This window comes from Rhizobium sp. WSM1274 (assembly GCF_025200775.1).
GTDB lineage: Bacteria > Pseudomonadota > Alphaproteobacteria > Rhizobiales > Rhizobiaceae > Rhizobium > Rhizobium leguminosarum_I.
The window spans coordinates 3,868,550-3,924,333 of sequence record NZ_CP104138.1 but is presented as its reverse complement, the minus strand read 5'-3'; the positions used below and the strand labels follow the sequence as shown (position 1 = coordinate 3,924,333).

The following is a 55,784-nucleotide window of genomic DNA, read 5'->3' as shown; positions in this document are numbered from 1 at the left end:
GTCCTGCAAAAGCACAGTCTGCGACGGCGCGTTGACAAATAGGATGGTGCCTGCCGCCAGGACCGCGAGCGAAGGCACGAAGCTCCATTTCCGAATGAAATCCAAGACGCGGTGCCAGACAGGCGCCTGGCGCGGCGGGGGCAGGCTGGACGCCGCCGCTGCCTGTTCGAATGACAGCATCGACAGGACCTGCGATCGCAGTGCCTCCGGCGGACGCCACTTGACGCCATCCTGATCGATGATCTCTCTCACGGCACGGACCCTTTCCATCTCCGCCCTGCAATGCGCGCAGCTGGCAAGATGATCCTCGAACTGCGCTGCATGGGCGGAATCCAGTTCGCCATCGACAAAGCCGTGCAGCATGACGCGCCATTCCGGGCAGCCTTTCCGTTGGGCTTCACTCATCCTGCGGTCTCGCTCTTGTTGCATGCATCCCAGGCTTCGCCAAAGTCACGCCGCGCCCTGGCAAGCCGCGACATGACAGTGCCAATCGGCGCATCGATGATCTCGGCGATCTGCCGGTAGGAGAGATCCTCAAGCTCGCGCAAGACAAGAATTTCCCGCATCGCCTCCGGCAGCCGGCTGATAACGGCGCGCACGCGCTGCTGCTCGCTTCGCCGGATCGTTTCTGTCTCCGGCGAATCCTCCTCCGAGGCGATCTGATACTCACCACCTTCATCAGGGTCAGCGTAACCGTCATTGCCCATAGGCTGCTCGAACCGCGCTTTGCGGCGATCCTGCTTGCGCCAGACGTGGCAGCAGTTCCTCACAATGGCAAAGAGCCAGGCGCGCGGATCGCCGCCACGATAGGTTTCGAAATTGCGGTAGGCGCGCAGGAACGCTTCCTGAACAATATCCTGTGCGGCATCTGCGTCGCGGCTGAGGAAGCGGGCAAAATTATAGGCCGCGTCAAGATGCGGAACGATCATGTCCTGAAAGCGCTGCATGAACTCGCGCTGCATGGTCGCATCCGCCGTCGAAGCGATCGGATCGCTGCTCGATTTTTCCGAGACCATGAGGTGCAATAGTCGGCCCACGCCGCCGAGAAACACCGCTAGCGGTGATGGCCGAATGCGGGTCCCTGACGCGTGCCGGGCCAACAGCAGCATCCAATCGGTCGAACCGACGGGATAGGTGATCTGAGCGTTTGTCATCATCCTCCCTGCCTCAACAGCAGCAGAATCTAGGCGTGAGACCGGCAGGCATGCAATGCGGTCCTTGCCGTCTAGACCGATCGGCACGCGGTTTTATTCCACGTCGGCGCCGATTTTTCTGCATGCAGCGGGATGCTGGTCGCACGCGATAGAAATCACGCTTGTTTTTCAATCGCTTGAAGAAATAACACCCAAGATCGGGAATAAGCGTGCCCCGCCGGCGATCTAGTTTGTCAGCGAGGACATCTGAGCAATAGCCGTCTTCGCCACCAGAAATGCCATCAACAAGAGGAGACATATCATGTTTACCATGTCACGTCGCGCCGTCCTGGGGTCGGCTGCTGCGGCGGCAGCATTCGGGCTGTCGTCGAAGCTTGAATTCGTCATGCCGGCATTTGCTGCAACACCACTGGAGCCGGCGGTCGGCTTCTATAAATACAAGGTCGGCGATATCGAGGCTACGGCAATCTACGACGGCATCTGGAGAAAGCCGCATGACCCGGCCTTCATCAAGAATGCCTCGATCGAGGATACCAAGGAGGCGCTATCGAAGGCCGGGCTTACCACCGAGTTCATGCCGATCCCGCTGACCGTCGTGGTCCTGAAGCTCGGTAACCGCCTGATCATGATGGATGCCGGCTCGGGCGTCGGCCAGTGGCAGGAAAATGCCACCCATCTGCCAGCGAACATGGCCGCGGCGGGGATCGACTACAAGAAGATCGATACGATCATGATCTCGCATTTCCATCCCGACCATGTCTGGGGACTGATGGAAAAGGGCACCAACAATCCCATCTTCCCGAATGCCGAGCTCATCGTCAATGCCGACGAATACAATTGGTGGACCGCGCCCGGCCGCGTCGAAAAGCTCGCCGAAGGCCGCAAACCGGCAGGCAAGCGTATCGCTGAGGTCTTTCCGAAATGGAAGAACTGGAAGCTCGTCGCCGATGGTGCCGAAGTCGCACCCGGCGTGCAGCTTGTCGCCGCGCCCGGCCACACGCCCGGCCATTCGACCTATCTTGTCGCCTCCGGCAGCAAGCAACTGCTCGTCTCGGCCGATATCATGTATGTGCCGGCGCTGCTCGCACCCCATCCTGAGTGGCAAGGCAGCTACGACCAGGATGGGCCGACGGCCATCGACACTCGCCGCCGTCTTATCGACCGCATCATTGCCGACAATATCGCGATTTGCGGCTCACATTTTCCATTCCCTGGCTCCGGCACCTTTGTCAAGGACGGAAGCGCCTATGGCTTCACGCCGACAATCCAGGCCTGAAAGGCCGAAAGGAGATCACCATGACGAAATATGCAATTCTCGGATACATCTGGCTTTGCGCTATATCCGCAGGCTTCTCCGCGGTGACGGCGCTTCCCGCCTTTGCCGTCGACAACATGCAATCGACAGACGCTCCCGACCTGACCTCGGCGCGCGCCAAGATCGATGCCAAGGACTATGCTGGTGCGTTGGCAGAGCTTCGCGGTCTTGCCGAAGACAACCAGCAGGCGGATGTCTATAATCTGATGGGATATACGCTGCGCAAGACCGGCGACTACAGAACGTCGCTGACCTACTACACCAAGGCGCTAGAGCTGCAGCCCGATCACAGGGCAGCGCGTGAATATCTCGGCGAACTCTATGTCGAGACGGGCGATATGGCGAAGGCGGAGGAGCAGGTGTCATCGCTGAAGCAACTTTGTCCGAGCGGCTGCGAGGAACTCGAAGATCTGCAAAAGGTCATCGCGGCCAAGGACGGCAATTGACGAGCATATGAACGCGAGAGCAGGCGGGAGAGCCGCCTGCTCTTCTAACTGGAGGGTATGATGGAAAGCGCCTCAAGCCGGCCCGGACTGGCCGATCTCATTCTTTTCCACGGCAGGCTCTTGCTGTCGCTGATCTTCCTGCACGAAGGTTGGTCACTCGCGGCAGATATCACGGCGACCATCGACATTTTCGCGAAACTGGGGCTATCGGCGCCGGTCGCGCTTGCCACCATTGCCCTTCAGATCGGCGCCGGCCTTTCCGTTGCGACAGGCTTCCTCAGCCGGCTTGGCGCACTGGCGCTGGCGCTCTTCTGCCTGGCGACCGCCTTGCTCTTTCACACGAACTTTGCGAGCCAGAACGAGCTGCTGCATTTCGAGAAAGACTTGGCGATTGCCGGCGGCATGTTCGTCCTGGCGGCTTCGGGTGCGGGAGCCATATCGATCGACAGGCTGCTGAGAAAGCGGGCCGGGATGCATCCCTGGCTGAGGGCGGCGTTGTCGTGAATATGCGCCGAAGTCAGCATACCTTGGCAAGAGAACGAATGACGATGGCACGTGGAATATGCGGCGGGATCAAAAGGGCCGCCGCCCGTTACCGAAGGGCCGAGTAGAGGGGCGAGAAGCCGCGCCGCCCCTCCATCTCAATCTCTCCTCCGAATCGTGTGTCGGAACGAGCCTCAGGCGCGTCGTGATCTTTCCGATTCCCTTTGATTTCCACATGTCGTGCTTGCAAAGCCGCCGCACACTTTTTGCGCGACATGCCTCAGGCTGCGCTGAGCCGTCCGTCCGCTTACAGAACCGCCTGGCCGGCCATCAGTGCAAGGACGAGGAAGATCAGGAAGATCACCAGCGCGATGCCGAAGAGAACGCGGGCTATCGTCGCGGTGGCGGCGGAGACGCCGGAGAAACCGAAGAAGCCGGCGATGATCGAAATCACGAAAAATATCAGAGCCCATTTCAACATGACGTCATCCTTTGCGGTTGCCTGGGAAAGACGCAGCAACCGGCAAATTGTTCCAGTTCATTTGAAATGGGCTGGCGTTCTCCCTGGGTAAATGAGGCTCTTTTCAAAGCCTATACGATCTGTTTCAAGAGATTGTCGATTTGCCCATCGATGAAAGCTCCGCCATCATGCCAGCTTTTCTGGACCAACATACAATCTCCGCTTATTTCGAAGTCGTCGTGATCAATCTCCTCCTGTCGGGAGACAATGTCATCGTCATCGGCATGGCCGCTGCCGGCCTCGTCAGCGAGCTGCGCGGCAAGGCGATCGCCGTCGGCATTGCAGCGGCGGCCGTTATCCGCATCATCTTCGCCGTTATCGCTGCCAGGCTTCTTGTCATCACCGGCATCACGCTTGCCGGCGGCCTGATGCTGCTGTGGATCTGCTGGACGATGGGCTGCGAGCTGCTCTCGGCGGAAGCGGAGGAAGCTCATGCCGGCGATGCGGTCTCCCATATCAAGCCGAAGCTCTTCCGGCAGGCGATCGGCCAGATCATCTTCGCCGACGTCTCGATGTCGCTGGACAATGTGCTCGCCGTTGCCGGTGCTGCGAAAGAGAACACAAACGCGTTAATCTTCGGCCTCCTCCTTTCGGTGCTGCTGATGGGCGTCGCGTCGAATTTCGTCGCCAAGCTGCTCAACCGCTTCAGGTGGATCGGCTGGATCGGCCTTGCGATCATCGTCTATGTCGCGTTCGACATGGTCTGGAGCGGCGGCGAACAATTGCTGGCGCTTTACGGCCACACGGCTTGAGATATTCCGCGGCGGATGTCGCGTCGAGCAGTCGTTCGGCCGGAGGCGCGCTTCATATCCATGGGATATCTTTCGCCGTCAGCCGTGATTGATCATCACGTGGCGCACCGCCGTGTAATCTTCCAGCGCGTAGACCGACATATCTTTGCCGTAGCCCGACTGTTTGAGGCCGCCATGCGGCATCTCGTTGACCAGCATGAAATGCGTGTTGATCCAGGTGCAGCCATATTGCAGGCGGGCGGCGGTCTTCATGCCGCGACCGATATCCTTGGTCCAGACGGAGGAGGCCAGGCCGTAGTCGCTGTCGTTTGCCCAGGCAACGGCGTCGTCGGCATCGGAGAAGCGGGTGACCGAGACGACCGGGCCGAAGACCTCGCGGCGGACGATCTCGTCGTCCTGCGTGGCGCCTGCGATGACCGTCGGGGTGAAGAAGAAGCCCTTGTCGCCGGAAATCTTGCCACCGGCGGTGATTTCCATGTGCTTGTGCTCGGAAGCGCGGGCGACGAAGCTTTCGACGCGGTCGCGCTGGCGCTTGGAGATCAGTGGGCCGATCTCGTTTTCGGTATCATCGGCCTGGTTGAAGCGGATGCTCGAGACGGCGGAGGAGAGGTCGGCGACAAAATTGTCGTAGACCTTGGCATCGGCATAGATGCGGCAGGCGGCCGTGCAGTCCTGGCCGGCATTGTAATAGCCGAAGGTGCGGATGCCTGCGACGACGGCATCGATATCGGCATCGTCGAAGATGATGACCGGGGCCTTGCCGCCGAGTTCCAGATGCGTGCGCTTGACCGTCTTGGCAGCAGCCTGCAGCACCTTCTTGCCGGTGGCGACATCGCCGGTGATCGAGACCATGCCGATCTTGGCGTGATTGATCAGCGCATTGCCGACACTTTCGCCGCGGCCGAGAATGACGTTGACGACGCCCTCGGGAAGGATTTCGGAGAGTAGCTTGGCCATCTTCAGCGCCGTCAACGGCGTCTGCTCCGAGGGTTTGAAGACGACGGTGTTGCCGCCGGCGATCGCTGGCGCCAGCTTCCAGGCCATCATCATCAGCGGATAGTTCCACGGCGCGATCGAGCCGACGATGCCGATTGGATCGCGACGGATCATCGAGGTGTGGCCGGGCAGGTATTCGCCGGCCGCCGGTGCGTGCAGGTTGCGCACGGCGCCTGCAAAAAAGCGATAACAATCGACGATCGCCGGGATTTCGTCGTTCAACACCGCATTGATCGGCTTTCCGCAGTTCAGCGCTTCCAGCGTGGCGAAGCCGACGGCATCCTTTTCGATTGCATCGGCGATCTTCAGCAGGTAGCCGGAGCGCTCACCGGGCGTTGTCTGCGACCAGCTCTTGAAGGCCTTTTCGGCGGCATCGACGGCAGCGTCGACCTGGGAAAGCGACGCTTCGGCAAGGTCCAACACCGTTTCGCCCGTCTTTGGGTTCAGGACGTGCTCTTCCGTTTCCGTGCCTTTTTCAAAGCGGGAACCGATCAACATTTGGATATCCATGATGTTCTCCCTGTTATTTGCCGCCGCCGGCGATCTGGTCGCCGTCGCGGGTGAGGTAATAGGCTGCCAGGATCGGCAGGAAGGTAACCAGCACAACGACCATGGCGACCACGTTGGTGACCGGGCGCTGGCGCGGGCGGATGAGCTCTTCGAGCATCCAGATCGGCAAGGTCGATTGCTGGCCGCCGGTGAAGGTGGTGACGATGACCTCGTCGAAGGACAGCGCGAAGGCGAGCATGCCGCCGGCAAGAAGTGCGGTGCCGATATTCGGCAGGATGATATGGCGGAAGGTCTGAAAGCCGTCGGCGCCGAGATCCATCGAGGCCTCGATCAGCGAGCCTGAGGTGCGGCGGAAGCGGGCGACCGCATTGTTGTAGACGACCACGACGCAGAAGGTGGCGTGACCGAGTACGATGGTCCAGACCGAAAACGGAATATCGAACAGGCTGAAGGCGGAACGCAGCGCAATGCCGGTGATGATGCCGGGAAGGGCGATCGGCAGGATGACGAGCAGTGAGATCGCCTCGCGGCCGAAGAATTTCGTCTGGCTGACGGCTGCCGCAGAGAGCGTGCCGAGCACCAGCGCGATCGCCGTGGCGATGACGGCGACCTGCACGGAAAGCCCAAGCGCCGACCAGACATCAGACCGGTTCCAGGCAACCGCGAACCATTGCAGCGTCAGGCCAGGCGGCGGCCACTGATAGCTCTTCTCCTCCGTCGTGAAGGCGTAGACGAAGATCAAGAGGATCGGCAGGTGCAGGAAGAGCAGCCCGCCGGCGGCTGCGATCTTCAGGGGAAGCGGCGATGTCTTGAGGTCAGAGCGCATCGAAGGCCCCCTGTTTCTTGGCGAGCCAGAGATAGAGCGCCATGATGACGATCGGCACGACGGAGAAGGCGGCCGCCAGGGGCACGTTGCCGGCCGTTCCCTGCTGGGTATAGACCGCCTGGCCGATGAAGAGCCTGGACGAGCCGATGATCTGCGGGATGATATAATCGCCCAATGTCAGCGAGAAGGTGAAGATCGAGCCGGCGACGATGCCGGGCAATGCCAGCGGCAGCAGCACGGTGCGGAAGGTTTGGCGCGGCGTGGCGCCGAGATCGGACGAGGCCTCGATCAGGTTGCCGGGCACACGCTCGAGGGCTGCCTGTGTCGGCAGGATCATATAAGGCAGCCAGATATAGACGAAGACGATGAAGGTGCCGAGGTAGCTCACCGAAAGCGAATTGCCGCCGATAACAGGCAGGTTCAGGATGCCGTCCAGCAGCCAAGAGAGATGCACCTTCTCGAAGATCCAGGTGAGTATGCCTTCCTTGGCGAGGATGAGCTTCCAGGCGTAGATCTTGACGAGATAGCTCGACCAGAGCGGCAGCATGATGCCGAGATAGAAAAGCGCCTTCCATTTGCCTTGCGCATAACGAGCTGTGTAGTAGGCGATCGGGAAAGCGATCAAGGCGGAAGCGATGGTCACCAGCGCTGCCATGACGAAAGTGCGGATGATGATGTCGAAATTCGTCGGGTTTAGAAGCTGCGCATAGGTCGAAAGGGTGAATTCGTAATTCACCAGGCCTGAGAAATCGTCGATCGAAAAGAAACTCTGCAGAAGCAGGGCGAGCAGCGAACCGATATAGATGATGGCGAGCCAAAGCAGCGGCGGCGTCAGCATCAGGAAGAGCAGCAGTTTCGGGTGCCGCCAGAAGACATCGGACAGCCGGCCGAAGAGGCCGCCGCGCCCCGGAAGAATCGATGTCGCCTCATTGGAGGTGATGAAGATCGCCGTCATGCCGCGTCATCCATGTAGTGGATATCGCCGGGCTGCCAGGCAAGGCGTATGCCGGCGCCGACGACAGGCACATCTGCGCCCGCCGGCAGCATCACATGCAGCCGCGCCCCCCGGAGGCCAACGGTGAGGCGCGTGGCTGCGCCGAGGAAGCTCGCATTGTCGACCTGCGCCTCGACGCCGTCGCCTGCCAGCCGGATTGCTTCGGGACGAAGGCTTGCCCAGCGTCTTTCGCCGCCGAACGAGGCCATCAGATCAGGCGCGATGACATTCGACGAGCCGACGAAATCGGCGACGAAGCGGTTCTTCGGGCGGCGGTAGATATCCTGCGGCGTGCCCTCCTGCACGATGTTGCCATCGTTGAAGACGGCGACGCGGTCGGCCATGGACAGGGCCTCGCCCTGATCGTGAGTGACAAAGATGAAGGTGATGCCGAGCGCGCGCTGGAGGCTCTTCAACTCCTCCTGCATCTGTTCGCGCAGTTTCAAGTCCAGGGCGCCGAGCGGCTCGTCGAGCAGCAGCACCTTCGGCTTGTTGACGAGCGCGCGGGCCAGGGCCACGCGCTGGCGCTGGCCACCGGACAGCTGGCCGGGGCGGCGGGCGCCGTAACCCGGCAGCTTGACGAGCTCGAGGGCGTCGCCTGCTGCCTTCATCCGCTCCGCCTTGCCGATGCCCTTGACCATCAGCCCGTAGGCGACATTGTCGAGGATGTTCAGATGCGGGAAGAGCGCGTAGTCCTGGAATACAGTGTTGACGTTGCGGCGATAGGGCGGGACGCCCTCGGCCGTCTCGCCGAAGATCTGGATATGGCCCGATGTCGGCTGTTCGAAGCCGGCTATCAATCGCAGGCACGTCGTCTTGCCCGAGCCGGAGGGGCCAAGCATCGCGAAGAACTCGCCCGGCGCGATCTCGAGATCGACGCCGTCGACGGCGCGAACCTGACCGAAATGGCGCGATACCTGCTGGAAACGAACGGCTGACGTCATTGGGGGCTCCGGCTTCTTTGCTTTTAGAGAGGCTGCGGTCTTGGTTCATATGACCCCGCCCCAAACCCCTCCCCACGAGGGGAAGGGGCTTAATCTGCCGTACCCCTTTCGCAAATACCTTGGTGTTTCGGCAGGAATTCGGCGGTGCCACTCGGAGCCCCTCCCGCTTGTGGGGAGGGGTTGGGAAGGGGTCTCACGCTACAACGGTCATCTCGGTGAGGACGTAAATTACCGCCCGCCGATCACGCCGATATAATCCGACACCCAACGATGGTACGGCACGCATTCGCTCTGGGTGGCGCATTTGGCGACCGGGGTCTTCCAGAACTTGATCTTGTCGAAGTGATCGAAGCCGTTGGTGGCGCAGCCGGCATCGCCCATCAGTTCGTTGCCCTTGCAGGCGGCGGGAACGGAGGGAACGGCGCCGAACCAGGCGGCGGCGTCGCCCTGGACCTTGGCCTTCAGCGAATGTTCCATCCACATATAGGCGCAGTTCGGATGCTCGCTGTCGGCGTGCAGCATGGTGGTATCGGCCCAGCCGGTCACGCCTTCATCCGGGAAGGTGGAGGCGATCTTCTGCTTGTCGGCCTGCAGCAGGTTCACCTGGAAGGGCCAGGAGCCGGAAGCGACGACGCCTTCGTTCTTGAAATCGTCGATCTGGATCATCGCGTCGTGCCAGTAGCGCGAGACGAGCTTGCGCTGCCCGCGCAAGAGGTCGAGGGCGGCCTTGTACTGGTCCTCGTTCAGCTCATAGGGGTCCTTGATGCCGAGATCCGGCTTATGGGCCATCAGATACATCGCGGCGTCGGCGATGTAGATCGCACCGTCATAGGCCTGGACGCGGCCCTTATTCGACTTGCCGTCGGGCAGCGTCTGCTCTTCGAAGACGACATTCCAGCTCGTCGGCGCCTTGTCCTTGAAGGCGTCGGTATTGTACATCAGCACGTTCGGCCCCCAGAGATAGGGCACGCCGTAATGCACGCCGCCGACCGTGTACCACGGGCCGTTCTGCAGGCGCTCGTCGACGGTCTTGAAGCTCGGGATCAGATCGGTGTTGATCGGCTGGACACGTTTGCCGGCGATGAGGCGGAGCGAGGCGTCGCCCGATGCGGTGACGAGATCGAAGCCACCCTCGTTCATCAGCGATACCATTTCATCGGAGGTGGCGGCGGTCTTGACGGAGACCTTGCAGCCGGTCTCCTTTTCGAAATCGGTGACCCAGTCGTAATTCTTATCGGTTTCGCCGCGCTCGATATAGCCGGCCCAGGCCACGATGCTGACCGCACCTTCGCCCTTGCCGAGTGCCTTGAGCGGTTCTGCGGCGATCACCTGCGTGGCGAAACTCAAGCAGGCGATGGCTGCCGTGCAGGATTTCAAGAGATTCGTCATCATCCGTCTCCCGGTTTGGTGCCACTTCTGTGGCGCTTTGTTCCCGCTTGAAAAGGTGACGTGAAAAGTTCGCTTTCGCAAATTCATTTATCAGAAAGGCGATATCGGAAATTCCGATATCAGCGGACGCGGCCAGAGCGCATGCTTTCGGCGATGCCGACAAAATCGCGTGCTGCCTGCGGCAGGCTGGAACCCTTGCGCCAGACCATGCCGACCTGAACGACCGGCAGCGAGCCCGAGACATCGCGGCTTTCGATGCGGTCGCCTTCCAGCGACCATGGTCGGTAAACGAGATCGGGAAGCAGGGCTACGCCGGCGCCTGTCGCAACCAGGCTTCGCACCGCTTCCACCGAGCGGGTGCGGAAGGCGACATGCGGGCGGGCGCCGAGGGCTGAGAGCAGCTTGCCGGTGTTCTCCTCGATTTCGTCGACCGTCAGCATGATCAGCGGTTCGCGGGCGATATCGGCGACCGAGATGATGTCGGCCGACACCAGTGGGTGGCCCATCGGCAGCCATAGTCGATAGGGCGAGGTCTCGAGGATTTCCGCCTGCAGCGCCATGCGGTCGCGCAGGTTTGATATCACCATGACGGCGACATCCAATTCGCCGCCGACCAGCAGATGTTCGAGATAACCGCCATTGTCCTCGATGGCGCTGACCTCGATGCCCGGGCAGGCGCGGCGGTATCGCGCCAGCAGGTCGGAGAGCACGTAGCCGGCGACAAGCGAGGTAACGCCGATGTTCAGCGTGCCGGAAAGAGCGCTTTGCTGGCCGGAAAAGCTGGTCCGAGCATCGGAGACAGAGGCCAGGATCTTCGTCGCGTGACGCAGGAATTGGTGGCCGTTATGGGTGATCGTCAGGCCGCGCGGATGGCGCTCGAAGAGCTCGACGCCGAGGTCGGTTTCGAGCTCCTTCAGTGCTTCCGTCACCGAGGATTGCGAGATCGAAAGATTCTGCGCGGCTCGCGTCACCGAACCCTGTTCGGCGACGGCGACGAAATATTGAACCTGGCGAAGCGTGAAGGCCATGGGCGTTTAGAGCATGGCGGAACAGGCCGTGGCAAGCGGCCGGAAAAAGCGGACCTTTTTTGGTGTTTTCCCAAAATGGGTCAGGCTTCGCATGCCCACTTAAACTTTCGGAAACGTCATTTCCTTAGCGTTCTTAGCACTTGTCCTGCGTTGGAGTTTCAGATGGCGGAGCAGTTGGCGTGAAGGCCTTACTGCGCATCTTCCGGCCTTCCCGGAAATTGGCAATCATCATCGGTGGAGTCGCTCTTCTCATGGGCGTGTCCGGCGGTGCGGCGGTCTATGTCGGCAAGGACAGGCTGATCGGTGCAGCTGGTGGTAGCTACGGGCTCGAATGCAGCGACGTCAACCTGGTGACGATCCGGAAGCAGGACCACGTCTGGGTACGCAAATACATCAAGACCGAACCGACCGATGGGATGACCCGCGTCAAGACCGCGCTTCGGGTCGCCCAAGCCGTTTATGCCGCGCAGAAGCCGGATCTGGTCCAGGTGGTGGTGCTCGACGACAACGGCCCGACGTTGCGTGCCGACATTCGCGGCCGCGCGATCGGCGCCGATGTCGTCTATATCCCGCATCCCGACAAGACCGTTCCCGGCCTCGACGACAAGTCCTATACAGCGCGCTACTATGACGGCAAGGCCAGCGAAAACGGACTGTTCTTTGGCGAGCGGATAGAGATGCCGTTTGACGAGATCGCCATGATCAGCGCCGCTTTCAAGGATCCTGAGGATTGCGTCGACCCGGTCGCGGTTGCTTCCACAAAGGGTGAGGGCAAGGCAGCCGGCGGGCACGGCGTAGCGCCCAAGGATGCAGCCACTCCAGCAAAAGCCGCTGCCGAAGAGGCGCCGCCAGCCAAGAGCGGGCACTAGACCCAAAAAGCATCAGGCGGCAGGCCTGATATTTTCTCTTATCAGCGAGGCGTCGCGCGCCGGCGGCTGGCCAAAGAAGCGTGCATATTCCCTGGTGAATTGGGAAGCGCTTTCGTAGCCCACGGAATAGGCGACGGAGGATGCATTTCCGGATTGGGAAATCAGAAGCTGGCGGGCCTGCAACAGGCGGATGCGCTTTTGGAACTGGATCGGGCTCATCGCCGTCACAGCTTTGAAATGGCGATGAAAGGCCGAGACGCTCATGGCGGTGAGGCGGCGAGTTTTTCGACCTCGACCGCTTCCGAATAGTGTTCGCGAACCCAGCGGATGGCGAGCCGTATCCGCGACAGGGCGCTATCAGGTGCTGCGATATCGCGCAGCATCCAGCCCTGCGGTCCCTGCAGCACGCGATAGAGGATTTCGCGTTCGTAGGCCGGGGCAAGGGCAGGGACATCCTGTGGGCGCTCCATGAGCTGCAGCATCCTCAGCCAGGCACCCAGAAGTTCCGCCGTCATGCGACAGACGGAATAGCCGCCGGTTTGTCCCTCCTGATAGGATTGCGGCGGAAGATCCAGAAGAAGCGCTGCGACCCTTGCCGGATCGAGCGATAGGCTGACGCCGATATAGGGCCGGTCGGGACCTGCCTGTTGCACCATGCCCGTCGCCGGCACATCGATCGATATCACGAAGTAGCTCGCTGGATCGTAATAATAGTCCTGCCCGGCGATCGTCAGCGTCTTGCTGCCATCAAGGATCAGGTTGACCATCGGCTCATAAACGGCGCCGAGCTTGTGTTCGGGGATCTCCCCCTTGACCATCAGGATGCCGGGGATGCCGGTTTCCGTCGGGCGGTTTTCAGCATGGGCCGTCAGGCGGCGCATCTCTTCGAGCATCGTTTGCATGGCGAAATCCTGGACCAGCAAATGGTGGGACGCAAGGCAAAAGCAGGAATAGGCAAGAACGAGGCAGTTTCCGGCGGAGTGCAGGCCGGCTGTTTCCCATAGCTTCCGGCCATCGAAGCAAAAGGAGACAGAGATGAAAATCGCAATCATTACCGGCGGCAGCCGTGGCATTGGTCAATCGGCAGCGCAGGAATGCGCAAGGCGCGGCATGGGTGTCATCCTCACCTACAACAGCCACAAGCCAGGTGCGGATGACGTCATCGCCGAGATCAAGACAGAAGGTAGTCAAGCCGTTGCGCTTGCCCTCGATGTCGGTGATGCCGACAGCTTTCCGGCCTTCGTGACGGAGGTGAAACGGCTGCTTTCCACTTATTGGGGCCGGAATACGTTTGACTGCCTCGTCAACAATGCCGGTTTCGGCATGTTCAATCTCATGGAGACGGTGACGACAGGCCACTTCGACGCTCTGATGAATGTCCACCTGAAAGGGCCGTTCTTCCTGACGCAGGCCTTGCTGCCGCTGATGGTCGACGGCGGCGTGATCCTCAATGTAACGAGCGCTTCGGTTCGCGTCGCAACAGCTGGTGTCGCGCCCTATGCAGCCCTCAAGTCCGGACTTGAAACGTTGACCCGCTATCAGGCGAAGGAGTTCGGCAATCGCAGGATCCGCGCCAATGCTATCTCGCCCGGTCCCATCCGCACCAATCTTGCCGACGCTGCGCTGGACAAGAACCCGGAGTTCGCCGCGTTGCTTGCCTCACAGACGGCTCTCGGCCGTATCGGCGAAGCCGAGGATGTCGGCCGCGTCATCGCCATGCTCGCGTCCGACGACAGTGCATGGATCAATGCGCAGACAATCGAAGTCGCCGGCGGCTACATGATCTAAGTGTGACGACGAACGCGGTCATTCACAAGCCAACGAAATAAGGTCACTCCGTCATCGACCAATCCACTGTGTCTTCGTCCGTCGGCTGAGTTTTCGCTAGAGCACTTCCGTTTTTCTTCGAATCACGGAAGTGCTCTATCTCTTTGTGTTCACGCAATTCCGGACGCAAGACCGCTGCGCACTTTTGCTGAAATTGCTCTAGCCTGCCTAAAACAAAACGGAGCGTCCTTTCGGGCGCTCCGTTTTTTCAGTTAAAAAATGTGGTTCTCAGTCGGCTTTGTTGCGGCGGGCCGGGAAGAGAATGACGTCGCGGATAGACGGCGCATTGGTCAGAAGCATGATGAGACGGTCGACGCCAATGCCGAGGCCACCTGCTGGCGGCATGCCCTGGTCGATGGCGTCGAGGAATTCCTCGTCCAGCTGCTTTTCCTTTTCGCCGCGGGCATGCGCCAGTTCGAGCTGCTCGACCATGCGGCGGCGCTGCTCCTCGGGATCGTTCAGCTCCGAGAAGGCGTTGCCGAGTTCCCAGGCGTTGCAATAGGTCTCGAATCGCTCGACCAGGCGCGGCTCGCCCGGCACTTCCTTGGCGAAGGGCGATATGTCCTTCGGGAAATGCGTGACATGCGACGGCTGGATCAGCGTGGATTCGACCTTTTCCTCGAAGATGAAGGCGAGGCATTCGCCCCAGGTCCAATCCTTCTCGACCGCAAAGCCGGCAGCCTTGGCGGCGGCGCGCGCCTCTTCATCGGTCTTGATGGCGAGGAAGTCGATGCCGGTCGCTTCCTTGACGGCATCCGGCATCGGAACGCGCTTGAACGGACCCTTGAAGGACATGGTCTTGTCGCCGAAGGGGAATTCCGTCGCACCGTGAATGGAGAGCGCTAAATTCTCGAACAGCCGCTCGACGAGGTCCATGATGTCCTCGTAATCGGCATAGGCCCAGTAACACTCCATCATGGTGAATTCGGGATTGTGCCGGGTGGAAACGCCTTCGTTGCGGAAGTTGCGGTTGATCTCGAAGACCTTGTCGGTCAGCCCCGAGACCAGCGTGCGCTTGAGGAACAGTTCCGGCGCGATGCGCAGGTACATGTCGAGTTTCAGCGTGTTGTGATGGGTCTTGAACGGCTCGGCGGTGGCGCCGCCATAGACCGAATGCAGCATCGGCGTCTCGACTTCCATGAAGCCGTCATTTTCCATGAAGCGGCGGATGCCGGACAGGATCTTCGAGCGCTGCTGGAAGCGGAGCTTCGAATCCTCGTTGGTCATGATGTCGAGATGGCGCTTGCGATAACGCAGTTCGATGTCGGAGAGACCGTGCCACTTCTCGGGCATCGGTAAGAGCGACTTCGTTAGCATGGTGATCGTCTGCGCGTTGATCGTCAGCTCGCCCCGCTTGGTGCGGCGCACGATACCGGTGACGCCGATGATGTCGCCGATGTCGATCATCGGCAGCAGGGCGCGGGCTTCTTCCGGGGTCGTGTCCTTGTGACTGAAAATCTGGATCTTGCCGCCGGCATCGTGGATGTCCATGAACATGCCGGAGTTGCGCGACGAGTATACGCGGCCGGCGACGGTGACGACATCCTGCGTCTCGACGTCAGGTTCCAGGTTCTCGTATTTCGCGATCAGCTCGGCATTGGTCATCGTGCGGTGGAAATGCGCCGGATAGACCTCGCCGATCTGCTCGCGCAGCAGCTTCAGCTTCTGGGCGCGCACTTCCGTGGCGTCGGAGGAAAGGGTGTTTTCGGTCTTGTTGTCAGCCACTGTCGAAATCCTCTGACTGTTCTTACTTCGAGCCGACGAGGGCGGCGACCGCCTGCGAGGCGAGCTTCAGGCGCTGACGCACGACGGACCGGCCAAGGATCGCCATGGAATCGAAGAGCGGCAGGGAACGCGACGAGCCGGATACGGCGACGAAGAGCGGCGAGACCACGACCTTCAGCTTCTTGCCCATACGGTCGGCGATCGCGCGCAGCTCCGCCTCGATCGTCTCGACCTTCCATTCCAGGATCTTTTCGAGATCCGGCTGAACGGTGTTGAGGATCTCCAGAATCTCTTCCGGCGGTGACTTGATCTTGGCGAAGTCGGAAGGCTGCAGGCCAAGATCGGATTTCAGCAGGAAACCGGCGAGATCGGGCAACTCGCCGAGCTTGGAAATGCGCGTCTGCGACAGGCGCAGACCTTCCTTCAGGCGGTCGTTTTCCATCGCCCAGGTCAGTACACGTGCTTGGAATTCCTCTTCTGAGAGCTTCTCGCGGATCCAGCGGCCATTCAGCCAATCGAGCTTCTGAATGTCGAAGATCGCACCGGCCTTGGAGAGGTTTTCCGGATCGAACTTCTCGGAGAGCTCGTTGATATCAAGCAGCTCTTCGCCTTCGGCGATCTGGATGAAGAACAGACCGAGGAAGTTCATCAGCGCTTCCGGGATATAGCCGAGCGCGGAGTAATAGGAAATCGAGGTCGGGTTCTTGCGCTTCGACAGCTTCGACTTGTCGGAGTTGCGCATCAGCGACAGATGCATGAAGACCGGCTCGTCCCAGCCGAAATAGCGATAGAGCAGGATGTGCTTCGGCACCGAAGCCAGCCATTCCTCGCCGCGCGCCACATGGGTGATCTTCATCAGATGGTCGTCGATGACGTTGGCCATGTGATAAGTCGGCATGCCATCAGCCTTGACGAGCACTTGCATGTCGACGGAATCCCAGGGGATGCTGACGTCGCCGTAGACGCCGTCCGTGAAGTCGCAGGAGCCTTCGGCCGGGATCTTCATGCGGATGACGGTCGTCTCGCCGGCGGCCATGCGCGAGGTGACTTCCTCGGCCGTGAGGTTGAGGCAGAGACCATCATACTTCGGCGGCTTGCCGGCGGCGCGCTGAGTTTCGCGCATCTGCTCCAGCCGCGCGGGCGTGCAGAAACAGCGGAAGGCATGGCCCTTGTCCAGCAATTCTTGCCCGTAAGGATGGTACATTTCCTTGCGGTCGGATTGGCGATATGGGCCGTAGGGGCCGCCGATATCAGGGCCTTCCTTCCATTCCAGCCCGCACCATTTCAGTGCGTCCAACACCTTCGTTTCGAATTCCGGGGTCGAGCGCGTCGCATCGGTATCCTCGATGCGAAGGATGAACTCGCCACCGTGCTTCTTGGCGAAAAGGTAGTTGAAAAGAGCGATGTAAGCGGTGCCGACATGCGGCTCGCCTGTCGGCGAGGGAGCGATGCGGACGCGGACGCCGGTAGCTGTCCCGGAAACTGTCATTGTGTGTGCCCGTCAATAAGTACCGGACGGCTTTCATGGGGAAAGCGACGTGCGGCCGGAAGGATGCAGATATCTTCATCGGCAAACCGGCCGGAAAAGGGCATGCGCCCGCACCATCCGCCGATCGTCCGTTCGGCTGGCCTTAGGCCATATTCAACCGGTCGCGTCAAGAAAAACCATGCCTGCAAAGGCCTTGATGGCGGTGTGTGAGGGCGCGCCGGTTCCGCCGCGCCCTCCTGCCCAGCCTCAATGCGCGGCGTCGCGTTTACGTTTGCGGGCGTTGCGCGCGAACATGTTCAGCACCTCGACCAGCGCCGAGAAGGCCATGGCGGCGTAAACGTAGCCCTTCGGCACATGGAAGCCCATGCCTTCGGCGATCAGCGTCGTGCCGATCATCAGCAGGAAGGCGAGCGCCAGCATGACAATCGTCGGGTTCCTCTCGATGAAGTTGGCAAGCGGGGTCGCGGCAACAAGCATGACGGTGACGGCGGCGACGACGGCGACCACCATGATCGGCAGATGCGGCGTCATGCCGACGGCGGTGATGATGCTGTCGACGGAGAAGACGAGGTCGAGCAACAGGATCTGGCCGATGGCCGATGCAAAGCCTGTCGTGACGGATTTCGCGATGAAATCCTCCTGATGATCGATCGGATCGACGGTGTGATGGATTTCCTTGGTGGCCTTCCAGACGAGGAACAGACCACCGGCAATCAGGATCAGATCCTTCCAGGAGAAGCCGTGGCCGAAGGCTTCAAACAGCGGTTCGGTCAGTTGCACGATCCAGGCGACGGTGCCGAGCAGGGCGAGGCGCATGACGAGCGCAAGACCGATGCCGGTCTTGCGCGCCTTCTCCCGGTGCTCAGGCGGCAGTTTGTTGGTGAGAATGGAAATGAAGATCAGGTTGTCGATCCCGAGAACGACTTCCATCACCACCAGCGTGATGAGCGCCACCCAGGCGGCCGGATCCTGAATGAGCGTCATGATTTCCTGCATCAGCGTATATCCCCTTCGCGTCACATACGTGAATGACGCTCGCAATGTAATGTTGCCGGCCTGCCAGGCAAGCGCCGCAAGGGGTATACGAAACCGATGTGACTTTTATTCCCTACAACAGGATGATTTAAGGCCGGGTCGGCCTTAAATTTGAATCCTGTTCTAAATTAAAGAGTTAGAGCATGACGTCCGAAAACCGCTCGCACTTTTCGGCATCATGCTGTGATCGGCAACCAGATTTCGGTGACGCCCATGCCGGTATAGGGGTCGAAGCGCTCGTCGTAGCGTTCGAACATGTCGGGTGTCTCGCCGTGCTCCAGGCCTGAGGTCGGCCACCATGCGCCAAAAATCCGGTTCATCGTCGCCGGAATGCCGGAGACATGGCCGCGATGAGCAAAGACGACGTAGCGCTGGCCCGGTAGCTTGAGCGCTGCAAAATCCGCCGGCAGATCGCCGGCATCGGAAATTTCGACCGCAGCCATATAGCGGAATTTCTCCACTTCGCCGTCGATATGGGTACAGATGCCGTAGGCGACATTGCCTTTCTGGCCGGAGATATGTCCGAAATGGGCATTGAATTTCTGCCAAAGAGAGGGGATGGCGGCATTGCCGCCATAGGGGTAGGTCTCCTGCAAGCCGGCAAACAGCATCGGCTGGAGGGTTTCGAAGCGGGGCGGTTCGAGGTCGCTGAGGTGGGCGGGGTCCATTCTGATCGGCTCCAGCAAGACAAGGTTACGAGCGTGCCCCTGTCTGCGCACCGCATCCGGCGTCATGCCGAACTGGTCGCGGAAGGCACGGGTGAAAGCCTCGTGCGAGCCGTAGCCCGCACAAAGCGCAACCTCGAGAATGGTGGATGAACCGCCGACCAGTGTGGGCACGGCGCGGCTGAGGCGGCGCCCTCTTATATAGCTGCTGATCGAGTGGCCGGTGACGAGCCCGAAGACGCGCGACAGATGGTAGCGCGACAATCCGGCTGCTTCCGATATCTCTTCCAGCGATATATCGCTTTCGAAATGGCTCTCGATGAACCAGATCGCCCGTCCAACGGCGGTCATCCTCATTCTCCTGATTGCAGCTTCTTTCTTAGAGGAAGGCCGGCAGCCGGATTTGATCGCTGTTGCGGGATTTCGGCCGATGAAGCGCGACGGTCAAGAGTGCGGTCGGGCGGCCTGGTGCCGGGGCGCGCCGTAGGCGGCCATGAAGACCCGGATCGCGCCGCGGATGACGCGCTCGATTTCGTCGCGCGGCGGCGGCTCTTCCATGCTTCCGAACAGGCGGAGTTTGAAGAAACTGCCGCTGGCGAGATCGAGGAACTGGCCGGCGGCAAGATCGATGTCGTCGATCTCGAGTGCGCCTTCGGCGATGTGCCGTTTCAGGAAGTCGCGCATGATGGTGCGCAGGTTTTCCGGGCCCCTGAAGAAGCGTTGACAGAGCACCGGCATACGGTCGCGAACGCCGAGAACGGTGCGCATCGCGCTGATGACCTTTTCATCGGTCATATGAGTGACGAAGCTTATCCCAAATTCGTACAGGCCGGCCTCGGGATCGTCATGTTCGGCAAGCGCCGTGCGCACGGCCGCCACGAAGGCGGCGCGCTCGGTCTCGATCATCGCCGAAAACAGTTCTTCCTTGTTGGTGAAATAGACGTAGAGCGTTCCCTTCGAGACTCCGGCCTCGCGCGTCACGTCGTTCATGCTGGCGGCGTCGAAACCCATCTTCATGAAGACACGCTTGGCGCCGGCGAGGATCTGCTGGCGCTTGGCCGGATCTTCGCCTGCGGCAAATCGGCCTCCGGCAGCGGGAGGACTGAATACGGCGGCGTGGTCGGGTTTCAGCGTCATGTCCTCTTAACCGTGTTGACGGTTTCGCATTTTCTTTAAAGAAATCGAACCGATTGGTTCTATACATCTTGATATGACGATAAAACAGGTTTAAGTCAACTGAACCGAACCGTTCAGTTCGATTATTTACTCCAAGATCGGTAAAGTGGCCATGTCGAGCAACCAGAAGAGCAATGTCGCGCGGATCGTCAGCGAAAACGCCGAGACCGAAGAGCTAAAGTCCGAGGTCGCTGCCGTTGCAGAAGCTCCAGTGGCGGAAGCTCGCGAAGTGCCGTCTGCCCCCGCGCAGTTGGCGCCGGCTTCGGTCGCCGCACCCGCAACTGCGAAGAAGCGCCGTAGCCCGGTGCTACCGATCGTCGTGCTCGCCCTTCTCGCAGGCGGCGGCTGGTATGGTTACGAATGGTGGACGAACGGCCGCTTCATGGTGTCGACCGACGACGCCTATATCGAAGGCGATATCGCAACGATTTCGCCGAAGGTCACGGGCTACGTCGCGAAGGTGAACGTCGTCGCCAACCAGGAAGTCAAAGCGGGCGACGTGCTTGCCACGCTTGATAATGGCGACTATCAGAACGCCCTCGACTTGGCGCAGGCCCAGATCGTCACCGAACAGCTTTCGCTACAGCGTATCGACGCGCAGATCGAAGGCGCGAATGCGAGCCTCGTGCAGGCGCAGGCGCAGAAGGTGGCACTCGAAGCGGCCGTTCGCGGTGCCGAGATCACCCAGAAGCGCCAGAGCGACCTTCATGCGAAGTCGGTCGGGACCGCCGCCGATCTCGACAACGCCAATATCGCCCTCGACCAGGCCAAGGCCAATCTTGCCGGCGGCGACGCCAACATCACCGCTGCGCAGGCCAACATCACCATTCTCCAGGCCCAGCGCAAGGAAGCCGAAGGCTCGGTCCGTTCGCTTGAGATCTCGCGCGACAAGGCCGTCCGCGACCTTTCTTTCACAGTGCTCAAGGCGCCTTATGACGGCATTGTCGGCAACCGCTCCGTCCAGGAAGGCGACCTCGTCTCTCCCGGCCAGCGCCTGATGGCGCTCGTTCCGGTGCGCCAGCTCTATATCGATGCCAATTTCAAGGAAACGCAGATCCAGCATCTGGTGCCGGGCTCGAAGGTCAACGTCCATGTCGATGCCTATAGCGATCATCCGATCGTCGGCACCGTCGCATCGATCTCGCCGGCTTCCGGGTCGGTCTTTTCGATGCTGCCGCCGGAAAACGCCACGGGCAATTTCACCAAGGTGATCCAGCGGGTACCAGTGCGCATCGCGCTGCCGCAGGATGCGCTCGACAGCGGGCGTCTGCGCGCGGGCCTGAGCGTCGTCGTCGACGTCGACACCCGTACGGCGCCGAGCAAGTAAGCCTTCAGAGCAATTCCAGCAAAAGTGTGCAGCGGTTTTGCGTCCGGAATTGCGTGAAAACAAAGAGATAGAGCAATTCCGTGACTCGAAAAAAAACGGAATTGCTCTGGAAAAGGCGGAGGTGATCTGATGGCCGGGAGCGCGGCAGCAACAGCGGGAACGATTCCGGCAGCGCCTGCCCATGCCGACGAGCGCATGGATCCGAAGAAGCTCATCGCCTTCTTCGCGATGGTGCTCGGCATGTTCATGTCGATCCTCGACATCCAGATCGTCTCGGCCTCGCTTGCCGAAATCCAGGCCGGCCTTTCGGCAGGCAGCGACGAGGTCGGCTGGGTGCAGACGGCTTATCTGATCGCCGAAGTAATCATGATCCCGCTTTCCGGCACGTTGGCGCGCATTATCTCGACGCGTTATCTCTTCGCGATCTCGGCCGCCGGCTTCACCATGGCGAGCGCGCTTGCGGCGACGGCGACGAATATCGACCAGATGATCGTCTACCGCGTCATCCAAGGCTTCATCGGCGGCGGCATGATCCCGTCGGTTTTCGCGGCTGCCTTTACCATCTTCCCGCCTTCGAAGCGCAGCATCGTCTCGCCGATCATCGGCCTGATCGCGACGCTGGCACCGACCATCGGCCCGACGGTCGGCGGTTATCTCAGCCACGCCTTCTCCTGGCATTGGCTGTTCCTCGTCAACATCGTTCCCGGCATCATCGTCACGATCGTCACCTGGAACTTCATCGATTTCGACAAACCGGAACTGTCGCTCTTCAAGAAATTCGACTGGTGGGGGCTGATTTCGATGGGGGTGTTCCTCGGCGCGCTGGAATATGTGCTCGAAGAGGGCAATTCGAACGATTGGTTCAACGACAGTTCCATCACCATCGCAGCGATTGCCTCCAGCGTTGCAGCCATCGTCTTCTTCTACCGCGCCTTTACGGTGGATTTCCCCGTCGTCGACCTGAAGGCTTTCGCGAATCGGAATTTCTCGTTCGGTTCGGTGTTTTCTTTCGTCATGGGCATCGGTCTCTATGGCCTCACCTATATCTATCCGGTCTATCTCGGGCGCATCCGTGGCTATGATTCACTGATGATCGGCGAGACGATGTTCGTCTCCGGGCTGGCGATGTTCTTCACCGCGCCGATCGCTGGACGATTGTCGACCAAGATGGACCTGCGCCTGATGATGGCGATCGGCTTCGTCAGTTTCGCCGCCGGCACTTTCATCATGATGCATCTGACCGCGGATTGGGATTTCTACGAGCTGTTCATTCCGCAGATCTTGCGCGGTTTCGGACTGATGATGTGCATGGTGCCGATCAACAATATCGCGCTCGGCACAATGCCGCCCTCGCGCATTCGCGGCGCGTCCGGCCTTTTCAATTTGACCAGAAACCTCGGCGGCGCTGTCGGCCTTGCCGTCATCAACACCGTGCTCACCAGCCGCCAGGACGTGCATTACGAGCGGCTGCGGGAGAATATGGACTGGGGCAATCCGGCGGCGATCGACCAGATGAACAACATGGCCGCCAAGTTCAACACTTACGGCATGGACGGCGCCTCTGTGGCGATCAAGCAGATGGTCGGGCTTGCCACCAAGCAGGCGATCATCCTTTCCTTCAGCGACGTGTTCCTGATCCTGACCGCACTCTTCCTTGCCATGATCCTCGGTGTCGCCATGATCAAGAAACCCGCGCCGCAAGGCGGGGGAGGCGGTGGCGGCCACTGACCTCCGGCCAGCCGCCCCTTGAAAAGGCCCTCTTCGGAGGGCCTTTTTGTTGCTGTTCTCCGGCCGCTGTGTCATCAGGCGGATGATCGTCGGCTGGATCGGTGCGACTCGGGTAGGCAATGCCGGGAAAACGAAGCGGGAATCGGGTCGCTCGATTTTTTGATTTACGTACATCAAAATTGGCGCTAATGGTCTCGTCAGGAGGAATGATGAGGCCAACCGTTCACGATATCGCTGCTGCCGCCGGTGTCAGTCTCGCGACTGTCGACCGGGTCCTCAACCAGCGCCCCGGTGTGCGCCACGTCACGCGGGAAAAGGTCGAGACCGCGATCCGCGAGCTCGGTTATATCAGAGACGTCGCCGCCGCCAATCTTGCCAAGGGGCGCACCTATCCCTTGGTCTTCATCCTTCCGGCCAGCGACAATTCCTTCATGCACGGGCTCAATGCCGAGATCCGCCAGGCGATCGTCCGCTCGTCGGCCGAACGCACCGATATCCGCACCATCGAGGTGCCGGCCTTCGATCCCGCCGCCCTGGTCTCCGTGCTTGAAGGGCTTTCCCGGGAAAAGCCATGCGGCATTGCGCTGGTTGCGACCGATGCGCCCGAAGTACGCGCTGCCGTCGACAGGTTGGTTCGCGAGCGCTTTCCCGTCGTCACCCTGGTTTCCGATCTCACGGGGTCGCTACGCCATCACTATGCTGGTGTCGACAATATCGCAGCCGGCCGCACAGCCGCCCGCCTGCTCGGACGATTCCTCGGGCCGCGAAAGGGCGAAATCGCCGTGCTCGCCGGCTCCATGCTGGTGCGTGACCATCGCGAGCGGCTGGAGGGCTTCACCGCTGTCATGGCCGAGGAATTTCCCGATCTTGCGATCCTGCCGGTCCTCGAAGGCCGCGACGACCCGGAGGTCGCCCATAGGCTCGTCGCCGACGCGCTCGGGAATGCCGGCATCATCGGCGTCTACAGCCTCGGCGCCGGCAATCGCGGCCTGATCCGGGCATTGAAGGAGAAGGCCGTCGACCGCGTACTGACTGTCATTGCCCACGAACTGACCGCCCACACGCGCGCGGCACTGATCGACAATACGATCGATGCGATCCTCAACCAGGACGCCGGCCATGAGGTGCGGAGCGCCATCCGCGTGCTGAAAGCCAAGGCGGACGGGCTTGCCGTCATCGAAGCGCAGGAGCGCATCCGCCTCGACATATTCCTGAAAGACAATCTGCCGTAACGGCAAAGGGAGAAATGCCACATGTATCTGGGTCTCGATCTCGGAACCTCCGGCGTCAAGGCGATGCTGATCGACGGCGATCAGAAGATCGTCGGCTCGGCCAATGGTTCGCTCGACGCATCGCGTCCGCATTCCGGTTGGTCGGAGCAGGAGCCGGCCCACTGGGTGCGCGCCACGGAAGAGGCTGTCGCCGGCCTCAAGGCGAAGCATCCGAAGGAGCTTGCCGCGGTCAAGGGCATCGGGCTTTCCGGACAGATGCACGGCGCGACGCTCATCGATGCCACCGACAAGGTCCTGCGCCCCTGCATCCTCTGGAACGACACGCGCAGCTACGTCGAGGCCGCGGCACTCGATGCCGATCCGCGCTTTCGCGCGCTCACGGGCAACATCGTCTTTCCCGGTTTCACGGCGCCGAAGCTCGCCTGGGTCGAAAAGCATGAGCCCGATGTTTTCGCCAAGATCGCCAAGGTGCTCTTGCCGAAGGACTATCTGCGTCTTTGGCTGACCGGCGAATATATCTCGGAAATGTCGGATTCGGCAGGCACTTCCTGGCTCGACACCGGCAAACGCGCCTGGTCGTCCGAACTGCTCGCCGCCACCAAGCTTTCTAAGGAGCAGATGCCTGCACTTGTCGAAGGCACCGAGCAGGCCGGCAAGCTGCGGTCCGAACTGGCGGCGCAATGGGGCATATCAGGCGGTGTCGTCGTGGCCGGCGGCGCCGGCGACAATGCGGCCTCGGCCTGCGGCATGGGCACGGTCAGCGATGGTGCAGCCTTCGTCTCGCTCGGCACCTCGGGCGTGCTTTTTGCTGCCAACGCTTCCTATCTTCCGAAGCCGGAAAGTGCCGTGCATGCCTTCTGCCACGCGTTGCCGAACACCTGGCACCAGATGGGTGTCATCCTGTCGGCCACCGATGCGCTCAACTGGCATTCCAGTGTCACCGGCAAGTCGGCCGCCGATCTCACCGGCGAAGTCGGCGAGACGCTGAGGGCTCCCACCGGCGTTACCTTCCTGCCCTATCTCTCCGGCGAGCGCACGCCGCACAATGATGCCGTCATCCGCGGCGCCTTCATCGGCCTCGAACATGAAAGCAGCCGTGTCGTTCTCACCCAGGCGGTACTCGAAGGCGTCGCCTTCGCCATCCGCGACAATCTCGAAGCGTTGCGCTCGGCCGGCACCGGCATATCCCGGGTCACGGCAATCGGCGGCGGTTCGCGCTCGCGTTACTGGCTGGCGTCGATCGCGACCGCCCTCGGCGTTCCGGTCGACCTGCCGGCCGACGGCGATTTCGGTGCGGCCTTCGGCGCCGCCCGTCTCGGCCTGATTGCGGCAACAGGGGCGGATCCCATTGCCGTCTGCACGCCGCCAATAACAGCCGGAACGATAGAGCCGGTGTCCGCACTGAGCGGCGCTTATGAGGATGCCTACAAGCGCTACCGTGCGCTCTACCCGGCGATCAAGTCGCTGGCGCACTGAGAACTGGAGCCAGCGGCCTCCTCATCCGCCTGCCGGCACCGACCGGGGTCGAGCCACGGGTCTCAACCCGTCCTTCGGACCCCCGAGGGGAGAAGAGGTTCGCAGCGGCGCCTCATTCCCCTTCTCCCCTGGGGGAGAAGGTGGCCCGAAGGGTCGGATGAGGGGGCTGCACGGCACGAACGATAAGACTGAATTACGAACCCAAGGAGAACCAACATGAGCACCGGATTTTTCGGCGATATCCAGAAAGTAAAATACGAAGGCCCGGACAGCACCAATCCGCTGGCCTTCCGCTATTACCAGCCGGACGAGATCGTCATGGGCAAACGCATGAAAGACCATCTGCGCTTTGCAGTGGCCTATTGGCATACCTTCACGTGGCCAGGCGGCGACCCGTTCGGCGGCCAGACCTTCCTGCGTCCCTGGTTCGAGGACTCGATGACGGCCGCCAAGCTCAAGGCCGACGTCGCCTTCGAATTCTTTTCGCTGCTCGGCTCGCCCTATTACTGCTTCCATGACGCCGACGTACGTCCCGAAGGCAAGAATTTCGCCGAGAACACCAAAAACCTCAACGAAATCGTCGATTATTTCGCCGAGAAGCAGGCGGCAACCGGCACCAAGCTGCTCTGGGGCACGGCGAACCTCTTCTCCCACCGTCGCTATATGTCGGGCGCTGCGACCAATCCGGATCCCGACGTCTTCGCTTTCGCAGCCGCGACGGTCAAGACCTGCATCGATGCCACGCAGAAGCTCGGCGGCGAAAACTACGTGCTCTGGGGCGGGCGCGAAGGTTACGAGACGCTGCTCAACACCGATATCGGCCGCGAGCTCGACCAGCTCGGACGCTTCCTCAACCTCGTCGTCGAATACAAGCACAAGATCGGCTACAAGGGCACAATCCTGATCGAGCCGAAGCCGCAGGAGCCGACCAAGCACCAGTACGACTATGATGTCGCGACCGTCTATGGCTTCCTCAAGAAGCACGGCCTTGAAAACGAGGTGAAGCTCAATATCGAGCAGGGCCACGCGATCCTTGCCGGCCATTCCTTCGAGCACGAACTGGCGCTTGCCAATGCGCTCGGTATCTTCGGCTCGATCGACATGAACCGCAACGACTACCAGTCCGGCTGGGATACAGACCAGTTCCCGAACAATGTTCCCGAAATGGCGCTCGCCTATTACCATGTTCTGGTAGGCGGCGGCTTCAAGACCGGCGGCACCAACTTCGACTCGAAGCTTCGCCGTCAGTCTCTCGACCCGGCGGATCTGCTGATCGGCCATATCGGCGGCATGGATTGCTGCGCCCGCGGCCTGAAGGCCGCTGCCAAGATGATCGAGGACAAGGCTCTGTCGCAGCCGCTCGCCGATCGTTATGCCGGCTGGGAATCCGCCGAGGCGCAGAAGCTCTTCCGCGGCGAGTATTCGCTGGATGAGATCACCCACTATGTCGAGAGCCACGACGTCAACCCGCAGCCAAGGTCGGGCAAGCAGGAATTGCTCGAGAACGTCGTCAACCGCTACGTCTGATAAAGCGCGCCGGGGGTCATCGGCCGCCGGCGCAACCCTCTCCGGCCGGAAGCTTTCAGCCTATATGGGCTTACCGTTTCAACCAGTTGCGCGACGGCGCCGAGACGGAGTTCCGAACCACCAGATCCGGCCTCAGCAGGATTTCCGTTTCGGTCGGCCGGCCATCGGACAGAAGTTCCAGCAGCAGCGCCATTGCCTGCTTGCCGATTGCCGTTCTCGGCTGGCGGATGGTGGTCAACGGTGGGGATATGAAGACGGCCTGCGGCACGTCGTCGAAACCGGTCACCGAGAAATCCCGTGGAATGTCGTAGCCTCGCGCGCGGAGGCCGACCATGACGCCGATTGCCGTCTGGTCGTTGACGCACATGAAGGCGGTCGGAAGCGTGTCGCGCATGAAAAGCTGTTCGACCGCATGCCGCCCGCTTTCGATCGTGCCGTCACCTTCGAGCACGATCCTGGTGTCGGGTGGGATGCCGGCGGCGTCGAGGCCGGCATCGTAACCCATGCGCCGTCTGGTGTAGGCAAGCCGAGTGCGCGAATCGCCGATGAAAGCGATCTTGCGATGCCCTTCGGCCAGCAGCAGGTCCACCGCTTTGCGAGCACCCTCGGTATCGTCGACGCCGACATAGGGAATGCCGCCGTTGAAGACGGGCTCGAAAACGCCGACGCTCGGCGGCAGCCGCGCGGTCATGGTCTGATGACCAAAGGGCAGGATGCCGGTGAAGAGAATCAATCCGGCCGCTTGGTTGGAATTGAAGAATTTCAAATATTCCAGGCCGCGCTGGGCATCGTTCTGGGTGTGGCCGATCAGGATGCCGTAGCCATGCGCGCGCGCTTCGTTCTCCAGGCCGACGAGAATGTTGGAGAAATTCGGATCGCCGATATCGGGCGCCACGACGAGGATCATGTTGGAGCGGCCGAGCCTCAGGCTACGCGCCATGGCATTGGTCGTATAGCCGGTGATGGCGATCGCCTGGTTGACCTTTAGGCGGGTGGAGTTGGCGACCTTCTCCGGCATGTGGATTGCCCGGGAAACCGTCGCGATAGAGACCTCGGCGATCCGGGCGACGTCTTCGATGGTTGCGGGCGTGGAATTCGACACTTGGCTCTGCCTTGGGGCTGTCTTCGCCGCGACACTACACAGACTTGTCGAGAGGTCAAAGGCAGGCTTCAACTGATCTGTGTAAATCAACGATGTAAACCTTTACACGATCTATGTAAAGGTTTACATAAGGCTTCAGAGCGGATGGGATGCCGCTTTGGGAGGGTCAGATGACTGTGGAAGCTGCCGACACCGCACCTGTGGTGCTGTCCGCCAGGCGCATATGCAAATCCTTCAGTGGAGTGCAGGTCCTCTTCAGCGTGAACTTCGATCTCCGCGCCGGCGAAATCCATGCCCTTATGGGTGAAAATGGCGCCGGCAAATCCACGCTCGTCAAGGTTTTGTCCGGTTTCGAGCAGCCGAGTTCCGGTGAAATCCTGCTCGACGGCAAGCCCGTCGTGCTGCCGCCTAATGGCGCCGCCGAGGCGCTCGGCATCGTCATCATTCACCAGGAATTCAACCTCGCCGAACATCTGACCGTGACGGAGAGCCTCTTTCTCGGGCGCGAAGTCACGCGCTTCGGCATGCTCGACCGCAAATATATGCGGTCGGAGACACGCAAGGTTCTCGACGTGCTCGGTTCGCATGTCGATGAGAACGCGCTGGTCAGCACGCTTTCCATCGCCGACAAGCAAATGGTCGAAATCGCCAAAGCGATCAGCCGCGACGCGCGGGTGGTGTTCATGGACGAGCCGACCGCGGTGCTGTCGCGAGAAGAGACCAATATGCTGTTCAAGCAGGTTCGCAAGCTTCGCGACCAGGGTACCAGCTTCGTCTTCGTGTCCCACAAACTCGACGAGGTGATGGAATTGACCGACCGCGTCACGGTGCTGCGCGACGGCCAATGGATCAAGACTTCGCCGACGTCCATTCTGGACGGGGAATCGATCGCGCAGCTGATGGTCGGCCGCGAACTCTCCAGCCTCTATCCCGCTAAGGTCGAGCCCGATGTCGACGAGGAGGTCGTCCTCAGCGTCGCCTCGGTGTCGACGGGTTATGTGAATGATGCGAGCTTCGAGGTGCGCAAGGGTGAGATCATCGGTTTCTCAGGCATGATCGGCTCCGGCCGCACCGAGCTGATGGAAGCGATCGCCGGGTTGCGAAGCCGTCTCGAGGGCGAGGTGGTCATCAAGGGGGAAACGGTTCCCTCCGGCGACGTGCATGCCGCCAATCGCTGCGGGCTCGCCTACATGACCAAGGACCGCAAGTCGAAGGGCCTCTTGCTGCGCTCCGGCATGGTCACCAATCTGACATTGCAATCGCTCGGCAGGCACGCGCGTCACGGCTATCTCAGCCCGGGCAGCGAGGCGGCCGCGATGGCAAAGGCCAAGCGTCGTTTCGATATCAGGGTTCGCGACGGCAATATCGTCGCCGGCCGGATGTCGGGGGGAAACCAGCAGAAGCTGCTGCTCGCCAAGGTCATGGAGACCGATCCTGATATCATCATCATCGACGAGCCGACGCGCGGCATCGATGTCGGCACCAAGCAGCAGATCTATCATTTCATCTCGGCGCTCGCCCGGGACGGCCGGTCGATCATCGTCGTGTCGTCGGAGATGCCGGAGGTCATCGGCCTCTGCACCAGAGTGGCGGTGATGCGCGAAGGGCGTATCGTCGGCGTGCTCGAAGGAGACGAGATTTCCGAACAGGAGATCATGCGATACGCCGCCGGGCTCAAGAGGAAGGCGGCCGCCTGAGGGCTAGCAGGGCTTTGCCTGATCAGAACGATAGATAAGATTCCCAGAAAATATGGGACGGGAGGTTGGTTTTGGAAATGAGTGTCAACGAGGAGACCAGGGAAATCCGGCGCCGATCCTGGCGGGATGTCGACCTGCGTGCGGTCGCGCCCTTCGTCGCCCTGGCGCTGCTGCTGATCGTCGGAGCCCTGGTCAATCCCAATTTCATCGGCATCACCAACCTTGCCAATGTCGCGACGCGCAGTGCCTTCATCGCCATCATCGCGGTCGGTGCGACCTTCGTAATATCAGCAGGGGATCTCGATCTGTCGGTCGGCTCGATGGTGGCCTTCGTCGCCAGCCTGATGATCCTGCTGATGAATTCGGGCGCCATCGCAAACCCGGCTTTGATGCTCGTGGTCGCGGTCGTCTTCACCATCGTCGCCGGTTCGCTGTGCGGCCTGGCGAACGGCCTGATCACGACCGTCGGCAAGATCGAGCCGTTCATCGCAACGCTCGGCACAATGGGCATCTATCGCGGCCTGACGACATGGCTGTCGCAAGGCGGCGCGATCACGCTTCGCTCCGCCGATATCCAGACGCTCTATCGCCCTGCTTATTTCGGCAATGTCGCCGGCATACCAGTGCCGATCGTGGTGATCCTGGCGGTGACGGCAGTCGCGGCCTTCATCCTCTATCGCACCCGCTACGGGCGCCATGTCGTGGCTGTGGGATCAAACAGCGACGTTGCCCGCTATTCCGGTATTGCGGTCAACCGCGTGCGCACGATCGCGTTCGTCATCCAGGGACTGTGCGTTGCCATTGCCGTGCTGCTCTATGTTCCCAGGCTTGGGTCGACATCGGCGACGACGGGCATCCTGTGGGAGCTGCAGGCGATCACGGCCGTCGTCGTCGGCGGTACGGCGCTCAAGGGCGGCGCGGGCAGGGTCTGGGGCACGATCTGCGGCGCCTTCATTCTCGAACTGGTCGGCAACATCATGCTGCTTTCGAATTTCATCAGCGAGTATCTGATCGGCGCCATCCAGGGTGCGATCATCATTATCGCCATGTTCGTTCAGCGCTCGCTGGTGCGCAAATCATGAGTTGACCGGGCTTGCAATTGATCGGGCTTACAGGGCGTCCGGTCCCGATATGGAAAAGTCCCTGAAGTTATGGGAGGAAATAGCATGCGTAAATTAATGTTGGGCCTGGCGGTTGCGGCGGTGACGTTCGCCGGCGCCGCTCACGCCCAGGACAAGAAATTCACGATCGGCGTCTCCATTCCGGCCGCCGACCACGGCTGGACGTCGGGCGTGGTGTTCCATGCCGAACGCGTCGCCAAGCTGCTGATGGCCGAACATCCCGGTCTCAACGTCATCGTCAAAACTTCGCCGGACGCCGCAAGCCAGGCCAACGCCGTGCAGGATCTCGATACGCAGGGCATCGACGCCCTCGTCATCCTGCCGTCGGATCCGGATCCGCTCGTCAACGCCATCAAGGAAGTCAAGGGCAAGGGCAAGTTCGTCGCCCTCGTCGACCGCGCGCCGAGCAACAACGATAATTCCGTGCGCGACCTCTATGTCGCCGGCAACAATCCGGCTCTCGGCGAAGTCGCAGGCAAGTACATCAAGGACACCACGCCGGACGCCGAAGTGGTGGTCATCCGCGGTCTGCCGATCCCGATCGACCAGCAGCGCCAGGACGGCTTCGACAAGGGCATTGCCGGCTCGAACGTCAAGGTTCTCGACCGCCAGTACGGCAACTGGAACCGCGACGATGCCTTCAAGGTCATGCAGGACTACCTGACCAAGTACCAGAAGATCGACGTCGTCTGGTGCCAGGACGACGACATGGCCGTCGGCGTTCTGCAGGCGATCGAGCAGGCCAAGCGCACCGATATCAAGTATGTCGTCGCCGGCGCCGGCTCCAAGGACATGGTCAAGAAGGTCATGGACGGCGACAAGCTGATCCCGGTCGACGTTCTCTATCCGCCGGCAATGGTCGGCACGGCAATGGAGCTGACGGCTGCGGCCCTCTACGATCAGGTTCCGGTTCATGGCAGCTACATTCTCGATGCGACGCTCGTCACTAAGGAGAATGCCAAGGACTTCTATTTCCCGGATTCGCCGTTCTGATCGATTGACTGGAGATATGCGCCCATTCGAAAGGATGGGCGCATTTTATATGCTTCCACTACAGCGGCTAGCCGAAAATGCTGCACGTACCTCTTGCCCGTCAAAGCCCATCATGATTAGCTCGCAGCCATATCGCATTTGGCCTCGCGCCAAATTCGACGCAAGGGCGAGGAGGCGCCTTGCTCCCGCTAAATAGCGTGCTACAACACTTCAGAAACGTTTACGGTCGATATTCAGGGAGGAATCTGACATGAAGGCGATCAAGGGCCCCGGCCTTTTCCTTGGCCAGTTCGCGGGCGATACCGCGCCGTTCAACTCGTGGGACGCGATCACCAAATGGGCGGCCGACATCGGTTATAAGGGCGTCCAGGTGCCGACATGGGCCAGCCAGCTGATCGATCTCAAGAAGGCCGCCACGTCCAAGGATTATTGCGACGAATTCGCCGGCAAGGCCCGCGAAAACGGCATCGAGATCACCGAACTCTCTACCCATCTGCAAGGTCAGCTCGTCGCCGTTCACCCGGCCTATGACGAAGCCTTCGACGGGTTTGCGGCACCCGAGGTGCGGGGCAATCCGAAGGCGCGTCAGGAATGGGCGGTCGAGCAGGTCAAGATGGCGCTGACGGCATCCAAAAACCTCGGTCTCAAGGCGCATGCGACCTTTTCCGGCGCGCTTGCCTGGCCCTTCATCTATCCCTGGCCGCAGCGCCCTGCCGGTCTGGTCGAGACGGCCTTCGACGAACTCGCCCGCCGCTGGACGCCGATCCTCAATCATGCGGATGAGAACGGCGTCGACGTCTGCTACGAGATCCATCCGGGCGAAGACCTGCATGACGGTATCACCTTCGAGATGTTCCTCGCGCGCGTGAAGAACCATCCGCGCGCCAACATGCTCTACGATCCCTCTCACTACGTCCTGCAGTGCCTCGATTATCTCGACAATATCGACATCTACAAGGACCGCATCAAGATGTTCCACGTCAAGGATGCGGAGTTCAATCCGACCGGGCGCCAGGGCGTTTATGGCGGCTATCAGGGCTGGGTGGAACGCGCCGGCCGCTTCCGCTCGCTCGGTGACGGTCAGGTCGATTTTGGCGCGGTGTTCTCGAAGATGACAGCGAATAATTTCGACGGCTGGGCCGTGGTCGAGTGGGAATGTGCGCTGAAGCATCCGGAGGATGGCGCCCGCGAAGGCGCCGAATTCGTTGCCGCCCATATCATCCGCGTCACCGAGAAAGCGTTCGACGATTTCGCCGGCAGCGGTACGGACCAAGCGGCGAACCGGCGGATGCTGGGGCTCTAACGCATAGGGGTACCGTGATGCTGCCCCTCACCCTAACCCTCTCCCCGTTTGGCGGGGAGAGGGGACTTGCCACACCAGACGGCAGAGATGGGCATAGACATCGCGGCATATCCCTTCTCCCCTTTGGCGGGGAGACGGTGGCGGCAGCCGGATGAGGGGCCGCGTCCGCACCAAATTAAATTTCAGGAGGAATCATGGCAATCGAAGCATCATCCGAACAGACCCGCGAGCCGCGCATCCGGCTCGGTATGGTGGGCGGCGGCGCGGGCGCGTTCATCGGCGCGGTGCACCGTATCGCGGCACGCATCGACGATCAGTACGATCTCATCGCCGGCGCGCTGTCGTCGACGCCTGATAAGGCGATCGCATCCGGCCGCGACCTCGGCCTCGATCCGTCGCGGACCTATTCCAGCTATCGCGAGATGGCGATCCGCGAGGCGAAGCTGAAGAACGGTATCGAGGCGGTGGCGATCGTCACGCCGAACCATGTGCACTACGATGCAGCCAAGGAATTCCTGAAGCGCGGCATCCATGTCATCTGCGACAAGCCGCTGACGTCAAACCTTGCCGATGCGAAGAAGCTGAAGAAGATCGCCGACGAGAGCGGCGCACTCTTCGTGCTGACGCATAATTACACCGGTTATCCGATGGTCCGCCAGGCGCGCGAGATGATCGCGAATGGCGAACTCGGCGATATAAGAGTCGTCCAGGCCGAATATCCGCAGGACTGGCTGACGGAAGCGGTGGAGCAAACCGGCCAGAAACAGGCCGCATGGCGCACCGATCCGGCGCAGTCCGGCGTCGGCGGCTCGACCGGCGATATCGGCACGCATGCCTATAATCTCGCCTCCTTCATATCGGGCCTGGAACTCGACAGCCTCGCCGCCGATCTCGATAGCTTCGTTCCCGGCCGCCGGCTGGACGATAATGCGCATGTCATGCTGCGCTTCAAGGCGAAGGGCTCGGAGAAGCCGGCCAAGGGCATGCTCTGGTGCAGCCAGGTGGCGCCCGGCCATGAAAACGGCCTGATGGTGCGTGTCTACGGCACCAAGGGCGGGCTGGAATGGACTCAGAAGGACCCGAACTACTTGTGGTACACGCCTTTCGGCGAGCCGAAGCGGCTGATCACTCGCGGCGGCGCCGGTTCAGGCGCGGCTGCCGGCCGTGTCACGCGCGTGCCATCAGGGCATCCGGAAGGTTATCTCGAAGCCTTTGCGACGATCTATACGGAAGCCGCGCATGCAATCAACGCCCGCAAGAAGGGTAAGGCCGTCGACAAGGTAGTGGTCTATCCCACAGTCGATGACGGCGTGAAGGGTGTGGCTTTCGTCGAAGCCTGCGTCGCGTCTTCCAAGAAGAACGGCGCCTGGGTCAAGGTCTGAATTGCCGATCTGGATTGCGCCATGAAAGCGCCGAGGCGGGGTCAAGCCGCCTCGGCATTTGCTTATTTGGTCAGGCAGTAGCAGTGCGGCCGCGCTTGAGCAGGCTGTCTACGCTCAACGGTCCGGCTCCCGCCGCCACCAGATAGAGAAACACGAAGCAGAACAGGATCGCCGCGACGCCGCCGTTCTGCGCAGGGTAGATGCCCTTCGATGCATGCCCGATGAAATAGGCGAAGGCCTCAGGCCCGAGAGCACGAAGGCTGCGATACGGGTCTGGAATCCGACGAGCACCAGGAAGCCGAAGGTGAGTTCGAGCAGTCCGGCAATCCAGGAGAGCGATCCCGCCGGCGGCACGCTTGCCGCAGCCGGAAAATGCAGGATCTTCTGTGTTCCGTAGCTGAAAAGCACGAGTGACGAGACGATGCGCAACAGGGTCAGCAGATGAGGCTGCAGCGAATGGACCGAAGAGAGCATTGGATTGCTTTCACATTTGTGATGCCATTTCCCGTGTAAGGATCTCGGTCTCAACGGCCAAGTCACGACTGCTGACATTGCCGTTTGATGTCGGCTGCGCGGTAAAGGAAGGGCGGTTGCAGCTGTTCTGGCTTCCCTCCTGCAACGTTGCAGTTTTTCTCGCCGTCAGCCTGTACTTTGCCTTCAGGCTTGGCTAAATCCGGCGCAAACGGCTCAACCTGAGAGATAGGACTTGCAGATGATCGATCCGAAGAAACTCGCGGAACGCTTTCCCGGCGACTTCACTTTCGGCGTTGCCACCGCTGCCTTCCAGATTGAAGGCGCCAGCAAAGCCGATGGCCGCAAGCCATCCATCTGGGATGCTTTCTGCAATATGCCCGGCCGCGTCCACAATCGCGATAACGGCGATATCGCCTGCGATCACTACAATCGCCTGGAACAGGACCTCGATCTCATCAAGGAGATGGGTGTCGAAGCCTACCGGTTCTCGATTGCCTGGCCGCGCATTATCCCCGACGGCACGGGTCCGGTGAACGAGGCCGGCCTCGATTTCTACGATCGGCTGGTCGACGGCTGCAAGGCGCGCGGCATCAAGACCTTCGCGACGCTCTACCACTGGGATCTGCCTCTGTTGCTCGCCGGCGAAGGCGGCTGGACGGCGCGCTCGACCGCCTATGCGTTTCAGCGTTATGCCAAGACGGTGATGAACCGCCTTGGCGACCGCCTCGACCGGGTCGCGACCTTCAACGAACCCTGGTGCATCGTCTGGCTCAGCCACCTCTATGGCATCCATGCTCCGGGCGAGCGCAACATGCAGGCCGCCCTTCACGCCATGCATTACATGAACCTCGCCCACGGCCTCGGCGTCGAGGCGGTTCGCTCGGAAGCCCCTGGCGTGCCCGTCGGGCTTGTGCTCAACGCCGCCTCGATCATTCACGGCTCCGACAGCCCGGCCGATCTTGCCGCCGGCGAGCGTGCGCATCAGTTCCACAACGGCGCGTTCTTCGATCCTGTCTTCAAGGGCGAATATCCGAAGGAATTCGTCGAGGCGCTCGGCGACCGCATGCCCGTCGTCGAGGATGGCGACCTGAAGCTGATCAGCCAGAAACTCGATTGGTGGGGCCTGAACTACTACAAGCCCGAGCGCGTCACCGACGACGCCGAACGCAAGGGCGATTTCCCCTGGACGGTGGAAGCGGCGCCGGCAAGCGACGTCAAGACTGATATCGGCTGGGAAATCTATGCGCCTGGCCTGAAACTCTCGATAGAGGATCTCTACCGTCGCTACGAACTGCCGGAATGCTACATCACAGAGAACGGCGCCTGCGACAACACCGATGTCGTCGACGGCGAGGTCGACGACACGATGCGCCTCGACTATGTCGGCGATCACCTCGACATCGTTGCCGGTCTCATCAAGGACGGCTATCCCCTACGCGGCTACTTCGCCTGGAGTCTGATGGACAATTTCGAATGGGCGGAAGGCTATCGCATGCGCTTCGGCCTCGTGCATGTCGACTATCAGACCCAGGTACGCACGGTGAAGAAGAGCGGCAAATGGTACCGCGAACTTGCGGCCCAATTTCCGAAGGGCAATCACACGCCGGGTTAGGGGCGCGCCTTCCGACGGCTGCAGGCACAAAAATAGCGCGTCAGAAAGCTGCAACAGGCGGTTGCTTAAACGTTTTTGAACCGTTGACTGGCAAAGTCCGACGGTCAGGGAGCCGTAATGCAGACAGTCGGAAAGTCGCAGAGCAAGGGATTGGGAATAGGCCGTCACATCACCGTTACCGGCGTGCTTTTCTCCTTCGCGGTCATCGTCGCCGTCGTCACCGTCATGGTGCTGACTGCGCTCGAACGCGTGACCGAAAACGCCAATCTCCTCGATGACGAGCGCTCGCGCGAAACGACGATCGGCGCGGTGAAGACATTCGAGGATCAGCTCGGCGCGACGCTGGACGATTATGCCGCCTGGGACGATGCCGCCGCCAACGTCTACGCGCCGGACGGTATGGCCTGGACGGTGAGCAATTACGGCGAGATGTCGGTCAATAGCTCGCTGTTTGACATGGCGATCGTCGTCGATGGCGAGAAGAAGGCGATCATGACCTATCGCGACGGCAAACCGATGGAGGAGCCGCTCACGGATTTCTTCGCGCCGTCGCTCTGGATCCTGCTCGACAGAGTGAAGGCGGTCGGCCCGGCCGATCGTCCTCAAGCGGTGGGTTTCGTTACCACCAAACGGGGCATTGCCGCTGTCGGCGTGGCATTGGTGCGGGAAAAGTCCGGTGCGCTGGATGCGCCCGCCGGCCAGCACCGCTATCTTATTTTCGCCCGCCATCTCGATGACGACAGAGTGACCGCGCTCGGCCAGACCTATGTCATCGGCGGGCTGAGGCTGGCGCCGCCGAGTTTTGCTGCCGACTATCGCGTACCCATCGTTGATCCGATGGGGGCAACGCTCGGCAAGCTCGTCTGGACTTCGCGTTCACCCGGCGATATCGCCTATGCGCAAGTGCGGCCGATGGTCATCCAGGCGCTCGGCCTCGTCGGATTGTTCTTCGTGGTGCTGCTGGTCATCGGCTGGCTTGCCGGCCGCCGCCTGAAAGCGGAGGAAAACAGCGCTCGCAAGGAAGCGCTGCGCGACAGACTGAGTGGTCTTTCCAATCGCGACGGCCTCGGGCTCGCCGTCGATCGTTTTGTCGTCGAGGCACGCCAGACCAAGCGCAACGTGCTGCTCCTCTACCTCGACCTCGATGGCTTCAAGGAGGTCAACGACAGCTATGGCCACGGCACCGGCGACCAGCTAATCCGGGCGGTCGCGGCCGGGCTCGCTGTGCTCATTCCGCAGGGTGCGGTTCTCGCCCGCATCGGCGGCGACGAATTTGCGATCGCCTTTCTCTCCGACAGCGAGAATGCCGCCGCTCTGCAGTTGGCCGAGCAGATCCTCGATTTTCTTGTCGAGCCGCTGGAGATCGGTCGCCGTGTCGTCGTCGTCGGGGCAAGCATCGGCATCGCCATGTCGCCTTCCGGCGCGATTGGGCGTGAGGAACTGGTGCGCCGCTCCGACCTTGCCATGTACAAGGCGAAGGAGGCCGGCCGCGCGCGCATGATGCTCTACGATCCGTCGATGGATGCGGATCGGGAGCAGCGCAATGCGCTGGAACTCGATCTCCGGATCGCTATCGAAAGCGGCGACCTGACGCTCGCCTACCAGCCGCTGATCGATGCGGCGACGCATGCGATGACCGGCGTCGAGGCATTGGTGCGCTGGAACCGTCCGGGCCATGGTCCCGTCTCGCCTGAGCTGTTCATCCCGATCGCCGAGACCAGCGGCCTCATCGAATCGCTTGGCTTGTTCGTGTTGCGCAAAGCCTGCGAGACGGCCAAACAATGGCCGAACCTCAACGTCTCGGTCAACGTCTCGCCCGGCCAGTTCCGCAATCCCGCGTTTACCGACTATGTGCGCTACGTGCTGAAGCAGACGGAGATCGAGGCCGGTCGCATCACGCTGGAGATCACCGAAGGCTACATGATCCAGAACCCGCAGCGCACCCGCCAGTCGATCGAACGGTTGAAGGGGCTGGGGGTCAAGGTGGCGCTCGACGATTTCGGTTCCGGCTTCTCCTCGATCGGTTATCTCAGGCAGTTCGGTTTCGACCGCATCAAGATCGACCGCTCGCTGGTCTTGGGTGTGAACGACAAACGCCAGCGCGAGATGCTGCAGGCGACGGTGGCGCTCGCCCGCTCGCTCGATATTCCGGTGACGGCCGAAGGCATCGAGACCGAGGAGCAGGCGATAGCCATGCGCCTTTTCGGCTGCGACTGCCTGCAGGGCTATTGGTTCGGAAAGCCTATGACATCAGATCTCATCACCGAGATGCTGAATGAGCAACGTGCAGCGCAGCCGGAAGCTCGGCGATGCATCGGCGCAGCCTGACCGGCGGCCCCGACCCTCAAACAGCAAGGCTGACCCCAACAGAATCCCGGCTCAACTGCCGATATGTCGCTGGCCGCGCTTTTTCGCGAGGGCTATCTGGTGCTGCCGCTGACGGTAACGCAGCCGGTCTTCTTCCGTGCGCGTATGATAGCAGTGACTGCAGGAAACCCCCTCTTCGTAAAGCGGGGAGGTGATTTCTTCCGCGGTGATCGGGTTCCGGCAGGCGTGGCACAGCCGGTGTTCGCCTTGCTTCAGCCCGTGCTCGACGGAGACGCGCTCGTCGAAAACGAAGCAGGCGCCGTCCCAGAGACTTTCCTCCTGCGGCACTTCTTCGAGATATTTCAGGATGCCGCCCTTCAGATGATAGACCTCGTCGAAACCCTCAGCCTTCATGAAAGCGGTGGCCTTCTCGCAACGTATGCCGCCGGTGCAGTACATGGCGACCTTCGGCTTGTTGTGCAGGCTGGTATTGTTGCGCACCCAATCGGGAAATTCACGGAAAGTCTTGGTCTTCGGGTCGAGCGCGCCGCGAAAGATGCCGATTGCCGTCTCGTAATCGTTGCGGGTGTCGATGACGATGGTATCAGGATCGGAAATCAAAGCGTTCCAGTCCTTGGCCGCCACATAGGTGCCGACCACCTTGTTGGGGTCGATGTCCTCGACGCCCATGGTGACGATTTCCTTCTTGAGCTTCACCTTCATGCGCAGGAAGGGCATTTTCGAGGCGCGGCTTTCCTTGTGCTCCAGGCCCGAAAATTCCGGCTGGACGCGCAGGAAGGCGAGCGCGGCGTGAATGCCGGCATCCGGGCCTGCGATCGTGCCGTTAATGCCTTCATGCGCCAGAAGCAGCGTTCCCTTGACGCCGTTCTCCTCGCAAAGCGTCTGCAGCGGCGCTTGCAGGCTGGCAAAGCGCGGCACGGAAACGAAATGGTAAAGTGCGGCCACGAGAAACGGGCTGGTGTGTGTCAGGCTGTCGGTCATGGGCCGGAAATACAGAAAATCGGCGGGCCGCGCAATTGCCTTCACCAGGGGCGGCCTTGATCCCTGACCGATTACGCTCGCGCCTGCCACGCGGAAAACGGCCGCACGCCGAAGCTCCGGTCGGGGATGTCGTCGAGAACGTTGATGAACTCGATCGAGTGCCCGTCCGGATCCTTGAAATAGATCGACAGCGCCGGCATCCAGCCGAGAACCACCGGTTCCGTCACCGGTTCACCGGCAAAGCCGAGAGGTTCCACACCTTTTGCCCTGAGAATGGCGGGCGCTTGCAGCACGCCGCTGGCGGTCATGCGGAAGGCGATATGCAGCCGCATCTTCATCGGTCCGGTTCCTGTTTCCCAAAGGCCGAGCATGCCGGTCTTCCTGTCGTCCACCCAGAGGAAAGCAACTTTACGCTCCTCGAATGAGGCGGCAGTTTCGAGCCCGACGACATCGCGGTAGAAATCCGCGGAGGTCTTGAGATCGGCAACGGTCAGATGGGTCTCGTAGAGCCCGAGCACCTTCGGCATCGTGGTATTTTCGGCGGTCATTTTTTCCTCGCGGATCAAGTCGTTAGCTTGTTCGACCACCGCAGGCTAGGACCTCAAGTTTGGTTGAGGTCAACGGGTTTCCTCGCGAAATCTTCAGATGCTGAAGCAATCGGAAATGCAGAGCAGCGCAGAAGCACTTCCGGTTTCGCCGCCTCTCAACTCCCGGCCATCAGCCAGAGAAGCTCGATGCGTTGGGCTTCCTCGTCGGCATCGTCGGCGAAGACTGCTTCGGCTTTGATCAGCGCTTGCCGTCGGTCTTCCTGCTGGCGGAAGATGATGATGTCGAGCAGATGCGCAAGATCATCATTGCGGGTGAAGAGCTGCGGTTCGGACTCGACCAGTTCGGAGAGCACGGTGAGATCGTGGATGTGGCCGAGATCCTCGACGAGCTCCTTGGCCGCATCGCGTTTGGCCTTCATCGCGCCCGGCCAGACGTCACGCAAAAGGGCATGGTAGAGCCGATAGTCGTAGGTGCGTTTGCGCAAAGTATGGAAATCATCGGCCGATGCCTCGCCGTGGCAAGCCGCAAGCGCGGCTTTGGCCTTGCGCGCAGTGCGGCGCCAGCTCTTCGCCAGCATGCGGGCATTCTTGCGATGGCCGCCATTGAACGAGACTTCATCCAGTGCGGCGATCGCCTCCTTCAGAGCGTCGGATGTTTCCGTCAGCCGCTGTTCCAGGCCGCTTTCGGCTTCCGCCATCCATTCACGGCGTCCTTCGAGAATGTTGACGATGCGGCCGAGCGCCTCGTTCTCCTCGTTCCCGCGTGCCGAGTGCTGCAGATATTGCCCGGTGCCGATCAGGGCGGCAGCGTCGCGGATCGCCGAAAGCGAATGTGCGGCATCGCGCAGCCTTGCATTTTCATGGGTCTGGAAATCCGGAACCTCGCGGGCCACGAGGCGGTAGAGCGACCGTAGTCGTTTCAGGTTCTTGCGGAAGGAATGGATTGCCTCGTGCGCGCCGTCCGGCCGCTTCTCGAGAACCGTGACGGCGTGTTCCAGCTGCTCGATGGCGACCTTGCGAAACGCCTCGGTAAAATCGGCGTCAGGCCGAATGCGATAGGCCATGCCTGTCGTGCCCGTATTCTGTGGCAAGGGCCTGATTGGAATATCGGAAATCGCCGGTCACCTCGCGGCCGAGCCAGGTGGGCAGCGCCGGACTGTCGGTCTCGGCCGTCATCTCCACCTCGGCGATCACCAATCCGCGGTGCTCGCCGGCAAAAACGTCAACCTCCCAGACGAAGCCCTCATGTGGAACGCGGTGGCGCGTCTTCTCGATGACGACGCCGATGGCTGCCTGCAACAGCTCCTCGGCGTCGGCGATCGGGATGTCGTATTCGAATTCGTCACGGGTGATGGCGCTGCGGCCGATCTTGATCGTCAGTTTCGCTTTCCTGCCGTCGAGGATGCGCACCCGCACGGAACGATCGTCCATCGACGCGATGTAACCCTGTCTGAGGACAGACTTCGTCTCGACGGCGGAACGCCATCCATCGCTGCGTACAAGAAACTTCCGCTCGATCTCTTTCGCCATACCGGTGAACCTTTTGTGACGATTGCGGCACGGTAGCCCAATTTCCACGCATTTCATACCCTTCTCGGCATGCGGTCCGGTTTTATCTCGACAAGGTTCCGCAGGGGCGTTATTCGGGTCCGAATTCAATCGTTTCAAGGAGGTCGCGTGACCATGGGCGAGAAAACAGAGAAGCTCCTTTCCATCCTGAAACTCCAGCCTGTCGTTCCGGTCTTGATCGTCGACGATGCGAAGACGGCGGTGCCGCTGGCTCGCGCGCTCGTCGCAGGCGGTCTGAAGGCGATCGAGATCACCATGCGCACCCCGGCGGCACTCGAGGCCGTGCGCGCCGTCGCCGCAGAGGTCGAGGGCGCCGAAGTCGGCGCCGGCACGATCCTCAATGTCGCTCATTGGGAAGCCGCCGTCGCGGCCGGTTCGAAGTTCATCGTTAGCCCGGGTACGACGCAGGAACTGCTCGATGCCGCCGCCGATTCCGACGTGCCGCTGCTTCCAGGGGCTGCGACCGCCAGCGAAGTCATGGCGCTGCGCGAGGAAGGCTACCAGGTGCTGAAGTTCTTCCCAGCGGAGCAGGCCGGTGGCGCCGCCTATCTCAAGGCGCTGTCCTCACCGCTTGCAGGCACGCTGTTCTGCCCGACCGGCGGCATTTCGCTGAAGAACGCCAATGATTATCTCTCGCTGCCGAACGTTATCTGCGTCGGCGGCTCGTGGGTGGCGCCGAAAGAACTGGTCGCGGCCGGCGACTGGGCTGGCATTACCAAACTCGCGGCAGAAGCGGCGGCGCTGAAGGCCTAAACCTTTGTTCGGTGGGGGGACACCCCCTCTGTCCTGCCGGACATCTCCCCCACGAGGGGGGAGATCGGCAAGAGACCAGCTCTTTCTCCCGATCCGCCGCTTGAGCCAATTGTTTGAGGAAACCCTCACGCCCAGCCAATCTCCCTCCTCGTGGGGGAGATGCCCGGCAGGGCAGAGGGGGTGGCAACTCGGCACGTCGCATTTGTATTTCAGCCGTCGCAAACCTATGTTCTCCTCCAGCTTCAAACAGGGAGACGACGAGGAATGTTCGACGCAAAGAAGCTTCTCGACCAGTTCTTGGGTTCGCAGGTGCCGGGTCTCGGCGGCTCGGTCCGCGACAGGGCGGGCGATGCTATGCAGACGGCCAGGAACAATCCGCTGGCGACCGGCGCCATTGCTGCGGTGCTCCTCGGCACCAAGACCGGTCGTGGTCTTGCCGGCAATGCGCTGGCGGTTGGCGGTCTTGCCGCCATTGCCGGCCTCGGCTACCAGGCCTACAAGAATTACCAGGCGGGGCAGGCGCCCGCAGCCCCCTCGGATGCACCCTCGGCAAATAATCCGGTTCTCCTTCCGCCGCCTGCCGAATCCGGTTTCGGGCCGACGTCGCCTGCCGGCAGCAATGAATTCGTCCTGGTGCTGATCCGCGCGATGATCGCCGCCGCCAAGGCCGACGGCCATATCGACGATGCCGAACGCGCCCTCATCATGGAGAAGGTCAAGGCCGCCGACGTCAGCGGCGAGGCTGCGGCCTTCATCGAGAATGAACTCGCTTCGCCGACGGATATCGATGCGCTCGTTGCCGCCGCGACGACGGAAGAACAGCGCGTCGAGCTCTACACCGCCTCGCGGCTCACCATCGAGCCGGATTCGCGCGCCGAGCGCGGTTATCTCGATTTGCTTGCCGGCCGCCTCGGCCTTGCCGACCAGCTGGTCGACCATATCGAGGCGACGGTGTCGTCGGCCAAGACGACCTTGTCACAGTGACATCTAGGCCGGTTGCCTTTGCTGGGCGGCTGGCCTATCCACTCTTCGGAAAAGAGGAGTGAACATGCGCGATCTTGCAAATTTCAAGGGCTGCCCGGCGCCGAAGCCGGTCACGCTGAAGGGCCGCTTCGTTACCGTCGGGCCCTATCGGCGCGCGGAACATCTCGAGGCGCTGTGGGACGGGCTCGGCGGCATGGGCATCAACCCGCTGCTTCTCTATTTCGCACAGGATGATTTCTCCGGTATCGACGATTTCGCTAACTGGCTGGAAACCGTCAATACCAAGTCCGGCTGGCTCACCCACATCTTCCGCGACAACGCCACCGGCAAGATTGTCGGCATGGCGAATTACATGCGCGCCGACCCGGCAAACGGCGTCGTCGAGATCGGAGGGGTGGCGCACGGGGCCGAGATGAAGCGGTCGCCGCTGTCGACCGAGGCGCATTACCTGATGGCCAAGCACGTCTTCGAGGATCTCGGCTACCGCCGCTACGAATGGAAATGCGACAATAACAACGAGGCGAGCAAGACGACGGCCGCGCGTTACGGCTTCAGCTTCGAAGGGGTCTTCCGCCAGCATATGATCTCCAAGCATCGCAACCGCGACACCGCCTGGTTCTCGATGATCGATGCCGAATGGCCGATGATCAACGATGCCTTCGAAGCATGGCTTTCGCCGGAGAATTTCGACGCCGAGGGCAACCAGATCCGTCGCCTGCAGGATATCCGCGCCGATCTCGAAAAGGAAAGGCTCGTATGAGCCCGGAAAGCCGCTCGCAGGCGACCGCCGCCGGCATCATCCTGCTCAGCGCCGCCCTCGTCATCTATTTCCTGCCGACCATCGTGCTGTGGATCGGCAATTTCTCGCCGACGCTGGCGATCGTCGTCGGCGTCTGCCTGATCATGGCGTTTTTTGCGGTCTTCTGGCTGCGGGCACGCTATCAGCGCGGCCGGGGAAAGTAAGTCTCCAGCATTGCGCAATTCCGGACGCAAAACCGCTGCGCACTTTTGCTGGAATTGCTCTAGCCCTGCAGCGAGGCCCCGAGCAGCAGGGCGCCCATCAGAATGACGAGCACGGCCCCGAGGATTTCGATGGCGTTGCCGATCCAGATCGAGGCGGTCGAGCCGCGTCCGGAGAGACGGACGGCTGCACTCTTGGCGGTGACGGCAAGTGTGGCAAGCAGGGAAACGGTGATCGCCGTGCCGAGCGACATGGCGGCGACCGAAAGCACGCCGCCGAGATAGAGCCCGTTCAAGAGCGAGAAGGTCATGACCAGAAGTGCGCCGGAGCAGGGGCGCAGACCAACGGCAACGATAGCCGACCAGGCCTCGCGGGCGCTGAATCTGTCGCCGCCAAGCAGGGCCGGGTCGGGCACATGGGCATTGCCGCAAGTCTCGCAGACCATGCCGGGAACGAAAGTGTGGCCGGCTTCCACAGCCTGCGCCTTGCCGTTGAAGGCATAGGCCTGGCGTTCGACGGCATTGTCCTTCCAGTCGAGCATCATGCTGACCGGGCCGGCAGGCGTCGCCATCAGCCGGCGGCGCGGCATATTGCCCGCCATCGAGCGCAGTTTTCGAAACAGCAGCCAGCCGCCGAACAGGATGACCATGACGAAGCTTGAGATCTCCATTGCGTGGGTCGCCTCCGTCAGCGTGATGCCGGTGCCGCGCAACACCAGCCAGGCGCCGCCGACCAGCGCCACCGCCACCACGCCCTGGATGAAGGCAGAAATGAAGGAAATCACCACGCCGCGCTTCAGCTCGACCTCGTTGGCGATCATGTAGGAGGAGATGACCGCCTTGCCGTGGCCTGGGCCGGCGGCATGGAAGACGCCGTAGGCGAAGGACAGGCCGATCAGCGATGCCAGTTGCCATGGGTCTTGGCGCATCGCCTTCAAGGCGCCGGTCAGTGCCCGATAGAAGGTCTGCTGTTCATAATTCACATAGAGCAAAAGCGGTGCGAGCGGCCCGCCGGTCGGTTGGAAGCTCGGCTCTGCAGTGCCGATGCCGAGCGGCGACTGCGCATGGGCGAGGCTTGCAGCCGTTACCAGCGCAAGGATTGCAGCGGAAAGGATGAGGGACAGGCGTTTCGTCAGCATGTAACCTCCAGCCGGGTGGCGAAGAGTTTGGACATGTTGGTGCCGGTCGGATCGTTGAAGAAAGCGTCCGTCAGCGACTGTTTGTTTTGCGAGATCACCTCGTCGGCATCCGGCCGCACCACCTGATGTTTGCAGGATTTGAAGCCGTCTCCGACGATCGCCAGCTCGGTGTCGGTGGGAAAATCGATCGAGGTGTAGAGCGTCGGGTCATAGACGCCGAAGGTGAGCCTGCCCTTGAGCGGCATCTTCTCGACCGGCTTTACCGCGAAGAACATCAGCAGCTGGCCATCCTTGTAGTCGACATGGATGATGTCGGGCTTCTGGACGGTGATATTCTTCCCGTTGATCGTCAGGTTCATATAGTAATCGTAGTCGGCAAGCGATTGCTTCACCGTCTTTCCGACCTCAGCGAGTTCGTTCGGCTCCAGCTTCAGGTCGGTGTTCTTGTCGAAATCCATGACGACGGAGGACGAAAAGACCTCGTCGAAGCGCCAGACATTGCGCAGTTCCTCGACACTGCCGTCCTTGCCGGCCACGACTTCGAGGCGGGCTTCCACGAAGATGTGCGGATGGGCAAAGGCGGCGGCCGGCGCCAGCGAAAGAAGCGCGGCGATCAGTATCGTCGAATGTTTCATTTATTCCGCTGCTCTGTTCGGTGACCCTGACTTCTTGCCAGAAATTGGGACGGAATTGGGACGGGCTTCACTGTGGATCCCCGATCGTCGCCGTCCGATCGTCTCAGCCAGGTGGATCAACATGGAACCTGTTGTCGCATCATGGGTGCTTCTTGAACCAGTTGTGCAGGTAATCGACGAAGATCCTCACCTTGGCCGGCAGGTAGCGCCGGTGCGGATAGACGGCATAAATGCCGCGGTCGGTGGGGATGTAATCGTTGAACAGCGTAACCAGTTCGCCGCTCTCGATCGGCTTGCGGGCGATGAAATCCGGGATGAAGGCTACGCCGATGCCGGCAAGTGCCGCGCGTAACGTCGCATGCGGGCTGTTCACCTCTATCGGTCCGGAAACGGCGACGGCGAACGAGGTGTTGTCGGGGTTGTGGAAGCGGATGCTCGCCTGGGTGCGCGCATTGGTATCGACGATGAAAGGGACGTTGGAAAGGGCCGTCGGGTGATCGAGATCGGGATAACGCTCGAGAAAATCGGGGGTAGCGCAGATATGGATGCGGAAATCCGAGATCTTGCGGGCGATCATGCCGGAATCCTCGAGTTTAGTGATGCGGATCGCCACGTCGAAGCTTTCCTCGATCAGATCGACGAACCGGTCGTCGGCGGCAATCTCCAGCGTAAGATCCGGGTTCTCCTTGGCGAAATCAATCAGCGACTGGCCGACCTCGGCATCGACGAAGGTGCGCGGCACCGAGATGCGCAGCCGTCCCTTTAGCTGTGCATTGTTCTCACGCACGAGATCGGCGAGGTTGTCGATCTCCTTGAGGATATCGGAAGCGGTGCGATAATAGGTGTGGCCGGCTTCGGTCATGGAGAACTGCCGGGTTGTACGGTTGAGCAGCAGCGCGCCGAGTTCATCCTCCAGTTCACGCACATATTTGGAGAGCAGCGCCTTGGAGCGGCCGGTGCGCCGTGCGGCGGCGGAGAAGCCTTCGGCCTCGACGACATCGATGAAGGCGCGTATGCGGGTCAAGGTATCCATGGCACCCCTCGGGCTGTTTCGGAATGTTGAACAAATTGGCTTGTTTTGTTCAATTATTTTTTTAGCCCAAGGATCAAAAAATCGCTTGATTATGAAGGCGAATATTCTTATTTCCCACTCAGCCCAAAGTCGCACGTGCCCATGGGTGTCCGCCGAACCCTCGAATTGGTGAGGAAATCGGTAAGGTACCTGGAATTAACCCCTCCAGTCGCTATTCCGGCCAACCGGAAAATGCGAGGACGCCTGAAGCAACGACGGTGCGGGCCTTTTTGTTCTCTCCCTGCTTTCCATCAGCGGGGGTTACTGAAGAGGCACACCATCATTGCCGGAAGTGCGGTTGGGATTCTCCCTCCAATCCATGGCAGACAAAGCCGAACTTACACCGCACCGCGGCGTTGGTTCACTATTCGCGCATCGAGCGCTAGCTATGGTTCCGGGGTCTCCACCGGCTGGTTCCAATGCGAGCTATCGTATGCCCTTTGTCCTCCGGTTCATGCCGGAGCTCTGGAATTGGAAGAGGGAATCGATATGACCACCCAGCGCATCCGCGACTTTCTCGCAACCCGACGTCCCGATGGTCCCTGCCTTGTGGTTGACCTCGACGTCGTTCGCGACAATTTCCACGCCTTCCGTCACGCCATGCCGGACAGCGCCATCTATTATGCCGTCAAGGCCAACCCGGCCCCGGAAGTGCTGAAGCTGCTCGCAGGCCTCGGCTCCAATTTCGATTGTGCATCCGTTGCCGAAATCGAAATGGCGCTCGACGCTGGTGCGACCGCCGCCCGTATCTCCTATGGCAACACGATCAAGAAGGAGCGTGACGTTGCCCGCGCGCATGCGCTCGGCGTCAGCCTCTTTGCCGTCGACAGCCATGAGGAAGTCGAGAAGATTTCGCGCGCCGCTCCCGGCGCCCGTGTCTTCTGCCGCGTGCTCACGGATGGCGAAGGCGCCGAATGGCCGCTGTCGCGCAAGTTCGGCTGCGTTCCGCAGATGGCTGTCGACGTTCTCGTCTACGCCCATCAGCTTGGCCTGCAGTCCTATGGCGTCTCGTTTCATGTCGGTTCGCAGATGACCAAGGTCGACGCCTGGGATTCGGCGCTTGCCGATGCCAAGCGCGTCTTCGTATCGCTCGCCAAGCAGGGCATCCACCTGCAGATGGTCAACATGGGCGGCGGCTTCCCGACCAAGTACCTGCGTGACGTACCGTCCGCAGAAGCTTACGGCAAGTCGATTTACCAGGCGCTGCGCACGCATTTCGGCAACCAGATTCCGCAGACGATCATCGAGCCGGGCCGCGGCATGGTCGGCAATGCCGGTGTCATCAAGGCGGAAGTCGTGCTGATTTCGAAGAAGTCGGACAATGACGATGCCCGCTGGGTTTTCCTCGACATCGGCAAGTTCGGCGGTCTCGCCGAGACGATGGACGAAGCCATCCGCTATCCGATCCGCACGGAACACGACGGCGACGAGATGGAGCCCTGCGTCATTGCCGGTCCGACCTGCGATTCGGCCGACGTGCTCTACGAGAAGAACCTCTATCCGCTGCCGATCTCCCTTTCGATCGGCGACGAGGTCCTGATCGAAGGCACCGGCGCCTATACGACGACCTATTCGGCGGTCGCTTTCAACGGTTTCGACCCGCTGAAGGCCTACGTCATCTGAGGTCGTTTCCGCCGGCCCCGTAACCAGCCGGGGCGGCAAATTCACAATTTTCCTTCATCGCCGCTGATAACGGTATTGGGTACGGGAGGCCAAGATGGCCGCTGTTCTTGATTCTGTCCGCGCATTCTTTGCGCCCACCACTTTCACCATCGACGCCGAAAATCCCTCGGATGTCGTTGCTCGTGAAAATCTGCTCGACCGCGTCATGGGCGCGGGTCGCCGCAAGAAGTCGTCGGAGAAGATCCGCCGCAACCGCGTTCCGGCCGAGGGTCTTGCGCTCGTCGCGCGCGATCGCGACGGCCGTGTTATCGGTACGGTGCGGCTCTGGAACATCGAAGCCGGCGTCAATGATGAAGGCACGCCGATCAATGCACTGCTGCTCGGGCCGCTCGCTGTTGCCTCGCAGCATGGCGGCAAGGGCATCGGTGCGGCGTTGATGCGCGCGGCAATCCTTGAAGCGAAGAATCGCGGGCATGGCGCCGTCCTGCTCGTCGGCGATGTGGCCTATTACGAGCGTTTCGGCTTCTTTGCCGAAAAGGCCCGCCATCTCGTCATGCCGGGTCCGTTCGAACGCTCGCGCTTTCTTGCGCTCGAGCTCACCGAAGGCTGGCTTGACGGCGCGGCCGGCATGATCGTCCCCTCGGGACGTATGCTAGCCAGTGCGCCGGTTCGCCGCGCAGCCTAGAACGGGATTGGGCCGGGTCGGCTTGAAAAGACGCGCGGCGCTGTAAGGCTTGACCGGCCGGCCAGGTTGGGAATTCTTCCCCCGGCTGGTAATATTCGCGCCGTTTAATCACGCAGGCAGGCGGGTCTGGTGTGGTTGCGGCTTGTCTTTCTGGCGATGAAGCTGCGCGGTCGCTAGCTCCCCGACACACGGAAACACGATTGCGTGAAATGGGTCGCCGGCACGCGAACATATTGCGGCGATATCCTATCTTGCGCCGCATGATCCGCGTTCTTTCCCTTCTGCTTTTCTTCTACCTACCCTGCGATGGGGCCTCTCAAGACGGTGATCGTCGCTCGCGACGGACGCGTGCTCAGCGAACGCGCGTTCCATGGTCATTCGCCGTCGGAATCGACCAATATCAAATCCGCTTCGAAGTCGATCATTTCGGCGCTGGTTGGTATCGCCATCGACAAAGGTCTGCTCAACGGGCCGGATCAGAAGATCGCACCGATCTTGAAGGCCGATCTCCCTGCAACGCCCGACCCGCGCATCAACGACATCACCATCGGTAATCTTCTCTCCATGCAGGCTGGGCTCGATCGCATGTCGGGGCCGAACTACGGCCGCTGGGTCTCCTCGCGCAACTGGGTGCGTTTTGCGCTCTCGCAGCCTTTCGTCGATCAGCCCGGTGGCGAGATGCTTTATTCCACCGCATCCACGCATCTGCTTTCGGCCATTTTGACCAAGGTCAGCGGCCGGTCGACCCTGGCGCTGGCGCGCGAATGGCTCGGCCCGGTCGAGGGTTTCCACATCGGCGCATGGGAGCGTGACCCGCAGGGCATCTATCTCGGCGGCAATCAGATGGCGATGAGCGCCCGGTCGCTGCTTGCCTTCGGCGAACTCTACCGCAACGGCGGCAAGACCGCCGACGGTCGCCAGATCGTCCCTGCCGACTGGATCTCCCAGTCGTGGCAGCCGCGCACAAACTCGCGCTTCGCGGGCGATGAATATGGCTATGGCTGGTTCACGCGACTGATCGGCGGCGAGCAGGTGCATTTCGCCTGGGGTTTTGGCGGGCAGATGCTCTACATCGTGCCGTCGCTCGATCTCACCGTCGTCATGACTTCGGAAGAGAGCGGCCCGTCTGCCCGGAATGGCTACAGGGACTTGCTGCACAGTCTGTTGGCGGACATTATCGGCACCGTGCGGGCCGCCTGAAGACAGGCCGCGTGGCTTTGCAGACGCGCAAAGGACGCTGCAACGCTTGAATTGCTGCATTATGCAGCAGAAAAACCCCGCTATCGTTAAATTCGTAGCGAAGCGATGCCGCGGGCGACAACATGCTGCGGCTTTTCGCCAGCGTTTCGAGAGGCATCATGCGCTCCGACGACCTGCTTGCCCGCCAAGGTGGCGATGAATTCCTGGCGGTACTGAGAAATGTTTCCTGCGAAGATGCGGTGGCGATTGCCGAGCGCATCCGTTTCACTTTCGCCGCTGCCGTCATGCAACTGCCGGATCTGGCCGTCTTTCCAACGCTGAGCATCGGCGTTGCCGCGCGTGCGGAAAGCGGCGGAGATTTGAACGACTGATGCCGAAGGCAGACGAGGCGCTCTATCGTTCGAAGCGCGAAGGCCGCAACCGGGCCGAAGCCTTCTGCGAAAATCAGCAGGCCGCTTAGCGAAAAGGGCCGAACTCTTTATCTCGGAGCGATCCTAGATGTTCTGGTCCATCGTCTCGGCCGGGATTTCATCGGCGCGATGGATGCGTACGACGGCGGCTGGCACGCCGGCGACCGTGCAATGCTCGGGCACCGATTTCAGCACGACGCTGCCGGCGGCGACTTTGCTGAAGGCGCCGATTTCGATATTGCCGAGGATCTTGGCGCCGGCGCCGATCATAACGCCGTGGCGGATCTTCGGGTGGCGGTCGCCGGTCTCCTTGCCGGTGCCGCCGAGCGTTACGTTCTGCAGGATCGAAACTTCATCCTCGATGACAGCCGTTTCGCCGATGACGATGCCCGAACCGTGGTCGAGCATGATGGACGCGCCGATCCGCGCCGCCGGATGGATATCCGGGCCGAAGACCAGCGAAACGAGATTGGCGAGCCAGCTGGCGATCTCCGGACGGCCGGCGACCCAGAGCGCATGGGCGATGCGGTGCGTCTGCAGCGCATGAAAGCCCTTGAGGTTGAGAAGCGCGTGCAGAAATGTGGTGCAGGCCGGATCGCGTTCGCGCACGGCAACGAGATCGGCCTCGACCTTCCGCATGATGTCTGTGGTCAATGTGGACCGGATGAGATCAAACAGATCACCCGTCTCCACCTGCGCAACGGAGAGCCGCGCGGCCAGCACGCGGGCGATGATCTCATCATTGCCGGCAGTGTCCGTTACCTCAGCGGCAAGCAGCCGCTGCAATATCGGCTCGCGTGCGGCGAGCTCGGCCGCCTCGGCGCGGATCACGGTCCAGACCGATGCATCGCCCAAAGGCCGCGGCTGTTGCTCGGTCAAACCGAGGCCGGTCGATTTCGACATTCCCGTTTCCTCCGTCAGCCAGGGCGGCGCGCAAGGCGCGTCCTGCGTGCGTTTCATGTTTCGCCTGGGCAAGGCATTTGGCAGCCCTGATTCAGTCTAGCCGTCCGACGGTTGCAGGTCCGGTGTCAGCTTCGGAAGCCGGCGCCAGTGATAGAGCACATCGGGCTCCCGTTCTTCGTTGTCGGCGCCATCGGTCTCCTCCTCGGCGGCAAAACCGTGCCGTTCGTAGAAAGCGCGAGCGCCCGCATTACGCTGGAACGTCCAGAGCCTGATCTCGTTCATCTCCTCCTTGGCGCAGCCGAGGAGTGAAGAGCCGATGCCCATGCCCTGGAAATCGGGGAGAACGTAAAGCTGCTCTATCCAGTTGTCGCCATAGGCGATGACACCGACGAGCCGGTTGCCCATGGCTGCGCCGAGGATCGAGCAATTCGGCAGCAGATGCATGCGCCAGTACTGCTCCTCTTCCTCGGGCGTATGCACATTCGGCAGCCTGGGCAGCCGCTGCCAAAGGGCGACACGTCTGATATCGGCTGCGGCTTGCATGTGGTCGGCCGTCAGCGTCACGATTTCAGGTTTCGCCAGGGCGTCGTCCATTGCCGGCAGCGGGGCTCAGGCCGAAATATCGATGACGCCGCAGTCGCCGGCTTCGGAGCCGAAGGCGAGCAGCTTGCCGTTTTTGCTCCAGCTCATCGCCGTGATCGCGCCCTTACCAGGTCGGCGCAGCAGCGCTTCCTTGCTGTCGGCGATGCGCACGGCCAGAATCATGCCGTCGATGAAGCCGATGGCGAGGATGTCCTCGAGCGGATGGAATTTCACCGCGGTCGCCATGATATTGGCGCGAGTGCCGAGCTCCAGCGGCGCCTTGCCCATCGGCCCGTCCTTGCCCTGGAAGGGCCAGACGATTGCCGCAGGCGCGCCTGAAGACGCGAGCCACTTGCCCTTGACCGACCAGGAGAGTGATTTCACCTTGGAGGGGTAGCCGGTCATGCGCATATGGCGGGCCTCGGTCCCGGGCTTGATGTCTAGCTTCCAGCCGTGCAGTGCGTTTTCCTGCATCGAGGTGACGAGGAAATTACCATCCGGCGAGAAGGTGACGCCGGTATGCGCACCCTTCCATTCCAGATCGACCGGCTTGGCGTTCATGCCGATCCAATGCAGCGACACGCCGTTGTAGCGCGCCGCTGCGATGCGCAGGCCCTTCGGTGCAAAGGCAAGGCCTTCGACCGTGCGCTCCTCGGGGAATTCCTTGGTCGTGCCATCGGCCAGGCGCACGAGCGCACTCTTGCCGTAGGAATAGGCAACGGCACCCTGAGGCCCGGCTGCGACCTGCGAAATCCACTTGCGCGGCGCGGTCGCGATCTCGCTGACGCTGCCGTCGGCGGCAATGCGCAGTACCTTGCCATCCTCGCCGCCTGAGATCAGGCTCTCGCTGTAGGGGTCGCGGATGGCGGTGAGCATGCCCTGGTGGGCTTCGGAAACCCTGTCGCCGCCATCCAGCCGGTGGAATGTACCGTTTGCGCTTGCGAAGAAGGGAACATCACCTAAAAATTCGACGGCCAGAACGTGGCCGTCGAGATCAAGCGGTGCAACTGTCGGCATCAGGCGGCTGCCCCGCAGGCCTTGAAGGAGGCTTCGAGCTTCTCGCGGTCGAGTTCGCGGCCGATAAAGACGAGACGGCTCTCGTGCTTCTCGCCTTCCTTCCAGGGCCGCTGGTGATCACCCTCGATGATCATGTGCACGCCCTGAACGACGTAACGCTCGGGATCGTCCTTGAAGGCGATGATGCCCTTGAGGCGCAGAATATTCGGCCCCTGCGTCTGGGTGATCTTCTGGATCCACGGGAAGAAGCGCTCCGGATTCATCTCGCCGCCGCGCAGCGACACCGACTGCACCGTTACATCGTGGATCGCCGACATTGCGCCATGGTTATGGGCGCCATGGTGATGATTGTCGTGATGACCGTGATGATCATGGTCATGGTCATGATGGTCATGATCGCAATCGGGGCCGCAGACATGGTCATCGTGGCCGTGCTCAAGGAAATGCGGATCGTTTTCGAGCGCGCGTTCCAGGTTGAAGGCGCCCTGATCGAGCACGCGGGCGAGGTCGACGCCCGAGCGGCTGGTCTTGTAGACGCGGGCGGCCGGGTTGATGGCGCGGACGATATCCTCGATTACATCAAGTTCTTCCGGGGTCACGAGGTCGCTCTTGTTGATGATGACGACGTCGGCGAAGGCGATCTGGTCTTCGGCCTCGCGGCTGTCCTTCAAGCGCAGCGGCAGGTGCTTGGCATCGACGAGGGCGACGACGGCATCGAGCTCGGTCTTGGCGCGCACGTCGTCATCCATGAAGAAGGTCTGGGCGACCGGCACCGGATCGGCAAGGCCCGTCGTTTCGACGATGATGCCGTCGAAGCGGCCGGGACGGCGCATCAGGCCTTCGACGACGCGGATCAGGTCGCCGCGCACCGTGCAACAGACACAGCCATTGTTCATCTCGTAGATTTCTTCGTCCGACTCGACGATCAGGTCGTTGTCGATACCGATTTCGCCGAACTCGTTGACGATGACCGCATATTTCTTGCCGTGATTTTCGGAGAGAATGCGGTTGAGCAACGTCGTCTTGCCGGCGCCGAGATAACCGGTGAGCACGGTAACGGGAATAGGCTTCAGGGTGGAGATCGCGTCGGTCATGAGAACCTCTAGGATTAGGCGTGCGGCCGAGCGGCTTGGGATCGGCTGCTTGAACGGTTGGTCTCATATAATGGCTTGAGCGTGGCAGTTCAAAGGGTTTTATAATGTTATAAGATCACATTGTCTGGCCAGTGCAGATGACCGTATTCACCGGAGTTGCGTGACGTCGAATGCATCGACATCG

51 protein-coding genes and 4 pseudogenes (2 of these 55 running past the window's edge) are annotated in these 55,784 nt (G+C 61.2%); 26 read left to right on the top strand and 29 right to left on the bottom strand.

Annotated features, from left to right (window positions below; genetic code table 11):
- Together N2600_RS19475 and N2600_RS19470 are read right to left on the bottom strand one after the other, a co-directional pair.
- Positions 1 to 405, bottom strand: the 5' portion of a protein-coding gene (locus N2600_RS19475; RefSeq protein WP_170282080.1) for an anti-sigma factor family protein. It extends 396 nt beyond the left edge of the window; the window shows 405 of its 801 coding nt (coding positions 1-405); its start codon is at positions 403 to 405; the stop codon falls past the left edge of the window.
- Entirely contained in the window at positions 402 to 1,157 is a 756-nt protein-coding gene (locus N2600_RS19470) for a sigma-70 family RNA polymerase sigma factor (RefSeq protein WP_170282079.1), read from the bottom strand. The genes N2600_RS19475 and N2600_RS19470 overlap by 4 nt, the downstream gene beginning before the upstream one ends.
- Before the next feature lie 298 nt (positions 1,158 to 1,455).
- Between N2600_RS19470 and N2600_RS19465 the strand changes: the two genes are divergently transcribed.
- The 3 genes from N2600_RS19465 to N2600_RS19455 are packed head-to-tail and all read left to right on the top strand — an operon-like array spanning position 1,456 to position 3,419.
- Complete coding sequence (locus N2600_RS19465) at positions 1,456 to 2,430, top strand: MBL fold metallo-hydrolase (protein WP_170282078.1); 975 nt, start codon at positions 1,456 to 1,458, stop codon at positions 2,428 to 2,430.
- Between the two features lie 20 nt (positions 2,431 to 2,450).
- Positions 2,451 to 2,915 carry a tetratricopeptide repeat protein gene (locus tag N2600_RS19460; protein WP_170282077.1) on the top strand — a complete coding sequence of 155 codons (465 nt, stop codon included), beginning with the start codon at positions 2,451 to 2,453 and terminating at the stop codon, positions 2,913 to 2,915.
- Positions 2,916 to 2,972: 57 nt separating this feature from the next.
- A complete protein-coding gene (locus N2600_RS19455; protein ID WP_260297154.1) occupies positions 2,973 to 3,419 on the top strand; it encodes a DoxX family protein in 447 nt (148 codons plus the stop codon).
- 286 nt (positions 3,420 to 3,705) lie between these two features.
- On the opposite strand, the gene N2600_RS19450 is transcribed toward N2600_RS19455, so the two are convergent.
- Positions 3,706 to 3,879, bottom strand: coding sequence for a DUF1328 domain-containing protein (locus N2600_RS19450; RefSeq protein ID WP_004678026.1), 174 nt, complete (start codon positions 3,877 to 3,879; stop codon positions 3,706 to 3,708).
- A gap of 167 nt (positions 3,880 to 4,046) precedes the next feature.
- Between N2600_RS19450 and N2600_RS19445 the strand changes: the two genes are divergently transcribed.
- Entirely contained in the window at positions 4,047 to 4,670 is a 624-nt protein-coding gene (locus tag N2600_RS19445; protein WP_260109462.1) for a YjbE family putative metal transport protein, read from the top strand.
- A gap of 78 nt (positions 4,671 to 4,748) precedes the next feature.
- On the opposite strand, the gene N2600_RS19440 is transcribed toward N2600_RS19445, so the two are convergent.
- The 6 genes from N2600_RS19440 to N2600_RS19415 form a co-directional block, all read right to left on the bottom strand.
- Complete coding sequence (locus tag N2600_RS19440) at positions 4,749 to 6,176, bottom strand: gamma-aminobutyraldehyde dehydrogenase (protein ID WP_260297151.1); 1,428 nt, start codon at positions 6,174 to 6,176, stop codon at positions 4,749 to 4,751.
- 13 nt (positions 6,177 to 6,189) lie between these two features.
- Positions 6,190 to 7,002, bottom strand: coding sequence for an ABC transporter permease (locus N2600_RS19435; protein ID WP_260109460.1), 813 nt, complete (start codon positions 7,000 to 7,002; stop codon positions 6,190 to 6,192).
- Positions 6,992 to 7,957 carry an ABC transporter permease gene (locus tag N2600_RS19430; RefSeq protein ID WP_162119101.1) on the bottom strand — a complete coding sequence of 322 codons (966 nt, stop codon included), beginning with the start codon at positions 7,955 to 7,957 and terminating at the stop codon, positions 6,992 to 6,994. The genes N2600_RS19435 and N2600_RS19430 overlap by 11 nt, the downstream gene beginning before the upstream one ends.
- Complete coding sequence (locus N2600_RS19425; RefSeq protein ID WP_260109459.1) at positions 7,954 to 8,940, bottom strand: ABC transporter ATP-binding protein; 987 nt, start codon at positions 8,938 to 8,940, stop codon at positions 7,954 to 7,956. Before N2600_RS19425 ends, N2600_RS19430 begins: the two co-directional genes overlap by 4 nt.
- Before the next feature lie 228 nt (positions 8,941 to 9,168).
- Complete coding sequence (locus N2600_RS19420; protein WP_260297149.1) at positions 9,169 to 10,329, bottom strand: ABC transporter substrate-binding protein; 1,161 nt, start codon at positions 10,327 to 10,329, stop codon at positions 9,169 to 9,171.
- A gap of 119 nt (positions 10,330 to 10,448) precedes the next feature.
- Positions 10,449 to 11,357 carry a LysR family transcriptional regulator gene (locus tag N2600_RS19415; protein WP_017967962.1) on the bottom strand — a complete coding sequence of 303 codons (909 nt, stop codon included), beginning with the start codon at positions 11,355 to 11,357 and terminating at the stop codon, positions 10,449 to 10,451.
- 179 nt (positions 11,358 to 11,536) lie between these two features.
- On the opposite strand from N2600_RS19415, the gene N2600_RS19410 reads away from it, so the two are divergent.
- A complete protein-coding gene (locus N2600_RS19410; RefSeq protein WP_260109458.1) occupies positions 11,537 to 12,226 on the top strand; it encodes a hypothetical protein in 690 nt (229 codons plus the stop codon).
- Positions 12,227 to 12,238: 12 nt separating this feature from the next.
- Here N2600_RS19410 and N2600_RS19405 read toward each other — a convergent pair.
- Positions 12,239 to 13,128 (bottom strand): annotated as a pseudogene (locus tag N2600_RS19405) (AraC family transcriptional regulator N-terminal domain-containing protein).
- Positions 13,129 to 13,261: 133 nt separating this feature from the next.
- Between N2600_RS19405 and N2600_RS19400 the strand changes: the two are divergent.
- Entirely contained in the window at positions 13,262 to 14,014 is a 753-nt protein-coding gene (locus tag N2600_RS19400; RefSeq protein WP_260109457.1) for an SDR family NAD(P)-dependent oxidoreductase, read from the top strand.
- A gap of 267 nt (positions 14,015 to 14,281) precedes the next feature.
- Here the strand turns inward: N2600_RS19400 and lysS are convergent, their stop codons facing one another.
- The 5 genes from lysS to N2600_RS19375 form a co-directional block, all read right to left on the bottom strand.
- Positions 14,282 to 15,778, bottom strand: a complete 1,497-nt coding sequence (gene lysS, locus N2600_RS19395) for a lysine--tRNA ligase (protein WP_170279884.1) — start codon at positions 15,776 to 15,778, stop codon at positions 14,282 to 14,284.
- A gap of 22 nt (positions 15,779 to 15,800) precedes the next feature.
- A complete protein-coding gene (gene gltX / locus N2600_RS19390; protein ID WP_170259869.1) occupies positions 15,801 to 17,267 on the bottom strand; it encodes a glutamate--tRNA ligase in 1,467 nt (488 codons plus the stop codon).
- A gap of 246 nt (positions 17,268 to 17,513) precedes the next feature.
- On the bottom strand, positions 17,514 to 18,263 hold the full coding sequence (locus N2600_RS19385) for a TerC family protein (protein WP_017967954.1): 750 nt from the start codon (positions 18,261 to 18,263) through the stop codon (positions 17,514 to 17,516).
- Positions 18,264 to 18,478: 215 nt separating this feature from the next.
- A complete protein-coding gene (locus N2600_RS19380) occupies positions 18,479 to 19,318 on the bottom strand; it encodes an AraC family transcriptional regulator (protein ID WP_260297148.1) in 840 nt (279 codons plus the stop codon).
- Positions 19,319 to 19,411: 93 nt separating this feature from the next.
- Positions 19,412 to 20,104 (bottom strand): TetR/AcrR family transcriptional regulator, encoded by a 693-nt coding sequence (locus N2600_RS19375; protein WP_170259867.1) that lies wholly within the window; start codon positions 20,102 to 20,104, stop codon positions 19,412 to 19,414.
- 151 nt (positions 20,105 to 20,255) lie between these two features.
- On the opposite strand from N2600_RS19375, the gene N2600_RS19370 reads away from it, so the two are divergent.
- The 5 genes from N2600_RS19370 to xylA all read left to right on the top strand — a co-directional run bounded on the left by N2600_RS19370 (position 20,256) and on the right by xylA (position 27,433).
- A complete protein-coding gene (locus N2600_RS19370; protein ID WP_170259866.1) occupies positions 20,256 to 21,470 on the top strand; it encodes an HlyD family secretion protein in 1,215 nt (404 codons plus the stop codon).
- Positions 21,471 to 21,599: 129 nt separating this feature from the next.
- Positions 21,600 to 23,198: a DHA2 family efflux MFS transporter permease subunit gene (locus tag N2600_RS19365; RefSeq protein WP_162119373.1), complete on the top strand. Its 1,599-nt coding sequence runs from the start codon at positions 21,600 to 21,602 to the stop codon at positions 23,196 to 23,198.
- Between the two features lie 209 nt (positions 23,199 to 23,407).
- Positions 23,408 to 24,430: a LacI family DNA-binding transcriptional regulator gene (locus N2600_RS19360; RefSeq protein WP_032985740.1), complete on the top strand. Its 1,023-nt coding sequence runs from the start codon at positions 23,408 to 23,410 to the stop codon at positions 24,428 to 24,430.
- A gap of 21 nt (positions 24,431 to 24,451) precedes the next feature.
- On the top strand, positions 24,452 to 25,906 hold the full coding sequence (xylB, locus tag N2600_RS19355; RefSeq protein WP_170259865.1) for a xylulokinase: 1,455 nt from the start codon (positions 24,452 to 24,454) through the stop codon (positions 25,904 to 25,906).
- Positions 25,907 to 26,122: 216 nt separating this feature from the next.
- Positions 26,123 to 27,433 carry a xylose isomerase gene (gene xylA, locus N2600_RS19350; protein ID WP_260109453.1) on the top strand — a complete coding sequence of 437 codons (1,311 nt, stop codon included), beginning with the start codon at positions 26,123 to 26,125 and terminating at the stop codon, positions 27,431 to 27,433.
- Between the two features lie 70 nt (positions 27,434 to 27,503).
- On the opposite strand, the gene N2600_RS19345 is transcribed toward xylA, so the two are convergent.
- Complete coding sequence (locus N2600_RS19345) at positions 27,504 to 28,535, bottom strand: LacI family DNA-binding transcriptional regulator (protein WP_260109452.1); 1,032 nt, start codon at positions 28,533 to 28,535, stop codon at positions 27,504 to 27,506.
- A 170-nt stretch (positions 28,536 to 28,705) separates the two neighbouring features.
- Here N2600_RS19345 and N2600_RS19340 point away from each other — a divergent pair, with 170 nt between their 5' ends.
- The 5 genes from N2600_RS19340 to N2600_RS19320 all read left to right on the top strand — a co-directional run bounded on the left by N2600_RS19340 (position 28,706) and on the right by N2600_RS19320 (position 35,031).
- Entirely contained in the window at positions 28,706 to 30,232 is a 1,527-nt protein-coding gene (locus N2600_RS19340; RefSeq protein WP_260297146.1) for a sugar ABC transporter ATP-binding protein, read from the top strand.
- Between the two features lie 77 nt (positions 30,233 to 30,309).
- On the top strand, positions 30,310 to 31,314 hold the full coding sequence (locus N2600_RS19335; protein WP_162119369.1) for an ABC transporter permease: 1,005 nt from the start codon (positions 30,310 to 30,312) through the stop codon (positions 31,312 to 31,314).
- Between the two features lie 84 nt (positions 31,315 to 31,398).
- On the top strand, positions 31,399 to 32,346 hold the full coding sequence (locus N2600_RS19330; protein ID WP_017967943.1) for a substrate-binding domain-containing protein: 948 nt from the start codon (positions 31,399 to 31,401) through the stop codon (positions 32,344 to 32,346).
- 250 nt (positions 32,347 to 32,596) lie between these two features.
- The gene (locus tag N2600_RS19325) at positions 32,597 to 33,649 is read left to right on the top strand and encodes a sugar phosphate isomerase/epimerase family protein (protein ID WP_170259863.1); all 1,053 of its coding nucleotides are present in this window, start codon (positions 32,597 to 32,599) and stop codon (positions 33,647 to 33,649) included.
- A 194-nt stretch (positions 33,650 to 33,843) separates the two neighbouring features.
- Positions 33,844 to 35,031 (top strand): Gfo/Idh/MocA family protein, encoded by a 1,188-nt coding sequence (locus N2600_RS19320; protein ID WP_170259862.1) that lies wholly within the window; start codon positions 33,844 to 33,846, stop codon positions 35,029 to 35,031.
- A gap of 70 nt (positions 35,032 to 35,101) precedes the next feature.
- Here the strand turns inward: N2600_RS19320 and N2600_RS19315 are convergent.
- Positions 35,102 to 35,505 (bottom strand): annotated as a pseudogene (locus N2600_RS19315) (DoxX family protein).
- A 238-nt stretch (positions 35,506 to 35,743) separates the two neighbouring features.
- Here N2600_RS19315 and N2600_RS19310 point away from each other — a divergent pair.
- Together N2600_RS19310 and N2600_RS19305 are read left to right on the top strand one after the other, a co-directional pair.
- Complete coding sequence (locus N2600_RS19310) at positions 35,744 to 37,117, top strand: GH1 family beta-glucosidase (RefSeq protein WP_170259861.1); 1,374 nt, start codon at positions 35,744 to 35,746, stop codon at positions 37,115 to 37,117.
- A gap of 117 nt (positions 37,118 to 37,234) precedes the next feature.
- Positions 37,235 to 39,445, top strand: coding sequence for a bifunctional diguanylate cyclase/phosphodiesterase (locus N2600_RS19305; RefSeq protein ID WP_170259860.1), 2,211 nt, complete (start codon positions 37,235 to 37,237; stop codon positions 39,443 to 39,445).
- A gap of 51 nt (positions 39,446 to 39,496) precedes the next feature.
- Here the strand turns inward: N2600_RS19305 and trhO are convergent, their stop codons facing one another.
- The 4 genes from trhO to N2600_RS19285 form a co-directional block, all read right to left on the bottom strand.
- Positions 39,497 to 40,426 carry an oxygen-dependent tRNA uridine(34) hydroxylase TrhO gene (gene trhO / locus N2600_RS19300; protein WP_170259859.1) on the bottom strand — a complete coding sequence of 310 codons (930 nt, stop codon included), beginning with the start codon at positions 40,424 to 40,426 and terminating at the stop codon, positions 39,497 to 39,499.
- Between the two features lie 71 nt (positions 40,427 to 40,497).
- Positions 40,498 to 40,974, bottom strand: a complete 477-nt coding sequence (locus N2600_RS19295) for a VOC family protein (RefSeq protein WP_170259858.1) — start codon at positions 40,972 to 40,974, stop codon at positions 40,498 to 40,500.
- Positions 40,975 to 41,129: 155 nt separating this feature from the next.
- A complete protein-coding gene (locus tag N2600_RS19290) occupies positions 41,130 to 42,038 on the bottom strand; it encodes a CHAD domain-containing protein (protein ID WP_170259857.1) in 909 nt (302 codons plus the stop codon).
- Entirely contained in the window at positions 42,016 to 42,504 is a 489-nt protein-coding gene (locus N2600_RS19285; RefSeq protein WP_170257572.1) for a CYTH domain-containing protein, read from the bottom strand. The genes N2600_RS19290 and N2600_RS19285 overlap by 23 nt, the downstream gene beginning before the upstream one ends.
- Before the next feature lie 153 nt (positions 42,505 to 42,657).
- Between N2600_RS19285 and N2600_RS19280 the strand changes: the two genes are divergently transcribed.
- The 4 genes from N2600_RS19280 to N2600_RS19265 all read left to right on the top strand — a co-directional run bounded on the left by N2600_RS19280 (position 42,658) and on the right by N2600_RS19265 (position 45,243).
- Positions 42,658 to 43,296, top strand: a complete 639-nt coding sequence (locus tag N2600_RS19280) for a 2-dehydro-3-deoxy-phosphogluconate aldolase (RefSeq protein ID WP_018483505.1) — start codon at positions 42,658 to 42,660, stop codon at positions 43,294 to 43,296.
- A 264-nt stretch (positions 43,297 to 43,560) separates the two neighbouring features.
- Entirely contained in the window at positions 43,561 to 44,280 is a 720-nt protein-coding gene (locus N2600_RS19275) for a tellurite resistance TerB family protein (RefSeq protein WP_170259856.1), read from the top strand.
- A 64-nt stretch (positions 44,281 to 44,344) separates the two neighbouring features.
- Entirely contained in the window at positions 44,345 to 45,040 is a 696-nt protein-coding gene (locus N2600_RS19270) for a GNAT family N-acetyltransferase (RefSeq protein ID WP_260297143.1), read from the top strand.
- Positions 45,037 to 45,243 carry a hypothetical protein gene (locus N2600_RS19265; protein WP_017967931.1) on the top strand — a complete coding sequence of 69 codons (207 nt, stop codon included), beginning with the start codon at positions 45,037 to 45,039 and terminating at the stop codon, positions 45,241 to 45,243. The genes N2600_RS19270 and N2600_RS19265 overlap by 4 nt, the downstream gene beginning before the upstream one ends.
- Positions 45,244 to 45,302: 59 nt before the next feature.
- Here N2600_RS19265 and N2600_RS19260 read toward each other — a convergent pair whose 3' ends face one another.
- The 3 genes from N2600_RS19260 to N2600_RS19250 all read right to left on the bottom strand — a co-directional run bounded on the left by N2600_RS19260 (position 45,303) and on the right by N2600_RS19250 (position 48,047).
- A complete protein-coding gene (locus tag N2600_RS19260) occupies positions 45,303 to 46,379 on the bottom strand; it encodes a nickel/cobalt transporter (protein WP_017967930.1) in 1,077 nt (358 codons plus the stop codon).
- A complete protein-coding gene (locus N2600_RS19255; protein WP_170259854.1) occupies positions 46,373 to 47,014 on the bottom strand; it encodes a DUF1007 family protein in 642 nt (213 codons plus the stop codon). Before N2600_RS19255 ends, N2600_RS19260 begins: the two co-directional genes overlap by 7 nt.
- A 139-nt stretch (positions 47,015 to 47,153) precedes the next feature.
- A complete protein-coding gene (locus tag N2600_RS19250) occupies positions 47,154 to 48,047 on the bottom strand; it encodes a LysR family transcriptional regulator (RefSeq protein ID WP_017967928.1) in 894 nt (297 codons plus the stop codon).
- A gap of 528 nt (positions 48,048 to 48,575) precedes the next feature.
- Here N2600_RS19250 and odc2 point away from each other — a divergent pair.
- The 4 genes and pseudogenes from odc2 to N2600_RS19230 form a co-directional block, all read left to right on the top strand.
- Positions 48,576 to 49,709 carry an ornithine/lysine decarboxylase gene (gene odc2, locus N2600_RS19245; RefSeq protein ID WP_017967927.1) on the top strand — a complete coding sequence of 378 codons (1,134 nt, stop codon included), beginning with the start codon at positions 48,576 to 48,578 and terminating at the stop codon, positions 49,707 to 49,709.
- 94 nt (positions 49,710 to 49,803) lie between these two features.
- A complete protein-coding gene (locus N2600_RS19240) occupies positions 49,804 to 50,394 on the top strand; it encodes a GNAT family N-acetyltransferase (protein WP_017967926.1) in 591 nt (196 codons plus the stop codon).
- Between the two features lie 260 nt (positions 50,395 to 50,654).
- A pseudogene (locus tag N2600_RS19235) lies at positions 50,655 to 51,594 on the top strand (serine hydrolase domain-containing protein).
- A gap of 107 nt (positions 51,595 to 51,701) precedes the next feature.
- Positions 51,702 to 52,054 (top strand): annotated as a pseudogene (locus tag N2600_RS19230) (GGDEF domain-containing protein); the annotation flags it as partial.
- Positions 52,055 to 52,088: 34 nt separating this feature from the next.
- Here the strand turns inward: N2600_RS19230 and cysE are convergent.
- From cysE to N2600_RS19205, 5 genes are all read right to left on the bottom strand, one after another.
- Complete coding sequence (gene cysE / locus N2600_RS19225; protein WP_170259852.1) at positions 52,089 to 52,907, bottom strand: serine O-acetyltransferase; 819 nt, start codon at positions 52,905 to 52,907, stop codon at positions 52,089 to 52,091.
- Positions 52,908 to 53,003: 96 nt separating this feature from the next.
- The gene (locus N2600_RS19220) at positions 53,004 to 53,501 is read right to left on the bottom strand and encodes a GNAT family N-acetyltransferase (RefSeq protein ID WP_017967923.1); all 498 of its coding nucleotides are present in this window, start codon (positions 53,499 to 53,501) and stop codon (positions 53,004 to 53,006) included.
- A gap of 15 nt (positions 53,502 to 53,516) precedes the next feature.
- Positions 53,517 to 54,506 (bottom strand): WD40 repeat domain-containing protein, encoded by a 990-nt coding sequence (locus N2600_RS19215; RefSeq protein WP_018072749.1) that lies wholly within the window; start codon positions 54,504 to 54,506, stop codon positions 53,517 to 53,519.
- On the bottom strand, positions 54,506 to 55,600 hold the full coding sequence (locus N2600_RS19210) for a CobW family GTP-binding protein (RefSeq protein WP_260297142.1): 1,095 nt from the start codon (positions 55,598 to 55,600) through the stop codon (positions 54,506 to 54,508). Before N2600_RS19210 ends, N2600_RS19215 begins: the two co-directional genes overlap by 1 nt.
- Positions 55,601 to 55,747: 147 nt before the next feature.
- A protein-coding gene (locus N2600_RS19205) for a creatininase family protein (protein WP_260297141.1) crosses the window boundary here: on the bottom strand, positions 55,748 to 55,784 show its 3' portion. The gene runs 752 nt beyond the window's last position; 37 of the gene's 789 nt are visible here — the last part of the coding sequence; its start codon lies beyond the right edge, outside the window; the stop codon is at positions 55,748 to 55,750.

Excerpts from the sequence above, each read along its gene's own strand:
- N2600_RS19470 (WP_170282079.1), bottom strand. The coding sequence starts at position 1,157 with ATGATGACAAACGCTCAGATCACCTATCCCGTCGGTTCGACCGATTGG.
- N2600_RS19465 (WP_170282078.1), top strand. The coding sequence starts at position 1,456 with ATGTTTACCATGTCACGTCGCGCCGTCCTGGGGTCGGCTGCTGCGGCG.
- N2600_RS19460 (WP_170282077.1), top strand. The coding sequence starts at position 2,451 with ATGACGAAATATGCAATTCTCGGATACATCTGGCTTTGCGCTATATCC.
- N2600_RS19455 (WP_260297154.1), top strand. The coding sequence starts at position 2,973 with ATGATGGAAAGCGCCTCAAGCCGGCCCGGACTGGCCGATCTCATTCTT.
- N2600_RS19450 (WP_004678026.1), bottom strand. The coding sequence starts at position 3,879 with ATGTTGAAATGGGCTCTGATATTTTTCGTGATTTCGATCATCGCCGGC.
- N2600_RS19445 (WP_260109462.1), top strand. The coding sequence starts at position 4,047 with ATGCCAGCTTTTCTGGACCAACATACAATCTCCGCTTATTTCGAAGTC.
- N2600_RS19440 (WP_260297151.1), bottom strand. The coding sequence starts at position 6,176 with ATGGATATCCAAATGTTGATCGGTTCCCGCTTTGAAAAAGGCACGGAA.
- N2600_RS19435 (WP_260109460.1), bottom strand. The coding sequence starts at position 7,002 with ATGCGCTCTGACCTCAAGACATCGCCGCTTCCCCTGAAGATCGCAGCC.
- N2600_RS19430 (WP_162119101.1), bottom strand. The coding sequence starts at position 7,957 with ATGACGGCGATCTTCATCACCTCCAATGAGGCGACATCGATTCTTCCG.
- N2600_RS19425 (WP_260109459.1), bottom strand. The coding sequence starts at position 8,940 with ATGACGTCAGCCGTTCGTTTCCAGCAGGTATCGCGCCATTTCGGTCAG.
- N2600_RS19420 (WP_260297149.1), bottom strand. The coding sequence starts at position 10,329 with ATGACGAATCTCTTGAAATCCTGCACGGCAGCCATCGCCTGCTTGAGT.
- N2600_RS19415 (WP_017967962.1), bottom strand. The coding sequence starts at position 11,357 with ATGGCCTTCACGCTTCGCCAGGTTCAATATTTCGTCGCCGTCGCCGAA.
- N2600_RS19400 (WP_260109457.1), top strand. The coding sequence starts at position 13,262 with ATGAAAATCGCAATCATTACCGGCGGCAGCCGTGGCATTGGTCAATCG.
- gltX (WP_170259869.1), bottom strand. The coding sequence starts at position 17,267 with ATGACAGTTTCCGGGACAGCTACCGGCGTCCGCGTCCGCATCGCTCCC.
- N2600_RS19385 (WP_017967954.1), bottom strand. The coding sequence starts at position 18,263 with ATGCAGGAAATCATGACGCTCATTCAGGATCCGGCCGCCTGGGTGGCG.
- N2600_RS19380 (WP_260297148.1), bottom strand. The coding sequence starts at position 19,318 with ATGACCGCCGTTGGACGGGCGATCTGGTTCATCGAGAGCCATTTCGAA.
- N2600_RS19375 (WP_170259867.1), bottom strand. The coding sequence starts at position 20,104 with ATGACGCTGAAACCCGACCACGCCGCCGTATTCAGTCCTCCCGCTGCC.
- N2600_RS19370 (WP_170259866.1), top strand. The coding sequence starts at position 20,256 with ATGTCGAGCAACCAGAAGAGCAATGTCGCGCGGATCGTCAGCGAAAAC.
- N2600_RS19365 (WP_162119373.1), top strand. The coding sequence starts at position 21,600 with ATGGCCGGGAGCGCGGCAGCAACAGCGGGAACGATTCCGGCAGCGCCT.
- N2600_RS19360 (WP_032985740.1), top strand. The coding sequence starts at position 23,408 with ATGAGGCCAACCGTTCACGATATCGCTGCTGCCGCCGGTGTCAGTCTC.
- xylB (WP_170259865.1), top strand. The coding sequence starts at position 24,452 with ATGTATCTGGGTCTCGATCTCGGAACCTCCGGCGTCAAGGCGATGCTG.
- xylA (WP_260109453.1), top strand. The coding sequence starts at position 26,123 with ATGAGCACCGGATTTTTCGGCGATATCCAGAAAGTAAAATACGAAGGC.
- N2600_RS19340 (WP_260297146.1), top strand. The coding sequence starts at position 28,706 with ATGACTGTGGAAGCTGCCGACACCGCACCTGTGGTGCTGTCCGCCAGG.
- N2600_RS19335 (WP_162119369.1), top strand. The coding sequence starts at position 30,310 with ATGAGTGTCAACGAGGAGACCAGGGAAATCCGGCGCCGATCCTGGCGG.
- N2600_RS19330 (WP_017967943.1), top strand. The coding sequence starts at position 31,399 with ATGCGTAAATTAATGTTGGGCCTGGCGGTTGCGGCGGTGACGTTCGCC.
- N2600_RS19325 (WP_170259863.1), top strand. The coding sequence starts at position 32,597 with ATGAAGGCGATCAAGGGCCCCGGCCTTTTCCTTGGCCAGTTCGCGGGC.
- N2600_RS19320 (WP_170259862.1), top strand. The coding sequence starts at position 33,844 with ATGGCAATCGAAGCATCATCCGAACAGACCCGCGAGCCGCGCATCCGG.
- N2600_RS19310 (WP_170259861.1), top strand. The coding sequence starts at position 35,744 with ATGATCGATCCGAAGAAACTCGCGGAACGCTTTCCCGGCGACTTCACT.
- N2600_RS19305 (WP_170259860.1), top strand. The coding sequence starts at position 37,235 with ATGCAGACAGTCGGAAAGTCGCAGAGCAAGGGATTGGGAATAGGCCGT.
- trhO (WP_170259859.1), bottom strand. The coding sequence starts at position 40,426 with ATGACCGACAGCCTGACACACACCAGCCCGTTTCTCGTGGCCGCACTT.
- N2600_RS19295 (WP_170259858.1), bottom strand. The coding sequence starts at position 40,974 with ATGACCGCCGAAAATACCACGATGCCGAAGGTGCTCGGGCTCTACGAG.
- N2600_RS19290 (WP_170259857.1), bottom strand. The coding sequence starts at position 42,038 with ATGGCCTATCGCATTCGGCCTGACGCCGATTTTACCGAGGCGTTTCGC.
- N2600_RS19285 (WP_170257572.1), bottom strand. The coding sequence starts at position 42,504 with ATGGCGAAAGAGATCGAGCGGAAGTTTCTTGTACGCAGCGATGGATGG.
- N2600_RS19280 (WP_018483505.1), top strand. The coding sequence starts at position 42,658 with ATGGGCGAGAAAACAGAGAAGCTCCTTTCCATCCTGAAACTCCAGCCT.
- N2600_RS19275 (WP_170259856.1), top strand. The coding sequence starts at position 43,561 with ATGTTCGACGCAAAGAAGCTTCTCGACCAGTTCTTGGGTTCGCAGGTG.
- N2600_RS19270 (WP_260297143.1), top strand. The coding sequence starts at position 44,345 with ATGCGCGATCTTGCAAATTTCAAGGGCTGCCCGGCGCCGAAGCCGGTC.
- N2600_RS19265 (WP_017967931.1), top strand. The coding sequence starts at position 45,037 with ATGAGCCCGGAAAGCCGCTCGCAGGCGACCGCCGCCGGCATCATCCTG.
- N2600_RS19260 (WP_017967930.1), bottom strand. The coding sequence starts at position 46,379 with ATGCTGACGAAACGCCTGTCCCTCATCCTTTCCGCTGCAATCCTTGCG.
- N2600_RS19255 (WP_170259854.1), bottom strand. The coding sequence starts at position 47,014 with ATGAAACATTCGACGATACTGATCGCCGCGCTTCTTTCGCTGGCGCCG.
- N2600_RS19250 (WP_017967928.1), bottom strand. The coding sequence starts at position 48,047 with ATGGATACCTTGACCCGCATACGCGCCTTCATCGATGTCGTCGAGGCC.
- odc2 (WP_017967927.1), top strand. The coding sequence starts at position 48,576 with ATGACCACCCAGCGCATCCGCGACTTTCTCGCAACCCGACGTCCCGAT.
- N2600_RS19240 (WP_017967926.1), top strand. The coding sequence starts at position 49,804 with ATGGCCGCTGTTCTTGATTCTGTCCGCGCATTCTTTGCGCCCACCACT.
- cysE (WP_170259852.1), bottom strand. The coding sequence starts at position 52,907 with ATGTCGAAATCGACCGGCCTCGGTTTGACCGAGCAACAGCCGCGGCCT.
- N2600_RS19220 (WP_017967923.1), bottom strand. The coding sequence starts at position 53,501 with ATGGACGACGCCCTGGCGAAACCTGAAATCGTGACGCTGACGGCCGAC.
- N2600_RS19215 (WP_018072749.1), bottom strand. The coding sequence starts at position 54,506 with ATGCCGACAGTTGCACCGCTTGATCTCGACGGCCACGTTCTGGCCGTC.
- N2600_RS19210 (WP_260297142.1), bottom strand. The coding sequence starts at position 55,600 with ATGACCGACGCGATCTCCACCCTGAAGCCTATTCCCGTTACCGTGCTC.